Origin of the sequence: Pseudomonas sp. MF6394 (assembly GCF_002018845.1) — a bacterium.
In the GTDB taxonomy this organism is placed as follows: domain Bacteria; phylum Pseudomonadota; class Gammaproteobacteria; order Pseudomonadales; family Pseudomonadaceae; genus Aquipseudomonas; species Aquipseudomonas lactis.
Genome location: NZ_MVOJ01000013.1, coordinates 1 through 55,778, shown reverse-complemented (window position 1 = coordinate 55,778; position 55,778 = coordinate 1). Strand labels below are relative to the sequence as shown.

The following is a 55,778-nucleotide window of genomic DNA, read 5'->3' as shown; positions in this document are numbered from 1 at the left end:
GCGAGCAAGCTCGCTCCTACAGGGCCAGGGTGTCAGCGAGGCTGTAGCGTACTGACAGCGCGCCTTTTTTCTCCGATAGCGCCAGGATCGTCACCTGGCCCAGTTCGCTCAACGCTTGAACATGCGTGCCGCCACAGGCGTAAGCCGGCAACTCACCGAAGCCGACTTCACGGGTGCCGTCTTCCAGCGTCATATGGCGGGGAAAGTCGGCGGCGATCCATGTGTTGACCCACTGCTGGAGCGTCTGCGCATCCATGTCTTGCGCGGCCTGGCCACGGATAAAGGTGATCTTGCCTTCGCCCGGCCAATGGTGGGCTTTGATCGGCATCCAGCCCAGGCGTTCGCCAGCATTGCCGATCAAATGCCCTGCCGAATGCAGACGTGTGTGCAAGGCGCGCCGCTCTGCGTCGACGCGTGCAATGACAGGTCCAGGTTCCAGAGGTTGGTCGACGTAGTGCACCACCCGTTCGGCTTCCTGCATGACTCGCAGTACCTGGCTGTCGCCGAGCCAGCCGGTGTCGAATGGCTGGCCGCCGCCTTGGGGATGGAAAATCGTCGATTGCACAATCACGGCGAATTGCTCTTCGTACGGGGTGCAACTGAGCACTTCCAGCTCGGCCGTCAGGTGATCGTGGGTAAAAAACAGGCGCTCGGTCATCATCTACATCCGCATCAGGGTTCTGTGGGCAGTATAAATAGTGCGCAGATGAGTGATAATCCGCTCAATTATCAATGGACCTGTGCGTCATGAGCATCAATCTTCCTTTGCCGTTGTTGGGTGAAATGGCGATTTTCGTCAAGGTCGTCGAAACCGGCAGCTTTTCCGAAGCGGCGCGGCAACTCAGCGTTTCACCTTCGGCGGTGAGCCGCAGTATCTCGCGCCTGGAGCACGCCCTGGCCACGCGCCTGCTGCAACGAACCACACGCAAGCTGCGCCTGAGCGAGGGCGGCGAGGAGGTGTTCAAGCGTTGCCAGGAGATGGTCAACGCAGCGCGCTCGGTGATGGAAATCAGTGGGCAATTCACCCATGAAGCCGAGGGCCTTGTGCGGGTCAGTGTGCCCAAGGCGGTGGGGCGATTCGTGGTGCACCCACACATGCCGGAATTCTTGCGGCGCTACCCCAAGGTTGATGTGCAATTGATTTTGGAAGATCGGCATGTGGACTTGATCGACGACAACGTCGACTTGAGCATCCGCATCACCGATAGCCCGCCGCCAGGCTTGGTCGGGCGCCAGCTGTTGCCCATCGAACATTTGCTGTGCGCGACGCCGCAGTACCTGGCCGAGCACGGTACACCGAGCCATCCCCATGATCTGCTCGGGCACAGTTGCATCTATCTGGGAGAGACACCGGGAGATTCACGGTGGAAGTTTCGCCAGGCTGGCAAGGCGGTAACGGTCGGCGTACGCGGCCGGTATGCGGCGAACCACACCGGGGTGCGGCTGGAGGCGGCCTTGCAGCATGTCGGGATTGCCAGCTTGCCGTATTTCACCGCGCGGCATGCGTTGGAAGCGGGGGAGTTGGTGCAGGTGTTGCCGGGGTGGGATTTTATTGCCTCGTACCATGGCGAGGCGTGGTTGCTGCACTCGCCCACACGTTACCTGCCGCCGAAGTTGCGGGTGTTTATCGATTATCTGGTGGAGTGCATGGCCAAGGAGCCCACGCTGCGGCGGCGGTAGGAGCGCGGTTAGGAAATGTGGGAGGGACAAGCCTTAATACTGTAGGAGCGAGCTTGCTCGCGAAAAACTCACAGACGCCGCGTTTATTCAGAAAGCACGCGTTATCGATGACGTTTTTCGCGAGCAAGCTCGCCCCACATAGTGGTGTCAGTGCTTGCTCTGGTCCTGAGGCATCGCCAGCAGCTGTTTTTCCTGGTTCCAGTCGAACGGTTCGTCGTTCTGTTCGGCTTCATAGCGACGTTCTTCCAGGGCCTGGTACAGGTCCAGTTCTTCGTCAGGCATGAAGTGCAGGCAGTCGCCACCGAAGAACCACAGCAGGTCGCGGGGCACCAGGTGGGCAATTTGCGGGTAACGCACAATGACCTGGCTCATCAGGTCCTGGCCCAGGTACTGGCTTTCGATCGGGTCGATTGGCAACAGGGCGCGCAGTTCGTCGAAACGCTCCAGGAACAGGGAGTGGCTTTCCTCGGGTACCTGTTCGGCTTCGCCGACGGCAACCAGGATGCTGCGCAAGTGGTCGAGCAAGACGAGATGATCGGCAACGACGTTGGACACGAGATAAGGCCTCTAAAGCAAAAACGGGCGCGAGAGTATAAGCCTCTCGCGCCCGTTTTTATATGACCGCTCGACTCAGCGGACTTTACCCTCTGCCTGCATCAGCTCTTCCTTGCTGAAATCATCCACGTCGATCACCTTGCGTCGCGCCGCCTCGGCATCGCGCAGGGTTTGTGCCTCAGCCGGTTGCAGCACGCCGGCTTGCAGGGCCGCGTCGATGGCATGCTCGCCGGCCACCGGTTTGACCTGGCCGCTCTTGAGCGCGCTGTGGAGCTTTTTCTGCAAGGGATGGCTGGCACCGAGCAGGTCGTAGGCATGTTGCAGGGCGCCCACCGGATCTTCTGCTGATTGCGGGCGATAACAGCCGGCCAGCAATTCTTCCAGGGTCGGGTCGCCCTTGGCGCGACCGATCACGGCTGCCACTTCGGCATCCAACGCGTCGGACGGCCCGGTATGACGACGCCCGAATGGGAACACGATCACTCGCAGCAGGCAGCCCAGCACCTTGTTCGGGAAGTTGCTCAGCAGCTCATCCAGTGCACGTTCCGATTCACCCAGGCTTTCTTCCATGGCCCAGGCAAACAGCGGCTCCAGGTGGTCCGGCGAGTCCAGATCGTGGTAACGCTTGAGCGCCGCCGAGGCCAGGTACATGTGGCTGAGCACATCACCCAGGCGAGCGGACAGGCGTTCGCGGCGCTTGAGCTCGCCACCCAGCAACATCATGCTCAGGTCCGCCAGCAGGGCAAACGCAGCCGCCTGGCGGTTCAGGGCACGGAAGTAGCCCTGGCTCAAACGGTTGCCCGGGGCTTTTTCGAAGTGCCCCAAGCCCAGGTTCAGCACCAGGGTGCTGGCGGCGTTGCTCACGGCAAAGCCGATGTGTTGCATCAGCAGGCCGTCGAATTCCTTCAACGCTTGGTCATGGTCTTCGCGACCGGCCAGAGCCATTTCCTTGAGCACGAAGGGATGGCAGCGAATCGCGCCCTGGCCGAAGATCATCAGGTTACGCGAAAGGATATTGGCGCCTTCCACGGTGATGAAGATCGGTGCGCCCTGCCAGTTGCGGCCCAGGTAGTTGTTGGGCCCCATGATGATGCCCTTGCCGCCGTGCACATCCATGGCGTGGCTGATGCACTCGCGGCCGCGCTCGGTCAGGTGGTACTTGAGGATTGCCGACAGCACCGACGGCTTCTCGCCCAGGTCCACAGCGTTGGCGGTGAGCATGCGCGCGCTGTCCATCAGCCAGGCGTTGCCACCGATGCGCGCCAGGGCTTCCTGGATGCCTTCGAAGGCCGACAGCGGTACGTTGAACTGTTCGCGCACCTGGGCATATTGCCCGGTCACCAGGCTGGTGAACTTGGCGGCGCCGGTGCCGACGGCGGGCAGCGAGATCGAACGGCCGACCGACAGGCAGTTCATCAGCATCATCCAGCCCTTGCCGAGCATTTCCTGGCCACCGATCAGGTATTCCAGGGGGATGAACACATCTTTGCCGGAGTTGGGGCCGTTCATGAACGCGGCGCCAAGCGGCAGGTGACGACGGCCGATTTCCACGCCAGGGGTGTCGGTAGGAATCAACGCGAGGCTGATGCCCAGGTCGTCTTCTTCGCCCAGCAGGTGGTCCGGGTCATGGGCCTTGAAGGCCAGACCAAGCAAGGTCGCGACAGGGCCGAGGGTGATGTAGCGTTTTTCCCAGTTCAGGCGCAGACCAAGGGTTTCCTTGCCTTCCCATTCGCCTTTGCAGATCACCCCGGTGTCGGGCATGGCGCCCGCATCGGAGCCGGCCAGCGGGCCGGTGAGGGCGAAGCACGGGATGTCGTCGCCACGGGCCAGGCGCGGCAGGTAGTGGTTGCGTTGTTCCTCGGTGCCGTAGTGCAGCAGCAGTTCGGCGGGGCCCAGGGAGTTGGGGACCATCACGGTGGAGGCCAGGTCACCGCTGCGGGTCGCGAGCTTCATGGCAACCTGGGAGTGGGCATAGGCGGAGAAGCCCTTGCCGCCGTACTCCTTGGGAATGATCAGGGCGAAGAAACCGTGGGTCTTGATGTGTTCCCAGGCTTGCGGCGGCAGGTCCATGGCCTGGCCGATTTCCCAGTCGCTGACCATGGCGCAGAGTTCTTCGGTGGGACCGTCGATAAACGCCTGCTCTTCCTCGGTCAATTGCGCCTTGGGGTAGGCCAGCAATTTGTCCCAGTCGGGGCGGCCACTGAACAGCTCGCCGTCCCACCAGACGGTGCCGGCATCGATCGCATCGCGCTCGGTCTCGGACATCGGCGGCAGCACTTTCTGGAACCAGCTGAACAGCGGCTTGGTGAAGTATTGGCGGCGCAGGTCAGGCAGCAACAACGGCGCGGCCACCACGGCCAGGAGCACCCAGAAGATCAGCAGCAACCAACCCGGTGCGTGGCTCCAGGCGCCCATCGCCAGCAGGTAGACGGCGACCACGCCCAGGGCGGGCAGGGGGGCAGTACGGCGGTGTGCCAGGTAGGCAATGCCGACCACCAGCACCAGTATCCACAACAACAGCATATTCAATCCTCCGTGAACCAGGGGCGAAACCACCAGGGAGCTTAGTCGGCATCCGAACAAGCCGGGTGATCAGGGTGTAACAAGGTGTACTGGGCAACCCATCAGCCGGCGCCGGCATTTGGCCGAATCGTCGTTATCTCTCGGGCAGGCCTGGTGGTTAAACTCCAGGCTCCCCTCGGAGATCAAGCTCATGAATACGTACTTGAGTCCCAGCCGCTTCATCGATAGTGACCACCCTGTGGTGGTGGAGTTCGCCGAGAAACATCGCGGAACCCGCCCGGATTTAAGTGACCAGGCAGTCAGTCTTTACTACGCGGTGCGTGAGGCCATTCGCTACAACCCCTATACCTTCAGCCGTGACCCCAACACCTTGAGCGCCAGCTTTGCCCTGGCGGCCGGCGAAAGCTACTGCGTACCCAAAGCCACGTTGCTCGCCGCTTGCGCGCGCCACTGCGGCATTCCCGCACGCATTGGCCTGGCTGACGTGCGCAACCACCTGTCCACCCCGCGACTGCTCGCCCTGCTCAAGAGTGACGTGTTCGCCATGCACGGTTATACCGAGCTTTACCTGAACGGCCGCTGGGTCAAGGCCACGCCGGCGTTCAACCAGCAACTGTGCGAAGTGTTCGACGTGCCGCCGCTGGAATTCGATGGCCTGCACGACAGCGTGTTTCACGCGTTCAATCGCCAGGGCCAGCGTTCGATGGAGTACGTGGTGGACCACGGGCAATTTGCTGATGTGCCTGAAGCATTTTTCTTCGCGCATATCCGCCAGTGTTACCCGCACTTGTTTGGCGACGATGCGCCCACCTTGCTCGGTGATATGCAGGGCGATTTAAGCCGCGGCTGAACCGGCGTATGCTGCTGCCTTCATCAAGCCATGTTCATCAACGATAAGGCGCGGTCATGCTGAAGATCTGGGGTCGTAAAAATTCATCAAACGTCAGGAAAGCACTGTGGTGCGCCGAGGAACTCGGCCTGGACTATGAAGCAATTGATGCGGGCGGGGCTTTTGGTGTGGTCGATACCCCGCAATACCGGGCCATGAACCCCAATGGCCGGGTGCCGGTGATCGAAGATGGCGACTTTGTGCTGTGGGAATCCAACACGATCGTGCGTTACCTGTGCGCCAAGCAGGCATCGGACTTTTACCCCAGCGACTTGCAAGCCCGGGCCAACGCCGAAAAGTGGATGGACTGGACCACTTCCACGCTCGCCGATCCGTTCAAAGCGGTGTTCTGGGGCATCGTGCGCACCCCGGCTGACCAGCAAAACTGGGACAGCATCAATGCCGGGCGCCAAGCCTGTATCGACGCGCTCAAAACCGTCGAACAAGCCCTCGCCGAGCAACCCTATCTGTCCGGTCAGGCGTTCGGCATGGGCGATATTCCTTTGGGCTGCTTCATCTACGCCTGGTTCGAGATGCCCATCGAACGCCCTGCCATGCCCCATCTGGAGGCCTGGTACCAGCGCCTGCAGCAGCGCCCGGCCTACCGCAAGGCGGTGATGACCGCGTTGACTTAATACACACTATTAATACGGGTGACTGTACTTGTGCGGCATGGGCACGCACCATGCTCGCACTGCATCGCAGGTTGAACTACCTGGGGTGTGCCTTCATCTATTCTTTCTATTCCCTTCTTTGGTGCGTACTTCCATATGAGTTCCGCTCTGTCCATCCGGCAGCTAACCAAAACCTACGGCAACGGTTTCCAGGCCCTGAGTGGTATCGATCTGGATGTCGCCGAAGGTGACTTCTTCGCCTTGCTCGGCCCCAACGGTGCCGGCAAATCCACCACCATCGGCATTCTCTCCACCCTGGTCAACAAGACCAGCGGCACGGTGAATATCTTCGGGCATGACCTGGACAAATCCCCGGCGGCGCTCAAGCGCTCCATTGGCGTGGTGCCCCAGGAATTCAATTTCAACCAGTTCGAAAAGACCTTCGATATTGTTGTGACCCAGGCTGGCTACTACGGCATTCCGGCGAAAGTCGCCAAGGAACGCGCCGAGCAGTACCTGACCCAACTGGGCCTTTGGGACAAGCGTGACGTGCCTTCGCGCTCGCTGTCCGGTGGCATGAAGCGCCGCCTGATGATCGCCCGCGCCCTAGTGCACGAGCCGCGCCTGTTGATCCTCGACGAACCCACCGCCGGCGTGGACATCGAACTGCGCCGCTCGATGTGGACCTTTCTCACCGAACTGAACGAGAAGGGCATCACCATCATCCTCACCACCCACTACCTGGAGGAGGCTGAGCAGTTGTGCCGCAACATCGGCATCATCGACCACGGCACCATTGTCGAGAACACCAGCATGCGCAACCTGCTGGGCCAGTTGCATGTGGAGACCTTCCTGCTCGACCTGAAGAACAATCTGTCGGTGGCCCCGCAGTTGCTCGGCTACCCCAGCCGGCTGGTGGACAGCCACACCCTGGAGGTGCAGGTGGATAAGGCCATGGGCGTCACCGCGCTGTTCACCCAATTGGCGACTCAGAACATCGAAGTGCTGAGCCTGCGTAATAAAACCAATCGCCTTGAGGAGTTGTTCGTGTCCCTGGTGGAGAAAAATCTGGCGAAGGTGGCAGTATGAGTTCCGAACTGCAACCCAACCTCGTCGCGCTGCAAACCATTGTCTATCGCGAAGTGAAGCGCTTTACCCGGATCTGGCCGCAGACCCTGCTGCCGCCAGCGATCACCATGGTCCTGTACTTTGTGATCTTCGGTAACCTGATCGGCCGGCAAATCGGCGACATGGGTGGTTTCACCTACATGGAGTACATCGTGCCGGGCCTGATCATGATGTCGGTGATCACCAACTCCTACGGCAACGTGGTATCGAGTTTCTTTGGCAGCAAGTTCCAGCGCTCTATCGAAGAACTGATGGTCTCGCCGGTGTCACCGCACACCATCCTGATCGGCTACACCTTGGGCGGGGTGTTGCGTGGCCTGATGGTGGGGGTGATCGTGACGCTGCTGTCGCTGTTCTTCACCCATCTGCAGGTGCATCACCTCGGGGTCACTATTCTGGTGGTAGTGCTGACGGCGACGATCTTCTCGCTGCTAGGCTTTATCAACGCCGTGTTCGCCCGCAACTTCGATGATATTTCCATCATCCCGACCTTCGTGCTGACGCCGCTGACCTACCTGGGCGGGGTGTTTTACTCCATCACCTTGCTGCCGCCGTTCTGGCAGACGGTGTCTCTGGCCAACCCAGTGCTGCACATGGTCAACGCCTTCCGCTACGGCATTCTGGGCGTGTCGGATATCAAGATCAGCGTGGCGATCACCTTCATGATCGTGGCCACCATCGTCTTGTATATCGGTTGTGCGCGGTTGCTGGTGAGTGGGCGTGGGATGCGCACCTAGCCGCTGACAGCACGCGAAAAAAATGTGGGAGCGGGCTTGCTCGCGAGTGCGGTAGATCAGTTGCTGATGCATTGACTGACACGACGCCTTCGCGAGCAAGCCCGCTCCCACATTTGCTATGTGCAGGGCTTTAAGCCTTCAGTGCCAGTTCGATCAGGGCGTGCAGTTCTTCTACCGCCAACGGCTGGGCCGAAAACAGAATACGAAACACTGTCGGCGCAGCGAGCAGGTTGATCAGATGGTCAACGCTCGGCGGCTGTTCCTGCGGATAGCGATCCACGATCACCTGCAACTGCCCACTCAGGATGCTCACGCAATACCCAGGCGTGGGGCTGCTTTGAACGTCGCGCATCATGTTGCGGCCTACGTCCGAACTCATCTCATCCAGGTATTGCTCGGCCCAGGCTTGCAGGTCGCCACGCAGGCTACCGGTGTAGGCCGGTTCGGTATCGGGGCGCATACGGGCCAGGGCGACGTCGGCGAGCAGTACTGACAGATCGCCCCAGCGCCGATAAATGGTCGACGGTGTGACGCCTGCACATGCCGCAATCATCGGCACGGTGACGCTGGACCGCTCATGGGTTTCCAGCAGTTCGCGCACCGCCCTGTGGACGGATTCTTGTACCCGGGCACTACGGCCCCCCGGGCGGAGGCATTCTTTGATCGCCATGGGCAAGACCTTAACACAAAGAATTTGCTTTAAGCCCCAGCGAGTAGCACACTCCACAAAAGCAAAATATTAGCTTTAGCGGAGCGTGCCCATGCCCAGCGTCATCTCTCAACGGTCCCGCCTGGCGTTTCTGGTCATCACCGTGCTGACCTTTCTCGCTGCCTCCAGCGCGCCGACGCCGTTGTACCAGGTGTATCAAGACCACCTGCATTTTTCGGCGGCGATGCTCACGGCCATCTTTGGCGTTTATGCCGTGAGCCTGTTGGCGGCGCTGCTCACCGTAGGGTCGCTTTCGGATTACCTGGGGCGCAAACCGGTGATCTTCGCCGCGTTGCTGCTCAATATCGTGGCGATGTTGCTGTTTATCGTTGCTGACAGCACCAGCTACCTGCTGGCCGCGCGGGCGTTGCAGGGTTTCGCGACCGGCACGGCGACCGCGGTGTTGGGTGCAACGCTGCTCGACACTGACCGCGTGCGCGGCCCGATGCTCAACAGCCTTGCACCGATGCTCGGCATGGCCAGTGGTGGCCTGGGCAGTGGGCTGCTGGTGGAGTTTGCGCCATGGCCGACCCAATTGATCTATTACACCCTGCTGGGCTTGATGGTATTGCAGGCGCTGTATGTGTGGCGCCTGCCTGAAACGGTCAGCCGCATACCGGGCGCCTTGAAGTCGCTGGCGCCAACCCTGCATGTGCCGCCGCAAGCGCGCCGCGCGTTGTGGTTGGCGATGCCATTGAATGTGGCCGTGTGGGCGCTGGGTGGGTTTTTTTCCTCGTTGGCGCCGTCGTTGGTGCGTGTCGCCACCGGGTCGACCTCGCACTTGATCGGCGGCGGGCTGGTGGCGGTGGTGACCTTGAGCGGCGCGGTGATGATCTACAGCCTGCGCAATCATGCGGCTGACAGGGTGATGCGCTTATCGGCTGCACTGCTGGCCGTGGGCGTGGGGCTGCTGCTGGTTGCCGTAAACACCGCCAGCCTGTGGCTGTTCTTTGTCGCCAGTGTGATCGCAGGTCTGGGCTTCGGCGGCGGCTTCATGGGCAGTGTGCGCAGTATCGTGGGCCTGGCGTTGCCCCATGAGCGGGCGGGCCTGATGTCGGCGTTCTATGTATTGAGCTACCTGGCGTTCTGCATACCGGCGTTATTGGCGGGTAACCTGAGCCGTGTGTTTGGCTTGATCTCGACCACGGACGGCTACGGTGCGGTGCTTATCTTGCTGTCTCTCGCCGCGCTTGTTGGTTTGTTGATGCGGGACTCGGCGCAGACAAGTGCGAGGGCATGATTGTGATTGATATAGGTAAAGTAGATAACAGTTAGAGATATTACCCGTTATATAGATATTCGATCAGGTTCTATCATGGCTTCAACCTCAAATGAGGAAGAGGATTAACCCATGACCTGCTCGACCACTCACCGCTACAAACCCTTCAGTCACTTGACCCGTCCCCGGGAAGTGATTCGCCAGTTCACCCCGAACTGGTTCGCCGCGACCATGGGCACCGGTGTGCTGGCGCTGGCCTTGGCTCAGTTGCCAGTCAACTTGCCAGGTTTGCACGTTATCGCCGAGGCCCTGTGGCTGTTCACCATCGGCCTGTTTGTGCTGTTCAGCGTGCTCTATGCCGCCCGCTGGGTGATGTTTTTCCACGAGGCGCGACGCATCTTCGGGCACTCCACCGTCTCGATGTTTTTCGGCACTATCCCCATGGGGCTGGCGACCATTCTTAATGGCTTGCTGCTGTTCGGTCTGCCGCGCTGGGGCAGTGATGTCATCCCGCTGGCCGAAGCCCTGTGGTGGTTGGACGTCGCCATGTCCCTGGCCTGTGGTGTGCTGATCCCGTTCATGATGTTTACCCGCCAGGAGCACAGCATCGACCAGATGACCGCCGTCTGGCTGTTGCCCGTGGTGGCGGCCGAAGTGGCGGCGGCCAGCGGCGGCTTGCTCGCGCCGCACCTGTTAGACGCCCATTCGCAACTGGTGATGCTGGTGACCAGCTACGTGCTGTGGGCGTTTTCCCTGCCGGTGGCGTTCAGCATCCTGACCATCCTGATGCTGCGCATGGCCTTGCATAAGTTGCCTCACGCCAATATGGCAGCGTCGAGCTGGTTGGCCCTGGGCCCTATCGGCACCGGTGCCCTGGGCATGTTATTGCTGGGTACGGACGCCCCTGCGATCTTCGCCGCCAATGGCCTGGCCAGTGTCGGTGAAATGGCTCACGGCCTTGGCCTGATTGCGGGCATCACCCTGTGGGGGTTTGGCTTGTGGTGGATGTTGATTGCGGTGTTGATCACCCTGCGTTACCTGCGCGCCGGTATCCCGTTCAACCTGGGCTGGTGGGGCTTCACTTTCCCATTGGGGGTGTACGCCCTGGCCACGCTGAAATTGGCGAGCCTGTTGCAGCTGGAGTTTTTCAGTGTGTTTGGCAGCGTGCTGGTGGTTGCGCTGGCGCTGATGTGGTTGATCGTGGCCAAGCGCACCGTGCAGGGCGCTTATAAAGGCGAGCTTTTTGTTTCGCCTTGTATTGCCGGGCTAGCGAATAAGTAAGCAGGATTAGGTAAAGTCGTGGCCTGATAAATAAGGCCACGCAGGAACACGGACGACGATGAGCCATCCTTCCCAATTTACCTTGCTGCGCACGCGGCGCTTCTTGCCGTTTTTCATCACTCAATTGCTGGGCGCGTTCAACGACAACATCTTCAAGCAATCGCTGATCCTGGCCATCCTTTACAAGCTCACCATCGAGGGCGACCGCTCCATCTGGGTCAACCTGTGCGCCTTGTTGTTTATCCTGCCGTTCTTCCTGTTCTCGGCGTTGGCCGGGCAGTTTGGCGAGAAATTCAACAAGGACGCGTTGATCCGCGCGATCAAGATCGGCGAGATCGTGATCATGGCCGTGGGCGCGACGGGTTTTTTGACCAATCATCTTGAGCTGATGCTGCTGGCGCTGTTTGCCATGGGCACTCACTCGGCACTGTTCGGCCCGGTGAAATACTCGATCATGCCCCAGGCATTGCACGACGATGAGTTGGTCGGTGGTAACGGACTGGTAGAGATGGGCACGTTCCTGGCGATTCTGGCCGGCACCATCGGCGCCGGGATCATGATGTCTTCCACCCATTACGCGCCGGTGGTGGCGGTGGCGATTGTGGCCGTGGCGGTGCTGGGCTACCTGGCCAGCCGCAGCATCCCGCGCGCGGCGGCGTCGACACCTCAACTGCGCCTGGACTGGAATATCTTCACGCAGTCCTGGGCAACGTTGCGCATGGGCCTGGGGCAGACGCCTGCTGTGTCGCGCTCGATTGTCGGCAACTCATGGTTCTGGTTTGTCGGCGCGATCTACCTCACGCAAATCCCGGCCTATGCCAAGGAATGGTTGTACGGCGACGAAACCGTGGTGACCTTGATCCTCACGGTGTTTTCGGTGGGCATCGCCCTGGGCTCGATGCTGTGCGAAAAACTCTCCGGGCGTAAGGTGGAAATCGGCCTGGTGCCGTTTGGCTCGTTTGGCCTGACCGTGTTCGGCCTGCTGCTGTGGTGGCACTCCGGCGGCTTCCCGCAGAACGTGCAAGCCAACGATTGGCTTGCGGTGCTCAGCTACGGGCAGGCGTGGTGGGTGCTGTTCGATATCCTCGGCCTGGGTGTGTTCGGCGGCTTTTACATCGTGCCGCTGTATGCGCTGATCCAGTCGCGCACCGCCGAGAACGAACGAGCTCGGGTGATCGCGGCCAACAACATTCTCAATGCACTGTTCATGGTGGTCTCGGCCATCGTCTCCATCCTGCTGTTGAGCGTGGCCAAGCTGTCGATCCCCGAGTTGTTCCTGGTGGTGTCGCTGCTCAACATCGCGGTTAACACTTATATCTTTAAAATCGTCCCCGAGTTCACCATGCGCTTCATGATCTGGCTGCTCAGCCATTCCATGTACCGCGTGGAGCATCGCAACCTGCAGGCCATCCCGGATGAAGGCGCGGCGTTGCTGGTGTGCAACCATGTGTCGTTTGTCGATGCGCTGTTGATCGGCGGCGCAGTACGTCGGCCGATTCGCTTTGTCATGTACTACAAGATCTACCGCTTGCCGGTGCTCAACTTTATCTTCCGCACCGCCGGGGCGATTCCGATTGCCGGGCGCCATGAAGACATTCAGATCTACGAACAGGCGTTCGCGCGGATTGCCCAGTACCTCAAGGACGGCGAGTTGGTCTGCATTTTCCCGGAAGGCAAGCTGACCGCCGATGGCGAGATGAATGAGTTCCGGGGTGGGGTGACGCGCATCCTGGAGGAGACGCCAGTGCCGGTGATCCCGATGGCGTTGCAGGGGTTGTGGGGGAGTTTCTTCAGCCGCGATCCTAACAAGGGCTTTTTCCATCGGATCTGGTCGCGGGTGGTGTTGGTGGCGGGTGAGCCGGTGACTGTGGAGGCGGCGACGCCTGAGCAGTTGCAGGCTGTGGTGGGTGGTTTGCGGGGGAGTGTCAGGTAGTTTGTGGTTGTTTGTCGGGACTTCATCGCAGGCAAGCCATAGGTATCTACATAACTTTGTGGGCTGTAGCAGCAGACGGTAACCACGATGCGAAGCGAGTCGCTCTTGATCTTGATCTGCTTTTGATCTCAGGCGCCCCGTCAAACCACGCTGGCCGGAATTCGACAGGGATTTGGGGGGTAAACCGGCAGGGATGCCGGTTTAGCCGCCCCGCGCCATGGATGGCGCGTGGCGGCGGCCCCCCAAATCACTGGCGGATTACGGGCACACCGAGCCTAAGCGAGGTGCCGAGTGGTGGGGCAAGAGCGTTTTGCTTACTTTTGCGCTTTTCAAAAGTGAGCCGCTGTCAGAGCGGAACCCTAAGTGGCCGTTACCGCAGGAATGGATATGTACACGGTCCAACTGTGTTGACTGTCAGGCCGTCTTCGCAGGCAAGCCAGCTCCCACATTTAGATCGCGGTGCCTCAGCCAGATCAGCGTCGGCTGTCAGGCCGTCACGGGAGCAAGCTCCCTCGCCACAGATTTAGCGTCGTGCCGTAGTTGTGTAGATACCTATGCTGCGATAGCGGTAGTGGCTTAAGTGGAAATCTTGAGGCCAATCAGCCCGCAAATAATCAACGCCACACTGGCCAATCGAAACAGCGCCATGGATTCTCCAAACAGGATAATCCCGGCAATCACCGTGCCCACGGCACCGACGCCGGTCCAGATGGCATAGGCGGTACCCAGCGGCAGTTCCTTCATGGCCAGCCCCAATAGCCCAAGGCTGACGGCCATGGCGGCAATGGTCAGGGCGGTGGGCAGCGGCTTGCTGAACCCGTCGGTGTACTTCAGGCCGACGGCCCAGCCCACTTCAAACAACCCGGCAAAAAACAGAATGATCCAGGACATGATGACCTCGCTTCTATCAAAGTGGGGTCGTCCCCGGGTAATCGCTTGATAGCGTCGCGAGGTCGTCCCCGCGAAGTTCGGTAGAGTGCCGAAATTGGACCGCGCGATCAAGTTACGGCGTGGTTTCCAGCGCGCGACGGTCTTCCTTTTCGCTCATGCGGCGGAAATAGGTCGACAGCAACGCCCCGGAAATATTGTGCCAGACGCTGAAGAGCGCACTGGGCACTGCCGCCAGCGGCGAAAAGTGGGCACTGGCCAAGGCGGCGCCCAGCCCGGAGTTCTGCATGCCCACTTCCAGGGCCAGCGACTTGCGTTGCGCCAGCGGTAACTTGAACAGGCGCCCGGTGAAGTAGCCCAACAGGTAACCGAAGCTGTTGTGCAACATCACCACGGCCATGATCAGCAGGCCCGACTCGGCAATCTTGCCTTGGCTTGCGGCAACCACGGCCGCGACGATGATCACAATGCTGACCACCGACACCAGTGGCAGCACGTCCACCGCATGCCTTACCCGATCACCGAGCAAGCGCTGCGCGACCACGCCCAGTACGATGGGCAGCAGCACCACTTGCAGGATCGACCAGAACAGCTCCATGAACGACACCGGCAGCCAGGCCGAGGCCAGCAGCCAGATCAATGCCGGTGTGAGCAGCGGCGCGAGGAGGGTGGTGACCGCGGCAATCGCCACCGATAACGCCAGGTCACCCCGGGCCAGCCAGGTCATCACGTTGGACGACGTGCCACTTGGGCAACAGCCGACCAGGATCACGCCAACGGCTATTTCCGCTGGCAAATGGAACGCCTGGCACAGCAACCATGCCACGCCCGGCATGATCACGAAATGCGCGACCACGCCCAAGGCCACGCGCCACGGGTGGCGAGCGACTTCGGCGAAGTCTTCCAGTTTCAAGGTCAACCCCATGCCGAACATCACCAGGCCCAGCAGTGGGACGATGGCGCTTTTCAGGCCGATGAACCAGTTGGGTTGGAGAAAGGCGACGACGGCGAAGATCAACACCCAGTAGGCGAAGGTGTTGCCGACGAAGCGGCTCAAGGCGGCGAGTGCGCGCATGGGGAGGTCCTTGTTATTAGATTCTGATGGTGTGAATGCAATCAAATGTGGGAGCGGGCTTGCTCGCGAAAGCGGTGAATCAGTCACCAGATATACTGACTGATACATTGCTTTCGCGAGCAAGCCCGCTCCCACATTTTGATCTTCACATGGCTTAGATGCCCTGCGGTGTTTCTTCGCCGCCCAGTGCCTCAACCAACGCCGGCAGGAAATCGCCGAAGGTCAGCATCATCAAGGTAAAGCTGGCATCCAGTTGGCCCAGGGCTTCATCACCACCGTCCTGTTCCGCCTGGTCTTGCAGCAGGTCTTCGAATTTCAGGCGCTTGACGGTCATCTTGTCGTCGAGCATGAAGGACAACTTGTCCTGCCACGCCAGGGACAGTTGGGTCACGACCTTGCCGGTGGTCAGGTGCAGTTGGATCTCTTCGCTGGTCAGGTCCTGGCGCTTGCAACGCACGATGCCGCCGTCTTCGTGGGTGTCGCGCAGTTCGCATTCGTCGAGGACGAAGAAGTCGTCGGCCGGTTTCTGGGTGGTGACCCAGTCGGTCATGATCGCAGTCGGGGCGGTTTTTACCGTCAGCGGGCGCACGGGCAGGGTGCCGATCACTTCGCGCAGGGTCGACAGCAGGTCTTCGGCGCGCTTGGGGCTGGCCGAGTTGACCAGGATCAGGCCCTGTTTCGGCGCGATCGCAGCGAAGGTCGACGAGCGACGGATAAAGGCGCGAGGCAGGAAGGCCTGGATGATTTCATCCTTGATCTGGTCGCGCTCCTTCTTATAGACCTTGCGCATCTGCTCGGCTTCGATCTCTTCGACTTTCTCTTTAAGTGCATCACGCACCACGCTACCTGGCAGGATGCGTTCTTCCTTGCGGGCGGCGATCAGCAGGAAATCGCCGCTGACGTGAACCAGGGGAGCATCTTCACCTTTACCGAAAGGTGCGACGAAACCGTAAGTGGTCAACTCCTGGCTTGCACAAGGGCGCGCCAGCTTGGTGGCCATGGCCGCTTCCAACGCCTCGGCATCAACAGGCAGATCTTGGGTCAGGCGATAGATAAGCAGGTTCTTGAACCACATGGGGTGAGTCTCTCCTCTATACAAAGGGGGGCATTATTCTCTTGATCACGCCGCAGGCCAACCCTGCCTAAGCCATTGGAAGGGCTGAAAAAAAAGATTTAAGAAAGTGCTTGCCAGACTTAAGGTCGCTCCGTAGAATGCGCGCCACACCGAAACGAAGGGTGATTAGCTCAGCTGGGAGAGCGTCTGCCTTACAAGCAGAATGTCGGCGGTTCGATCCCGTCATCACCCACCATTCGCTTCATGTGTTACGCGCAGCGGTAGTTCAGTCGGTTAGAATACCGGCCTGTCACGCCGGGGGTCGCGGGTTCGAGTCCCGTCCGCTGCGCCATATTCGGTTACCTGGAACGCTGAACGCCAGGTAACCACAGAAAGCCCGCTCATCTAGCGGGCTTTTTTCTGTCCGAAATATGGCAAAAAATCGTGCACTAAACTTTTTTTAAAGAAATTGCATTTAAATCAAGACATTACGATTTTTTGGTGTATGATGCGCCCACACCGAAACGAAGGGTGATTAGCTCAGCTGGGAGAGCGTCTGCCTTACAAGCAGAATGTCGGCGGTTCGATCCCGTCATCACCCACCATTCGCTTCAAGTGTTACGCGCAGCGGTAGTTCAGTCGGTTAGAATACCGGCCTGTCACGCCGGGGGTCGCGGGTTCGAGTCCCGTCCGCTGCGCCATATTCGGTCACCTGGAACACTGAACGCCAGGTAGCCACAAGAAACCCGCTCATTGAGCGGGTTTTTTTTCGCCTGCAATTTAACGCACCTTACGGTGCGTTGCGGCTGTGGCGGTAGTCGCTGACGGCTTCGTACACCGCTTTGCGCAGCCGATTGATGCCGCCGATAGGGCGGTGGGCTTCCAGCCCGAACCAGGGGTTGAACGACTGGTTATCGCACGCCAGGTTCTGCGCCGGCGTGTCAAAGTCCTGGGCGGGAATTCTCACCTTGGCCACGGTTTCATACGGCGCGTCGCTTTCCTTCCATTCGATGCTGGTGTCTTCGATGGGCATGAACGCCTGTGGGTTTTGCCGCTGGATCTGCAGCACAAAACACGCATCTACACGGTCGGTGGACAGTTGCTGGTTGAGCGCGCTGCGCAGGAAGTTGGGCAGGTCCTGGTTCTGTTTGGGCAGCACATAATCCGGGCAGCTTTGCGGGTCGGGCGCGACGCGAAACTTGGCGTTGGCCGCGCCAAACTTATAAGGCGACACTGAAAAGTAAGTCGTCTGCGTCGGGCTGGCCGGGGCGGGCGCCAGGGTTGCCAGGGCGATAAACAGGTGACGCACTTGCCAACTGCGCGGGTCGAGCTTGGGAAAGAACGCCAGGACCTTCTTGCCATCCGCTTGCGCACCGATGTTCTGCGCGTATTCCGCAACATCGCTGACAAAGAAGTTCGGATGGCTGAACATCACGAAATCCTGCTCGGTGCGCGCTTGCTGGTCGGCCATCAGTTGCTTGCCCGGCACATCCAGCAGCTTGATCGCCATGCCGCGGGCATCGCGGATGCTGTCGAATTGCGGGTAGGCGTTGCCGTTGGACAGGCGCATCGTCGCCTGCCAGGTCTTGCCCGGCTCGGCGAACACACCCTGGCGCAAGGCCGGGTCGAGATCCGCCAGGACGCTGACCTCGGCTTTCACGCATCCATGGGCCTTGGCATGGGCATCACGCAGGTAGCGAGTGCCTTCGCGATGCTGGTCAACGATGCGCACGGCGGTCTGGATGATGCCTTGGGTCATCGCCGCTTCACCCGGCGGGATCTGTTCTTTCACCGACACCGGGCCCCTGTGCTGCCAGGCGAACCACGCCATGGCCAACACCCACCCCAGCAGGCCCAGGCCCAGCAGCCACAACAGGGTTTTACCCACAAAGGCGCCAAGGCGCAGCCAGAGACGAGCAAGCATGGAGCGGTCCTTGTTTTGCGATCGGATAATCATGGCAGTTGTTGCTCCAGCGGGCCGCCCAGCACTTTGAGGTATTCGAGCAGCGCCCAGCGTTCCTGCGGCAGCAGGCCACGGCCGATCACGCCATTGCCGCGCTCGCCGGCACGGAATTCGTGGCCGCTGTTGTGGTTGCCGGTGATTTTGGTATCGAACAGGAAGGCGTTCTTGAAGGCGGTGGTCTCAAACCCCAGGTGGCGCGGGTCGTAGTTGAAGGTGCCTTTATAGAAGGTGGTGCTGCGTTCGTCCTGGGGCGAGAGCAGTTGGTAGATCGTCGGCACCGAACCGTTGTGCAGGAACGGCGGGGTGGCCCATACGCCGGCCAGCGGTCGCGCCTTGTAGGCACGCAACTCGCGCACGCCGATGGGCAGGCCGAACCCGTCCAGGCCCGGGCGCTCGGCCGGGGTGACGCCGGCCGCACGGTAGGCATGCTCTTCGACGAAGGCGGTGACATAGGCCAGGCCCTGGGCTACCGACATTTTTTTCAGGTCCAGCGGCGCGGTAGGGGTGGGGTGCAGTTCGACATTGAGTTGGGCCAGTTCGGCCGGGTCCCATTGCAGGGCACTGAGGTCATAGCGTTGGTCGGCAATGTTGTTGGCTGTGCCGGGGTCGGTGCCGATGTAGTCCACCGGCAGCATTTTCAACTGCTGCACCGGGCGGCCGTTTTCTTGGGTAACGGTGGGCAGGTGGCAGCCGGCGCAGTTCTCGGCAAAGAGTGCGCGGCCCTGGGCGGCGAGGGGTTTGTCGATGGCGCCGAACAAGTCTTGCGGCCAGGTCGGCGGCTTGAGCCGTTGCAGGGTCTCTTCGATCAGGTGCAGGTCACGCACCCGTACGCTGGACGGGTAGCGGGCATCGCCTTTGAGCGGTTGCCCGGCTGCGTCGAAGAACGCCAGGGTCGCGCCTACGCCAAGGGCTTCGCCGATATTGCGCGCCATCGGCTGCTGGGCCGAGCCATTCCACTGCACCCAGTCGAAGGTCCAGATGTCCCACAGCTGCGGGTAGTCCACCGGCGCATTGGCGACGCGATAATTGTCTGGGGAAATAGCGTCGCCAAAACTGGCGTTGGCGATGCGCCCAAAGGCGTCAGTACGGCCCGGGCCTTCTTCGGTGGGGTAAAGGCCGCGATGGGTGTCATTCCAGGCGACTTTGAGGAACTGGTTCAGCGATTGCTTGAAGTCTTTGCGCAGTTGATCGCGCTGGGCATCGTACTGATCCCCCAGCACCTTGTGGGCAAAGCGCTCGAACTTCCATGGGTTGTAATAGGTAGCGGCCAGGCTGGCGACCAGGGCCTGGCCGAAACTGCCGCCGCGCAACGTGGGAACGCTGGAGGGCAGCACGTGCTGCGCCGAGCCGCCGTCGATGCGCAGGGCCTGGCCCTTGAAGTGCAATTCGCCGGTGTGGCATGCCGCACAGGTGATATCCAGGTACTGAGCCTTGCTGTCGGCGTTCTGGTGTCGGGCGAACCCTACTGGCAGGTTGCCAGGGTTTTGCGCGGTGGCCGTCTGCTTGGGGTCGACCAGGAAGCCGAAGCGCGCCAGGTATTCCGGCGCGGCAAAGCGTTGCTCGGAGAACGGCAGCTCCAGGGCGGTGAACCAGTCGTAGTGCAGGCCTTTTACTTGGGTGCCCTGGGGCGTGAAGTAGTAGGTCTGGCGGTCGTTGGCACTCCATTGCTCCTGGTAGTGCACCTGCTTTACGGGCACATAATCCGGCAGTTTGGGATTGAGGGTGTAGTAGAGCACCACGGCCAGAATCAGGCCCAGTGCGATCAGTATCAGGAGTAAAACACGGGAAAAAATGCGCAAGATAACTATCCTTGTCGAATTGTCGCGTTGTTATGCCACTGCGCTACAGGTGCGGCAAGTAGCAATTGGCCCGCTATCAGGCGGTCCCGCGATCCGTCGCGGGGCCCCATGATAAATGGAAATGCTTTTAAACACGTGAACTTATCAGAAGTTTCCTGCTCACATGCCGGTAGCCATTGGTCGTGGCCGCCTGATAAGCTCGCGACTTTATTCGAATGCCCTTATGGCGCATGAACAAGGAAATAGCATGAAACAGCATCGGTTGGCGGCGGCGGTGGCCCTGGTTAGCCTGGTACTTGCGGGTTGTGATTCGCAGACCAGCGTAGAGCTGAAAACCCCGGCGCAAAAAGCTTCCTACGGCATCGGCCTGAACATGGGCAAGAGCCTTGCCCAAGAAGGCATGGACGACCTGGACTCCAAAGCTGTTGCCCAGGGCATCGAAGATGCCGTCGGCAAGAAAGAGCAGAAGCTCAAGGACGATGAGCTGGTTGAGGCGTTTGCCGCACTGCAAAAGCGTGCTGAAGAACGTATGACTAAAATGAGCGAAGAGTCGGCAGCCGCTGGCAAGAAATTCCTCGAAGACAACGCCAAGAAAGACGGTGTCGTCACCACCGCTTCCGGCCTGCAGTACAAGATCGTGAAGAAGGCTGACGGCGCCCAGCCTAAGCCAACCGACGTGGTGACTGTTCACTACACCGGCAAGCTCACCAACGGTACTACCTTTGACAGCTCCGTAGATCGCGGTAGCCCGATCGACCTGCCGGTCAGCGGCGTGATCCCGGGTTGGGTCGAAGGCCTGCAACTGATGCACGTTGGCGAGAAGGTCGAGCTGTACATCCCGTCCGACCTGGCCTACGGCGCCCAGAGCCCGAGCCCGGCGATCCCGGCCAACTCCGTGCTGGTATTTGACCTGGAGCTGCTGGCCATCAAGGACCCAGCCAAGGCAGAAGCGGCTGACGCGACTGCTGCACCAGCCGCCAAGAAGTAATCGGCGCCTGAACACACAACGCCCCGTCTCGACGGGGCGTTGTTGTTTTCGGCGTTGGTCAAACGACGCAAAATTCCCTGTGGGAGCTGGCTTGCCTGCGATGAGGGCCAGCCAGCCAAAGCCTATCTCCCAGACACCCCAGCGATCCAACTGTGGGAGCTGGCTTGCCTGCGATGGCGGCCAGCCAGCCGACGCCTATCTCCCAGGCACCCCAACGATCCAACTGTGCGGGCTTGCTCGCGAAGGCGGCCTGACAGGCGACACAGCTATACCGAGTACATATCCATTCCTGCGGTAACGGCCACCTAGGGTTCCGCTCTGACAGCGGCTCACTTTTGAAAAGCGCAAAAGTAAGCAAAACGCTCGTGCCCCACCACTCGGCACCTCGCTTAGGCTCGGTGTGCCCGAACACAGGCTTGAATCCGTGGGCCGCCGTCATGGGCCATCCCTGGCCCAGGACGGCTAACCCGGCGTCCTGCCGGGTTACCCACGAATTCAAGCCTGCGTTCGGCCAGCGTGGTTTAACGGGGCGCCTGAGATCAAGATCAAGAGCAGAGCAAGATCAAGAGCGGCTCGCTTCGCATCGTGGTTACCTGGGGCGGCACATTCGATATCTCTGTCGATTGAACGGCCGCCATCGCAGGCAAGCCAGCTCCCACACTTGGAGCCCGGGGTGTTTGGGAGATAGGCATCGGCTGGCAGGCTGCCACGGAGGGCAGCGTCGTACCGGAGTCGTACAGATATCTATGACTCTCGCAAGCCAGGCAGCCCCTGATTCAAGCCTCTGCAAATCCAAACGAACGTCCGCAACCGGACACAGTCTGATATAAGACTCGAGCACGGGTAGCCGCACATACATGCCAAGTCAATGAATTCTTGGGTTTTTTTGATGTGCGCAAAAAACGCCCGATCTGACTGTAGGCCTTGTAGTCCGTGGCTTTCAGCCGATAAAACAGGCTCTGTTCACAAGGTTATCCACAATTTGTGTGGATAACCTTTTATGTCGCCTGGAACTGGAGTGCCCTATGAAACCACCGTTCAATTTCACCCGTTTCCTGCCGATGGCCGCGCGCTTGCTCGGTCGTGGGCGTTTGCCAACCTTGCTGTTTGCCGTCGCTGCCAAAGGCTCAAGCCAGGGCAATCGGCTCGGCCAGCTCAAGGATGATCTCAAGTTGCTGCAGGCCCTGTGCCTGGCTTACTGGCGTGGCGAATACCGTGCCATCAGCCCCAAGGCGCTGATCTCGGTGGTGGCGGGGCTGATGTATTTTCTTAGCCCGATTGATGCGATTCCGGATTTTCTTCCCATGTTCGGCATGCTCGACGACATCGCTGTGCTGGCGTGGGTCATGAAGACCCTGAGCGGCGAGCTGAGCGCCTTTCGTACCTGGCGCGATGCGCAACGTCCGGAAAAACTTGCGGTGGTTGAGCGCCTGCCTGCGACGCCTGAGCTGCTGGCCCGGGAAAACCCGCAAAAAAACTAATGATGCCTGGTATCCCCCGGCGACCTTCGTGGCTGTTAGGATTACACTCTTAAGGAAATAACTTACTTAGTAAGTGTTTTTATCCTACGGGGCAGTCATGGATATCCAGATCATTTCACGCGATGGCGAACCCGAGTATGCGGTGTTGCCATGGGACCAGTACCAGGCGCTGCTAAAAGCTGCCGGTCAGTTGCAACCGCCACGCGCTTCTCCTTCTGTTGCACCCACCGCCTCCGAGCAGGACTTGCGCCCGCTTGCAGCCCTGCGCGGCTTGCGTGAGGCCAAGGGCCTGGCAATCGAGGCCCTGGCGCGTACCGTGGGCATCAGCCCTTCGTATCTTGGATTGATAGAAAGTGGTGAACGCCAGCCGGATGCCGCCATTCGCCGCAGCCTGGCCTGGGAATTGGGCGTTGCAGGTTGGAGGGATGAGTCTTGAGCCTACGTATCAGCCGTCAGCACTGGGATGGGTTAATCAATGAACTGGACCAGGCACGTCGCCAGCGCCATTTGCTGACGTATCGTGCGCTGCTGGAGCGTCTGCAATTCCCCACGCCGGCCATGCAGACCCTGGCTGCGGCCCTGGAGCATCTGGCGGCGCTGGATGCCAAGGCGGAGCAACCGCTGCGCAGTTCCCTGGTGATCAGCCAGGGCGCCAGCCGCCTGCCGCGCACCGGTTTTTTTGAGTGTGTGGAGCGCCTGGGGCGGTTCAGCGGGCCTTCCGATGGTGTGGCCGCCGCGTCCTGGCATGCATCCGAAGTGGTGCGGGTGTTCGAGTACGAGTACCCGGAATCCGCCGAGGCCTAAAGCGCCTGGGAGCAGGTGTCCATGCTGTCGATCACGTGGATGCTGTAGCCCGCCATATCCTTGGCATGGTGCTTGGCTTGTGAAGCCAGCTCTGCCAATTGGCTGGCATCGAGTTGCGCACAGGCCTGTGGACACAAATGCACCACGCCGATGGACAGCGACAGCAATGCAAACTCCTGGCGCGCGCCCTGGCGGTTGAGGGCCACGAAGCAGCCAGCCTCAAGGTGTTCGGCGCGGTAGAAACGTCGGCATTGGGTGTGGAAATCGTCCAGCAATTGGTTGAGCCGCTTGCGCCAATCCTGCGGGCCCAACACCAGCAGAAAGTCATCGCCGCCAATGTGCCCGACAAAGTCGCGGCTGGGGTCTACCCGATCGTTCAGGCACTGCGCAAGGCACAGCAGCACTTCATCCCCGCGCCCGTAGCCGTAGATATCGTTGAACGGCTTGAAACTGTCGATATCCACATAGCAGATCACCGACTCGCGCTGTTGCTGCAACAGCCTAGTGAGGCACTGCTGGATCGGCACGTTGCCAGGCAGCAAGGTCAGCGGGTTGGCGTAGCGGGCCTGCTGAATTTTCAGCTCCGTGATCAACTTGAGCACGTCGATAACCCGGCCCAGCCCCAGATAATCGCCGTTCAGGGTGATGATGAAATCTTCTTCGATGCGTTGCCGTGCACGGCTGGTGAGTAAACGGCTGACCTGCTGCAAGGACTGGCTCAGTTCCACCGCCAGAAAGTCATCGCTCATCAGGCGGCTGATGGGTTTGCGCGCGAACAAGTCGGTGGCGAATGGCTTGAGCAACGCATCCGATAGCGAATGCCGGTGCACAATGCCGACCGGGCGACCGCGGCCGTCCAACACCGCCAACGAGTTGAGGTTGGCCTGGCGGCGGAACGATTCCAGCACTTGGGCGGTGGCGGTGTCTTGATCCACGGCGGGCTGCTCATTGAGCAGGGCGCTCAGGTCACTGCCTTCGTCATTGAGGGCCAGCGTGGCGTTATCCGGCTTGGGCAGCATCAGGCGCGCTTCCTGTGGCGGCTGTTCCTGAGGACGGCAGAGCAGGTAGCCCTGGACCAGGTCGACGCCCATCTCGGTCAGCACCGCCAGTTCTTCCGGCAACTCGATGCCTTCGGCAATCACTTGGGCGCGGGACGCCTTGGCGATCTGCAGGATGGAGCCGACAAACTCGCGCTTGAGGGCGTCCTGGTGAATGCCGTCGATAAAGTGCCGGTCGATCTTCACGTAGTCCGGGCGCAGTTCCGACCACAAGCGCAAGCTGGAATAACCGGCGCCCAAGTCATCCAGTGCGATGGCAAAACCCATGTCGCGGTAGTGGTGCAAGGCGGTTTGCAATAGCGCGAAATCGTCGGTGGGCGCCTGCTCGGTGAGTTCGATCACCACGTGGCTGGGAGAAATACCGAAGTCGCGCAACAGTTGCAGGGTGCGCCCTGGCTGATGCGCGTGCTCCATCAAGGATTCCGGTGAGATATTGAGGAACAGCTTGCCGGGCAGTTTCTGCTCGCTGAAGCGCCGGCATGCACTTTCTCGACACGCCATGTCCAGCTCGCTCAGGCGCCCGGCATGGCTGGCCACTGAGAACAGCGCGACGGGGGAGTGCAGCGGGCTGTTGGACGGGCCGCGACTGAGGGCTTCGTAACCGAGGATGCGCCGTTCTGACAGGCAGATGATCGGTTGGAACAGGCTGTGCAAACTGCCTTGAGCCAGGATTGAGCCCAATGCATTCAGCTGTTCGGTCATGGTCATGGCGGTCTCGATCAAAAAAAAGGACCGCAGGCGTAAACCTGCGGTCCTTTTATTTCACGACAGAATGATGTCTATATGATGACACTCCGAGGAGCGATCACATTAAATCGCCATCATTTACTGCTTGGCCACCTGCTTGGTGATCTTCAGGTAATCCAGCAGGATCCGGCCCGTCTCGGCCAAGTAGGCGTCGTCTTCCGGCTTGGTTTTATCCGCCTCGGTCGGCAGCGCGTCTTCATCTTCTTTCTTCAGCTCTTTGAGCGGGTCTTCACCCTTGGCCTTGCGGCGGGTGTTTTCCAGCACCAGTTGCTGATTCTCGATGCTGGAGTGCTGTGCACGGCGATCCGCTTCGTTGAGGCTGACGGTTTTCTCTTCCATCAACTTCTTGGCCAGGGCCAGCTTGTCGCGGATAAACACGAACTCGGCATCCTTGGCGGAGCGGGTGTCGTGGTCAGCCTTCAGCTGTGCCAGGAACGGCTTGAACGGATCCGACGCCGGCTTGATCGCAGGGCGGATGGTGTCCCACGGCATGGCTTCAGGCAGGGCGCTTTCGCCGATTTCCTTGGTGTCGATGATCGACGGGAAATCGATATCCGGCAGTACGCCCTGATGCTGGGTGCTCTGCCCGGAGACCCGGTAGAACTTGGCCAGTGTCAGCTTGAGCTCGCCATGGTTCAGCGGCTGGATGGTCTGCACGGTGCCTTTGCCGAAGGTCTGGCCGCCGATGATCAATGCACGGTGGTAGTCCTGCATGGCACCGGCGAAAATCTCCGAGGCCGAGGCCGAGAGGCGGTTGACCAGCAGGGCCATCGGCCCTTTGTAGAAGGCACCCGGGTTCTCGTCTTCGAGCACGTCGACACGGCCGTCAGCGTTGCGTACCAACACGGTCGGGCCCTTGTCGATAAACAGGCTGGTCAGCTCGGTGGCTTCCTGCAGGGAGCCGCCGCCGTTGTTGCGCAGGTCGATGACCACGCCGTCGACTTTCTCTTTCTGCAGTTCTGTGAGGATTTTCTTCACGTCGCGGGTGGTGGACTTGTAGTCCGGATCACCGGCACGGAACGCCTTGAAGTCCAGGTAGAAGGCCGGGATTTCAATCACGCCCAGCTTGTAGTCCTTGCCATCCTGCTTGAGGTTGAGGACTTTCTTCTGCACGGCCTGGTCTTCGAGCTTCACCGCTTCACGGGTGATGGACACGATCTTGCTGGTCTGGTCGTTCGGTGCATTGGTGTGCGGAATCACTTCCAGGCGCACCACGCTGCCTTTAGGGCCGCGGATCAGCTTGACCACTTCGTCCAGGCGCCAGCCGACCACATCGACCATCTCTTTGTCGGCCTGGGCCACGCCGATGATCTTGTCGGCCGGTGCCACTTGCTTGGTTTTGTCAGCAGGGCCTGCCGGCACCAGACGTACGATTTTCACCTGGTCATTGTCGCTTTGCAGGACGGCACCGATGCCTTCCAGGGACAGACTCATATTGATATCGAAATTTTCCGCGTTATCTGGCGACAGATAATTGGTGTGCGGGTCGTAGGACATCGCAAAGGTGTTGATGTAGGCCTGGAAGATGTCTTCGGCACGGGTCTGGTCCAGGCGCGCCAGCTGGTTCTTGTAGCGCTTGGTCAACAGTTCTTGAATGGCCTTGGGCTCTTTGCCGGCGATCTTCAAGCGCAGCACTTCGTCCTTGACGCGTTTGCGCCACAGGTCGTCCAGGGCTGCGGTGCTGGTCAGCCAAGGGGCGTCCTTGCGATCCACCAGCAGGGTTTCTTTCTGGGTGAAATCGAGCTTGTCGACGCCTTTGTTCAGCTCACCCAGAGCGAAGTCCAGACGCGCTTTGACGCGGTCCAGGTAGCGCTTGTAGATGGTGAAGCCAGGCTGCAGGTCGCCGCTCTTGAGGAAATCGTCGAATTGCGTCTTCCACTTGTCGAACTCAGCGATATCGCTGGCCAGGAAGTAGCTGCGCGACGGGTCCAGCAGCTTGAGGTAGCTGTCGTAGATGATCACTGAGCGAGCGTCGTCCAGCGGCGGCTTGCTGTAGTGATGGCGCTTGAGCAACTCGACGACGTTAAGGCTGGCAATCACCTCATCGCGATCAGGCTGAAGGTTGTCCCAGCTATTGGCTGCGAACGTATTGGTCGACATCGACGCGAAGCCGAGACCAATGAAAAAAGCGAGGGCGGTGCTGGGGAACAGATGCTTCATGCTGATTCGACGCGGGGGCAATTGATAACGCATATTAGGCCGTCTTTGAGGGAGCCGGTTCCATATGGTCCGGTCGCATAATGCAAAAAGCCCGGCGCTACAGCACCGGGCTCAGTCCAGACTCACTATGGAGGCACTGTGAAAGCATTGCAAGGCGTTGACGGTGATGTGGAGGGCTAGAACAACCCCGTCCTACGCTCGGTGTAGTCCATATTGCCAATAGCCTGACCGAATCCTAGATTGAAATGCAGTCAATGTGGGAGCTGGCTTGTCTGCGATAGCGGTGCAACAGTGAAGAATTCTTCATCTGGTGCACCGCTATCGCAGCATAGGTATCTACACAACTTTGGTGCGACGCTGGACCTGTGGCGAGGGAGCTTGCTCCCGTGACGACCGGACAGCTGGCGCCTATCTCCCTGAGGCACCGCAATCCAAATGTGGGAGCTGGCTTGCCTGCGAAGACGGCCTAACAGTCAACTCAGTTGGACAGGGTACATATCCGTTATTTAGGTAACGGCCACTTAAGGTTCCGCCCTGACGGCGGCTCACTTTTGAACAGCGCAAAAGTAAGCAAAACGCTCTTGCCCCACCACTCGGCACCTCGCTTGGGCTCGGTGTGCCCGTAATTCGCCAGTGATTTGGGGGGCCGCCGCCACGCGCCATCCATGGCGCGGGGCGGCTAAACCGGCATCCCTGCCGGTTTACCCCCCAAATCCCTGTCGAATTCCGGCCAGCGTGGTTTAACGGGGCGCCTGAGATCAAGATCACAAGCAGATCAAGATCAAGAGCGGCTCGCTTCGCATCGTGGTTACCGTCGTTCACTTCAGAGTTGTGTAGATACCGATGGCTATCGCAGGCAAGCCAGCTCCCACAGGTTGATCTCTATTGATTCAGGTCCAGTGGTGGATCGGCCAGCCGGCCTGCTCGGCATGGGCGCGCAACACCGGGTCCGGGTTCACTACCTGCGGGTGATCCACCTTGAGCAGCAGCGGCAAATCATTGCGCGAATCCGAGTAGAAATACGCACCTTCAAGGGTTTCACCTTCCTGCTCCAGCCATTCCATCAACCGCGTGATCTTGCCCTCACGATAGGTCAGCACGCCTACGGTATTACCGCTGTACACGCCGTGGCTGACCTCCAGGTTGATCCCCAGCACTTCCTCGATACCGATACGCGCCGCAATCGGCGTGACCAGGTGAGTGCCCGAAGCGGAAATCACCAGGATCCGGTCGCCGTTCGCGCGGTGGCGGGCGATGGTCTTGGTGGCGTCGCTGTAGATCAGCGGCTCGATCACGTCCTCGACCCATGGCTCCACCAGGTGCTCGATCTCTTCCGGGGTGCGGCCGATCATCGGCTCCAGGCTGAAATCCATGAAATCTTCCATCAACAGCTTGCCCTGGCTGTAGGCATCCATCAGCTCGTTGTTCCTGCGCATGAATGACTCAGGGTCTACCCAGCCGAGGCGGCCCATCTGTTCGCTCCACAGCGTGGCGCAGTCGCCGTGGATGAGGGTGTCGTCCAGATCAAAAATTACCAATGCCATCGGTGATGCTCTCTCTCAATAGGTCGCTGCCTGTCAGGCTACTGCACACAGTGCGCTGGGGTCGATGGAAAGTGCCAGGCGCTGGCCATCCGGGTGCAGGTCGTCGGCCGAACGATTGAGCACATCCACCACCAGCTCGACGCCACGGGCTTCGATGCGGTAGCGAATCACGTTACCCAGCAGGCTGTGGCTACGCACCAGCGCGTCGAGCTCGCCGCTGCGGCTCAACTCGATGGCCTCGGGGCGAATCGCGATGCGCCCGCTGATCGGCCGTTGCAGCAGTTGGGTGGCCTTGTCCGCATCGAGCAGGTTGTAGTTGCCGATAAACCCGGCAGCGAACGCATCCACCGGCGCGGTATAGAGGGTTTCGGCATCGCCGCTCTGCACGATCTTGCCCTGGTTCATCAAGAAGATGCGGTCGGACATGGTCAGGGCTTCTTCCTGGTCGTGGGTCACGAAGATCGTGGTCAACCCCAGTTCGCGCTGGATCTGGCGGATCTGTTCGCGCAAATGCTTGCGAATCCGTGCATCCAGCGCAGACAGCGGCTCATCCAGCAACAGCAGGCGCGGGCGGGTCACCAGGGAGCGGGCGAGGGCGACGCGCTGGCACTGGCCACCGGACATCTGGTGCGGATAGCGGCCGGCCAGGTCCTTGAGCTCCACCAGTTGCAGCACTTCTTGCACGCGCTTGTGGCTGTCGTCGGCGTTGACCTTCTGCATGCGCAGGCCGAAGGCGACGTTCTGCTCTACGGTCATGTTGGGGAACAGCGCGTAGCTCTGGAACACCATGCCGATCTGGCGTTTCTGCGGGCTCAGGGGCACGATGTCCTGGCCATCCAGGAGGATTTGGCCACTGTCCACCGGGGTAAGCCCGGCGATGCAGCGCAGCAGGGTGGATTTGCCGCAACCGGACGGGCCGAGCAGGGTGACGAACTCGCCCTTGGCGATCTCGCAATTGATATCGCTGAACACCGGTGTGCCGGTGTAGCCTTTTTGAAGGTGTTGGACGCTGACGAAGCTCATTGGCTTTTGTCCTTGTTCAAGAGCGTGGCGGCCCAGGTGAGCACCAGCACAAAGAAGAAATAGGAGATCACCACCGCACTGGTGAAATGGCCGCTGCTGTTGCGCATGTTGTTGAGGTACACCTGCAGGGTTTCGTAGCGAGTGCCGACGAGGATGTTGGCGAACACGAACTCACCGAACAGGAACGAGAACGACAGCAGCAGCGCCACCATCAGGCCCTTGCGCAGGTTGGGCAGCACCACCAGGATCGCGGCCTGCCAGGTACTGGCGCCGAGCAGTTGCGAGGCGTCCATCAGGTCGCGCAGGTTGATGGCCTGCAGGTTATTGGTGATCGCGCGGTACATGAACGGCAGCGCGACGGTGAAGTAACAGCCGATCAGAATCCACGGCGTACCCACCATTGCCAGCGGCCCGGAACCGTAGAGTTGCAGCAGACCTACCGAGGACACCACCGGCGGCACCGCAAAGGGCAGCAGGATCAGGATGTTCATCAACGCGTCGAGCTTGGGAAAGTGGTAGTGCACCACGAACAGCAGCGGCAAAATCAACACCACTGAAAGGATCAGTGCGCCCACGCACACCAGCAACGATTGCCCGAAGGCCATCAGAAAGCGCGGGTCGCTCCACAGCTGTACATACCATTTCACGCTGAAACCGGCGGGCAGGATGGTTGCCGACCAACTGCTGGAAATCGAGTAGACAAAGGTGCCTACCAAAGGCAGCACCAGGATCAGGAACAACAGGTACACCACCACCCGGTGGTAGAGGGAGGCCGAGCCGGCTTCAGCGCGAGACATGGTAGCTCCTCTTGAGCAGCAATTGATGCACCACCGTGACCACGGTCATCAGCGCCACCAGCACCACGGCCAGGGCGCTGGCCATGTTCGGGTCCAGCGATACATCGCCGGAGACCAGCCCGGCAATGCGAATCGGCAGCACGTTGAAGTTACCGGTGGTGAGCGCATAGACCGTGGCGTAGGCGCCGAGGGCGTTGGCCAACAGGATCACAAAGGTACCGAGCAGGGCCGGGGTGAGCACCGGCAGGCCGATATGCCGCCAGAACTGCCAGCCATTCGCACCGAGCAGGGCGGCCGACTCGCGCCAGTCTTCGCGCAATGCGTCAAAGGCCGGGTAGAGCAGCAGCACGCCGAGGGGAATCTGGAAGTAGGTATACAGGATGATCAAGCCGGTCTTCGAGTACAGGTTGAAGTCTTCTATGATCCCGGCCTGCTTGAGCATGAGGGTGATGCTGCCGTTGAACCCCAGCAGGATGATGAACGCGAAGGCCAGGGGGACGCCGGCGAAGTTGCTGGTCATGTTGGCGAACGCGGTGACAAAGTTGCGCAGCGGCGAATCCACTCGGCGCAGTGAATAGCTACCCAGGGTGGCGATGATGATGCCGAAGATGCTGGAGTAGAAACTGATCTCCAGGCTGAACTGGATCGCCTGTCGGTAGAACTTCGAACTGAAAATGCGGGTGAAGTTTTCCAGGCCCCAGCCGGCCTCTTCGGTTTGCAGGCTGCTGATCAGCACCCACACCAGCGGCGCGATTTCGAACACGATAAAGAACAGTGCGAAGGGCAGCAGGCATAGCAGGGCCAGCCATTTGCCGCGGGTCAATGCATTCACTTGAGCAACTCCCGGCACACAGGTTTGTCGTGGGGCACGCCCAGCAGTTCGCAGACCGTGCCGCACAGGTCGGTCTGTTTCGGCGCAGCGTCAGTGTCCAGGCTGAAGGCGTCACCCAGGACAAACAGCGGCACTTCCCGTTCTTCGCGCAACAGGCCATTGTGGGAGCGGTCGTTATTCATGCCGTGGTCCGCGGTGACCAGTACCTGGTAGCCGGCATCGAGCCAGCCTTGCAGGTAGTCGGCCAGGATGATGTCCGCCGAGCGCGCGCTGTTGCGGTATTGCGCGGTGTCGAGGCCGTGCTTGTGGCCGGCGTCATCGATGTTCATCGGGTGCACCAGCAAAAAGTTTGGCGCGTGCTTGAGCCGCAGGCTTTCCGCATCGGCGAACAAGTGGGAATCGGGGTAGTGGTCATTCCAGTAGAAATGCCCGTGCTGGATCGCCAGCGCCTTGTCGTCGGTGTGACGATCGCGGGCGGCGAGAAAGGGCGTGCGGTTATACAGCTCGCTGACCCAGTGGTAAGCCGCCGCCGCGGTGCTCAAGCCTGCGTCGGTGGCGTAATGGAAAATGCTGCGCTGGTTGGACAGGCGCGAGACGTTGTTGTGCACGATACCGCTTTGAATCGGCGGCACGCCGGTGAGGATGCATTCATACAACGGGCGGGACAGGGCAGGCAGTTCACATTCCAGTGTGTAGAGGGCTGCGCGTCCTGCGCCGACATAGGCCTGCAAGTGCCCCATGGCGTGCCGGGCGACCTCGAAGTTGAGGCCGTCGAGCACCACAAGGATGACATTGTGCTTCATGGGGGCTGGGGCTCCGCAACAGATGGTATAGCTCAGTATCAACTTGGAATGGGATCAAATGTGGGAGCTGGCTTGCCTGCGATGGCGGCGTATCAGTGGACACACATGTTGAATGTCAGCCCGCTATCGCAGGCAAGCCAGCTCCCACACTGACCGCCTTTGGATCAGAGGGACCGATTACTTCATTTCTACGATGACCTGCTCGTTCCACATTTGTGGCAGCTTCTTGGACGTCGCTTCCCAGGCATCGGCATCCTTGATCGGCTGCGGGTTGGCCTTGGTGTACTGCTCGCCCGGGATCAGGTTCTTGGCAACGTCTGCCGGCAGTTTCAAGTCGGTTTCAGCGCGGATCGGACGCGCATTGCCGCGCGCCAGGTTGAGCTGGCCGGCATCGCTGAAGATGTATTCGCGGGTCAGCTTGGCGGCGTTCGGGTGCTTGGCGTATTTGTTGATGATGGTGGTGTAGCCGGATTTAACCGAGCCATCCGAGGGGATCAACACCACGTAGTCATCCGGGTTGGCCATCTTGGCCTTGTAGCTCAGGCCGTTGAAGTCCCAGACGAGGCCCACTTCGACTTCGCCTTTTTCCATGGTGGCGATGGTCGGGTTGGACAGCGAGAGGCGACCTTGCTGGGCGATCTTGGTGAAGAATTGCAGGCCCGGCGCGATGTTTTTCTCGTCGCCCTTGTTGGCGATGGCCGCGGCGAGTACTGCGTTCGAAGCCTGGGCGGCGGTGCTCACGTCACCCACCGATACCTTGTATTTACCGGTTTGCAGGTCAGCCCAGGTGGTAGGCACTTCGGAGCCGTGCAGCAGCTTTTTGTTGACGATAAAGGCAATGGTACCTGTGTAGGCCAAGGCCCAGTGACCGTCCTTGTCTTTCGCCCAATCCGGCACCTGCGCCCAGGTGGACGGCTTGTACGGCTGGGTGACTTCCTGCTTCACCGCGATCGGGCCGAAGGCCGCGCCCACGTCACCGATATCGGCGCTGGCGTTGTCTTTTTCGGCTTTGAACTTGGCGATTTCCTGGGCCGAGCTCATGTCGGTGTCGATGTGCTTGAGGCCGTAGGTCTTGGCCAGGTCTTCCCAGGTGCCTTTCCAGTTGGCCCAGTCATCGGGCATGCCGACGCTGTTGACGGCGCCTTCCGCTTTGGCGGCGGCTTCCAAGGTTTTTAGATCGGTATCAGCAGCCATGGCGGCGGTGCACATGGCAATGGTCGAGCCTAACAGTGATGCCAGGAAAAGCTGTTTCATCCGAAGCTCCTTTGGGCGTTTTCAACGCGGCGTTTTATCTGAACGTTAGCGGTGGTTTGGTCTAGGTCAGCAATACCTGAGCCAATCTAGGCCCCATGGATGACAGTTTCATGTCGATGTCGTTTTTGAAGCGCTGATGTCGCTCAGCTCCGACTTAGCGTAGACCATGCTCAAGGGCCCGCAGCACCTGGACTTGGCCGATGTATTGCAGGGTGTGGTAGAGGCAGTCGACAGCCTTTGTCATCTGTCGGTCATCTGGAGTGCCTAGGCTGGCACACAGCAGCAAAAGCCCAGATAGAGCGCGTTTTGTGCACCTGAACGGTGCTGGTCTAGTCCAGATAGGTAACGTTGATGCGTGATGAGGCAATCAAGGCGGTAACTTCCATCGGCCTGGCGCTGCAAGAGCAGATCGACCATGGCCTGTTGCCGCCTGCCAGCAAACTGCCCGCCGAACGCAAGCTCAGCGAGTTGTTTGGTACCACTCGGATTACGGTGCGGGAAGCCTTGTTACAACTGGAAGCCCAAGGGCAGATCTACCGCGAAGAGCGTCGGGGCTGGTTCGTCTCGCCGCCACGGCTGGCCTATAACCTGATGCAGCGCAGCCACTTTCACGCCATGGTCAGCGACCAGGGGCGTGAGGCTTCCACGCAGGTCATTTCCGCACGCTTGCAACCGGCGTCTGCGGCGGTGTGCGCTTGGTTGCAATTGCCGGCGTTGTCGAGCGTGATCCAGATTTGCCGGGGTCGCAGGATTGACGGGCGCTTGGTGTTGTATGTGGAGCACTACCTGAATCCGCAGTATTTTCCGGGGATCCTGGCGTGTGATTTGAATCAGTCGATGACTGAGCTGTATGCCAGCAAATATGACTTGCACTACGGGCGGGTGCGTTTCGAGATTGTGCCGACCTCACTGCCGGTGGAAGCGGCCGCTGCGCTGCGCGTCTCGGTGGGCAGCCCGGGCTTGCGCATCGCCCGGGTCAACTACGACCAGCATCAACGCCTGATCGACTGTGACCTGGAGTTCTGGCGGCATGATGCGATTCATGTGGGGGTGGATGTGGTGTAGCGGCTGGTGCACCGCGAACCCATGTGGGAGCTGGCTTGCCTGCGATGGCATCGACGCGATAGGCCTGATAAACCGAGGCGCCCGTATCGCAGGCAAGCCAGCTCCCACATTGAACCGAGTTTATCCCTGACGGATCGGTGGTTTGCCTAGGGCGTAAGTGCCTTGATCACTTGGTCCACATTGGTTTCCAACTCCGTCACCGGGTCGGCGCTGTCCACATTCAACACCAACAGTCTGGCGCCGCCGGCAGTGACGGCAGCTTTGACCGCATCACTGGGTTGACGGTGATGCAGCACCACCGCCACATCGTTGTCCTTCAACTCGGCGCTGAGTTTTTGCAGCGCCTCAGGCGTCCACTCGGCATCGGCGCGTGCATCGGTGCTGAGCACTTCCAGGTTCAGGCTGCTGACCAGGTACGCGAAGTGATCGCTCAAGCTGACCACACTCAGGTTGTCGGCCTTGGCCAATCGCGCTTCGCTGTCGGCGGTGAGCTTGAGCAAACGCTGTTTGAGCGCGGCCAGGTTGGCGTCGATCCTGGGTTTGGCTGCCGGGGCCAGGCGGCTCAGGTCGGCGGCCATTACGTCGGCCATGCGCCCCATATTGTTGCTCGATTGCCAGGGTTGGCTGTTCAAGCCATCGGTGACCCCCGGTTGTACTGCGATACCCGGCAAGCCACCGTCCACCGGGCGTGCGGCATCGACTTCGACGATGCGGATATTGCTGCGCCGCGCCACCGGGTACAGCGGGTCATCGGCCCACAGCGAGCGCAGGCCGATGGCCGCGTCGGCGTCCAACGCCAACGTGTTCAATGTCGCAGCACCGCGGCCGGTGAAGTAGGACACCTGCCGCGAGCCGGGTAAATTGGCCGGCGCGGCGCGTTCAAGCTGCACGTCGGTGCCTTTGAGCAGCGCTTCGGCAAGACCATAGGTAATCGGCAGCGAGGCCAGCACCTTGACCGGTTGCTTGGTCTTGGTCAGGGCTGCGTGACCGAGGCCCTGGTTGACTTTGAAGTCTTTGGCGTCGAAACCGTCGACGGCCAGCGCCGACGTACTCATCAAGCAAGCGATGGCCAGGGCCAGTGGGCGAAAGACAGGGCGCATTATCCAAGATTCCCTTTGAGGCTGGGCACAACGCCACGGGCGATGGCGGCGAAGGCGAAGGCGATACCGGCAACCAGAATGATGGCGGCGCCGGAGGGGATGGGCAGGTCGAAGATGATCGGCAGCAGGATGCCGCACAGGGTGCTGACGGTAGCGATCAGCACCGAGATCCAGAAAAACCCTTTGAGTGACTGGCTCAACAGGCGCGCCGCAGCGGCAGGAATCACCAGCAAGGCACCGACCAGGATTGCCCCGATGACCTTGACCGCGGCCACGGTGATCAGGGTCACCAGGATCACGAACAGGTAATCCAGGCTTTTCACCGCCACCCCACGCACTGCCGCCAATTGCGGGTTGAAACTGGCCAGCATGATGCGGTTGTACAGCGGCAATGCCAGGGCCATCACCAGCGAGCCGACAATGGCCAGCACCAGCAGGTCGTTGCCGTTGACCGTCAGCACCGAGCCAAACAGCCCGTTCTCGAGAATGTGCACGTTGATCTTGCCGGCCAGGATCAGCAGCAGGCTTGCCCCCAGTGCCAGGGACACCGACAGGAACACGCCGATCAAGGTATCGGGGGCCAGGCCGGTGCGGTTACGCAGGTAATTGAGCAGGATGCCGAACAGTAGGCAGTAGCCAAACAGGCTGCCATAGGGCCCGGTATAGGGTTCGCCCAGCAGGATGCCCACGGCCACGCCGGTCAGCGCGGCATGGCCGACCGCTTCGGAGAAAAACGCAAAGCGTTTGACCACCACCAGCGTACCCAGGCCGCCGAGTACCGGGCCGATCAACAGGCCGGCGAGTAGGGCGTTGACCACAAACCCATAGGCCAGGGCTTCGGGCAGGTAACCGGAAGAGGCCCAGCCCTGGACCATCAAGCGAAAGGCTTCATAACTCATGGCGCCGGGCTCCGAGGGTGGGTGGAGAACAGAGTGAGCAGGCGGTCCGGGGTCAGCGCCTCTTTGGGGGTGGCGTCGAACAGCACGCGGCGGTTCAGACCGGTGACGCGATCCGCCAGGCGGCCCACGGCCTCCAGGTCGTGCTCGATCCACAGCACCGTAATCCCGGCCAGGCGCCAGTCGTTCAGCAGCCGTTCGAACACTTGGATACCCGCCTCGTCGAGGGCCGACATCGGCTCATCCAGCACCAGCAAATGCGGCGCCGGAATCAGCCCCTGGGCGAGCAGTACGCGCTGGCGCTCACCGCCCGACAACGCACCCATGCGGCGCTTGCGCTTGTCTTGCATGCCAACGCGCTCGAGGGCATCGCCAATCGCTGCTGCGTAATGCCTGGAAAGGCCCAGGAATGCCGGGCGACGCTGGCACATGGCAGCCATGAAATCGTCCACGGTCATCGGCAGGCCCCGGTCAAATTCCAGCGCCTGGGGCACGTAACCGACGGTGCCGGGTGTGGTTGGCCACTCCAGGCTCAAGCGCCCCTGGTGCGGCGTTTGCCCTAGCAGGGTCTTGATCAGCGAGCTTTTGCCGCCGCCATTAGGGCCGACCAGCGCATGGATGCTGCCCGGCTGTACCTGAAAACTCACGCCATCGAGGATCACGGTGCGCCCCAGGGTCAGCGAGACCTGGTCAAAGTCCAGGGTGGGGCCGACGCTGACGGCGTTCAGTTGCTGCGCCGCGGTCATGCTCCCGCCTCCTGAATCGCCCGTACCACGGTGTTGAGGTTGCCGGTCATCTCCACTTCGTACTTCTCGGCGCTGTATTCGCCGTAGGAAATATGCGACAGCGGGTACAGCTTGACCCCGGATTCACGCTGGATGGTATCGACGTAGGTGGACGGGAAATCCATCTCCGAGAAGATCACTTTCACATCCAGGGCGCGCAATTCATCGATGGTCTTTTTCAGCTGGCTGGGGCTTGGCTCGATACCGTGGGCCGGCTCGACCACGGCGGTGACTTCCAGGCCAAACTCGCGCAATAGGTAGTCATAGGCCGCGTGCACGGTGGCGACGCGCAGGTCCGGGTTGGGCGCGCTGGTCAGCTTGGCCAGGGCGTCGGCACGCATCTGGCGCAGGCGCTTGCCATAGGCGCGGGCGTTCTGGGTGTAGGTTTTGGCGTTGTCCGGGTCAAGCTTGCCCAACTCACGGGCAATGTTATTGACCTGGGCAATCGACGCGCTGATCGACAGGAAGGTGTGCGGGTTGACCACCTTGCCCGCACCGCGCGCGGCGTTACCGGTGGCGGCGAGCAGCGGCACGTTGGCGTTGGCTTCGATCACCTTGATGTCCGGGCGCTCGCTGGTGGCGATCATGCGGTCGGCGAAGTCGTCATGGCCGACGCCGTTGAGTACGATCACATCCAGGGTGCCGATGCGCTTGATGTCTTCGGCGCGCGGCTCGTAGGCGTGGGGGTTGAAACCGGCGGGAATCAGCGGCACCACTTCGGCCTTGTCGCCCACGATATTGGCTACATAGCTGTAATAGGGGTGCAAGGTAATGCCGATACGCAGGCGCTTGGACGCCTCGGCGTTGGCAAGGGGGGCGAGCATCAGGCCGAACAGGCCAACCAGCAACAGGCGCAACAGGGGGGATGACATAGACATGGGCAATCGGTCTTCTCGTTCAGTGACGGTGCTGGCGGGTGACGCCGGCATCGAATTGCGCGACCACCTGCTGCCAGCCGGCCGCGATCAGCGCCTGGTCAGTGAGGTCGGACGGGGCGGCAAGGTTGGCGCTGCGGTTGAGCCAGATATCCGGCTCGCTGCCTTGCACGCGCATCAGCAGCGAACCGCTGGTAGCCGGCGCCTGGCTCAAACCCAGGTAGGCGGCGGGTGCCAGCAACTGCCAGCGATGGCCACCACGGCTGACCGAACTGGCGTCCTGGGCAAACGGCGCGAAGCCTTCTTCGGCCAGTTGCTCAGGCGTCGGCAGGGCGCTGTGCTCCTGCTGCAACAGGTGGATTTCATCCAGGGTCACCCGCAGGTCGGCGTAGATGCCTTGCTCGGCCGCGCTCAGGTCGCGGCGGGCGTCCAACTGGTGGCTTGGCACCGCCGCGACTTCCTGGGTTTCCCCGTGCAGCGCCACGACCGTGCCCGCCACCGCGAGGATGATCAGGCACAACAGCAGCACAAAAAGCGTTTCGTGGCCCGCGCCGGCGGGGCGTACAACCTGTGTGGTACTCATTGCGACGGGATGTCCGCTTGGTCGATTTCCACCACGTGGCCGGGGCCGGCATCAAACAGCACGTAGAACTCGGCGGCGGGCTTCTTGAAGGTCAGGGTCGAATCCTCGCCGAGCTTGCCCGGCACCAGGATGGTTTCGTCGTAGCCGATCACATCCAGGGTTACGCCGGGGGCGCCACTGCCGTCGGAGAAACCCCCTTTGCACTGGATCTGCTCGCCGGGGATTTCCTTGCATTCGCACATCGGGTTGTGGGCAAAGGCGGTGGTACTCAGGCCGGCGCACAGCAACAGCGCGGCGCGGGTGAGGCGCTTGAACGTCATGGTTTGACTCCTTGCTTGTTCAGCCAGGCAATGGTGGCAGGCGAGGCCTGGCTCAGCGGGATGGAACCCTGGTGCATGCTGCCGTCCCAGCCTTCCATGGTCACCCATATTTCGGCGTCCGCCGGGGTGCGTTCGGGGATTGGCAGGGCGGCGCCCATGCGGTACGGCGTGCCGAAGAAGATCACTCCGGCGGCGCGCAGGCTGCGGGGTTTGCCGATACGCAGGTAAGTGGCCTTGACCTGCTCGGCACAGGTGTCACACAGGGCAGCGTTGAAGAACTTCATCGGGCCAGCCGGGTTCGGGCTCGGGCCTTCGTTGCGGAACTCGGCGAGGGTCAGGCTCCAGGGGCCGACCTGCACTTGGCCAGCTACCCGCTCGCCGATGCCGGTGTCCCCACGAAACAGTGCGGCATCGGCAAAGTACTTTGGCATGAACCCCAACGGCACCAGCAACAGCAGGATGTTGATATGGAAACGCCATTTCAGCCAAAAGGCGCGCAGCGGGGACGGCGGTACGGTCGCGACCTTGCTCATCGCTGGGCCTCCGAGGTTTCGGCGTGCATGGCCGGGATGGGCGCGGTTTGACGTTGCGTCTTGGCCTCGCGCTTGAGGGCGTTGAGGGTGGCCAGGGCAGTGCGCTTGGTCCAGATCAGCAGGCCGCTCAATACCATCATGCTCAGCACCAGGCCGAAGAACGCCCAGATCAGCTTGATCCACAAACCGCCAAAGTCACCGGTGTGCAGTGGGCGCATCGACTCGGTGACGAATTCCAGTGGGGTACGGTCGGACAACAGGTTCGAGACTGCGATTTCACCGTCATAGGGGTTCAGTTGTGCGGTCTGGAACATTAACGGGTACCAGCCACGCCCGCCGATCTGCAGGTGGCTGTAGGCATTGCTTGGCATAAACACAAAGCTGGCGTCCAGGCCGGGGATTCGCTCGGCGGCGATGTCGATAGCCTTGTCGATGGGGATCATCGGTGCCGGTACGCCCGGTGCCGACAGCGGCACCTTCTCCCGCGCAATCACTGGCACGATGGGTTCGCTGGAAATGGATATCTGGTTATCACCCAGGACAGCCTCGATCAGGAACCAGGTGCCGGTGATTGAAATGACTGCGATAAACCAGATCGACCAGATGCCGCTCAGGCGGTGAAAGTCGCCCCAGAAGATCCGCGCGCCGTGGCGGATGCGCAGGGTAGGGCGCAGGAAGCCTTTCCAGAAGCGCTTGTACACCACCAGCCCGGTGACCAGCGAAGCCAGCAGCGGCAAGCCCAACGCAGACACCAGGTACCAGCCCCAGCTGTACCCATTGGTGAACGGCACCAGCCACCAACCGTGCAGGGCGCGGGTGAATTGCTGGAAATTGAATGAGGGGCTGATGCCCTGGATCGCGCCGGTATAAGGGTTGGCGTACACCTCCACGGAGCGCCCATCCGGGTAGCTGAGGCCGACGCTTAGCGCGAAGTGTGACTCATCCGGGCGAATGATGGACTGGACGATAGCCTTGGGTTCATCGCGCTTTATGGCCGCGATCACCTGGTCAAAGCTCAGCGGCTGGGCATCATCCGACGGCTTGCTGGCGCGGATATCCGGGTTGGCCAGCCACACGATTTCCTGGCTCACCACGGCCAGGGTGCCGGTGACGCAGACGATCAGTACAAAGAACCAGATGGGCAATGCCAGCCAGCTATGGACGAGAAACCAGAGTTTGGAGCGTGACTTCTTCGACATATGAATGGGGGTCTTGATCGGAGGGGGCGATAGAGGCCCGGAAAAGGCCAGTCGTAGCTTTTGCTGACGCGACGGGCTGTATCTAAGTTAAGACGAATGAGAATGAGAAATCCCTAAGGCGCATATGAAAGAAAATGTTTCAGGGTCACATGCAGGCCGCATTCAAGCGCTGATCGAACACGCAATACACCAGCCGCAGGCGTTCAGCGGCTTGCGTTAGGCCGGGCCTGACCTCCATGCCGCTGTGTGACATCGTCAGCAGCCATGCAGTTGAGCGCCACTCCCTCGCGGCCAACCCCTGGCTCAGCTGAAGTGCGGCTACGTAGTTATATAAGTAGAAATAACGTTCTCTACAGTTGCTGTCAGTGTTATTTGTTTTTCAAATAGCTTGGCTTGAATGAAAACACCCCTTGTCATTAGGGGGGTTGGTGCGGGTACAGGTTAACTTCAGAGGGATTACAAGGTTATTGTATTGACACATTGGCGGGCATCGGCTTTAGTGACTGCGGACTTGGAAGTCGGAATTTTATAAAAAGGAAGTTAATCGCATGACCGTGCTAGTCGTTTACTCACGCCATCACGTGGTGAACTGTTATATCTCTCTGGTGCCGGTGATCAAGTTAGTTACTTGATCGTGGTCTGTCGCCTGCCCGTCGATTGTCATTGCTGCGAATAATACTTTTCCTGCGCTGGAAAAGTACGCGTCCCTATGCCTTAACAGAGAGTTCAAACTCATGTCGATTTTTGATCAAGCCATGCATCGTTCAGTCCAATGGCAAGACTGGCGTTGGCAGCAGAAGAATGCCATCCGCGATGAACCTGCACTGCGCAATGCCTGCGGTGGATGGGGCGAGGCCACAACGGCGCATATCGAGCACAACTTGCAAGATCGCAAGATGCAGATCACGCCTTACTATATTGATTTGATCAAGCGTTCACTCACCACCGCAGAGGTGATGGACCACCCCCTGTGGCGCCAGGTAGTACCGTATTGGAGCGAACAGGTGCAGGGCGACTACGACGGCAGTTCCGAAAACTGGGAACTCAATCATGAGATGAAGACGCCCATCTGCCAGCACAAGTACGACAACCGCGTGATCCTGCGCACCACCAACACCTGCAATGCCTATTGCCAGTTTTGTTTCGAGGCGCTGCGCACGCTGCAGGTGGGCACCGATAAAGCTAACGCCAACACCGACTCGTTCAAGGATTCGGTGGAATACATCCGCGGGAACCCGGCGATTGAAGAGGTGATTCTCAGCGGCGGTGACCCACTGATGTTGGCCGACCGCAAGCTTGAGGAGATGCTGGCCGCATTGCGCGGCATTCGTGATGATCTGCTGATACGCATTCATTCGCGGGCCTTGAGTTTCAACCCGTTTCGCGTGACTGATGAGTTGGTGGCGATGCTGGAGAAGTACCAGGTCAATGCGTTTGGTGTGCATGTCTGCCACCCGCTTGAGCTCAGTGCTGATTTTGCCGTCGCGGTTAAACGGATTCAGGGCGTGGTACCGATTGTATTTTCTAACATGCCGCTGTTGCGTGGCGTGAATGATGATGAAGCGACGTTGCATAAACTATTCATCAATCTTTATCGTCTGGGCGTAAAGCCATATTACTTATATCACTTTATGCCGTTTTCACCCGGTGCTTCAGAGTATAAGGCGTCGATCAGCCAAGCCATCGCCATCATGGATCGGCTCAAACGCCGCGTATCGAATATTGCCCTGCCCGAATATGTACTACCTCATGCGCAAGGCAAGTTCACCGTGCCGTTGTTGGACTTTGAAAAACCTGAAGACTTACCGCATTTTGAAGTCCGCGATGGGCAGCGGACTTACCGTTTTCGCAACTGGGAGGGCCAATGGTGCAGCTGGCAGGATGCGGTATGAAACAGGATGCGATTCTGTTTATTGATGTAGATGACAGCGCTTGCGCTCGTTACCGCTACCGGGAGCCGCATTTCACGGTGGCCCGCGCCCACGGCTTGGCGTGTTTGACGGCCGCCGTGGCCGGGCACAAGCACCTGCAACGACTCAAGGACGACAGTGCTGAGGTGTTCCTGCTCGAAACGCTCAGTGAGCATTCCATCCTGGAGTTGGTCGGACAGTTGGACGGGCGTTATCAGGTGCGGGGGATTTTCTGCCAGGCCGGGCACCCGTCCGCACAAGGGGAGGTGGGCTGTATCGTTGCGCGGGCGTGTCAGCGGTTGGGCTTGGTCTACAGCCACCCAGAGGCGATTGCCGCGTGCAATAACAAGTTCTTGATGCGCCGCGTGTTGAAACAGCATGAGTTGCGTTCGGTACCGTTCGCGCTGTGCAGCAACGAACAGGAACTCCAGCAAGGCGCCGAGCGCGTGGGTTATCCAATGATCGCCAAACCGCCCTTTGGCGGGGCTTCGGCGTTTATCAAAAAATGCTCGAACTGGGAGGAACTACGCAGCCACTATCGGCATTTCGTGAGTGATCATGGCGCCGCCGCGTATGCGGACTTCTACGGCTGTGCGCACGCCCTGCCGCTTGAGGATGGGCTGCAGCGTGAATACCTGCCAGGGCGCAGCATTCTGCTGGAGGGTTATATTCCTGGCATCGAAGGCAGTGTGGAATGTGTGATTGCCGGCGAGCGCGTCCATCCGCTGCTGATCAATGAAAAACTGCTGCTGACCGAGCGCAGCGGCACGGTCCTTGAGAACCTGCTGATTTCCCCGCCGACGTCGTTCAACCAGGCCCAGTGCGAGCAGATCCGCCAGTACGCGGTGGACTGCCTGCACGCGGTGGGCCTGACCAATGCCGTGGTGCATTTCGAGTTTCGCATGACGGACGCAGGGCCGGTGGTCATCGAGATCAACCCGCGCCTGGGCGGACTGTATGTGAACTCGGCGTTCCGCGACTTGGCCGGTATCGATCCTTATCAGTTGTACATGGGATTGTTGTTGGGCGAGAAGGGCATCAATGCACAGGTGGAGGCCGGCGCACATAAGGTTGCCGATGCGGGGCAACACTACGCGATGCTGGCGATTTATCCGCAGCACAGTGGCGTTTTCAGGGGCATTGACGGCCTGCAGTTCCTGGATCAACACCGCTCGGTGCTGGAATATGCCCCGCAGGATCCCGGCCACTACATTGACGCGGATATCGAGGAGCATTATTTGCTCAAATGCTGGGCCCAGGTTGGCAATGCCGCCGACGCCCATGCCTTGCACGATGCGTTGCAGCAACACCTGCGCATCCTCATCGATCCACCGGTTGCAGGATAGCGATATGGACATCCCTCAGATTTCGGCGCTTTTGCGCGAACATCACTTCTGTCATCGCCCGGACTTTCGCGAACTGGTCAACGTTGAACCCGGTGAGGAGCAAAGCTTTCGCGCGTATTGGGACAACCTGGTGCGCGACGAGGCGTTCAGGACTTATACCCACCGCGAACGGCGCATCTTGCGCTATCGTCTGTTACCGTCACGGCAATTGCAGATCGACAGGAATACGGCGTTCAAATCGCCGGTCACCTACGCGGTGAACTATCGCCAGGGCGTGAACCACCTGAGCTATAGCGAGGAAGGCTTTATCGAGCACCCACTCATGCACAAGCTGCTGGCGACGGACCTTGCGGTGATTGCCCCGCACCTGGGCGAACAGACCTATACGATCGATATTCATCAGTTCCGGGTGCGGGCGGATGTGTCATCGAGCAGCCCGACCACATCGGGGATTCACCAGGACGGCCTGGATTGGGTGTTTATGCACTTTATTGGCGAATGCAACACGGTGCCGGTGCTGTCGGAGGTGTTTGCCGACGAAACGGAGCACAGCCGGCTGCTGAAACTGCCGATGGAGAAATTTCTGGAGACTATCGTGATCAACGACCGTGGCTTCTACCATCGGGCCGGGGAGGTGCGACCGCGGGTGGAGACGGCACCGGCCTGGCGCGATGTGCTCTTGGTAAGCCTGCGCCGTGTCGAGGAGGCACAGTCTGCATGAGCCACGATCAACAACTGAATCTGTCGACCCGCAACGCTCGCCTGATCATCTTCGCCCGCGGTGTGTCGGATTTTGGCGCGTTCCTCAACATGGTGGCGTTGTCCACTTATGTGTACTGGCTCAGCCAGAGCGTAGTGTTTGTCAGCATCTTCCTGGCGTGCCGGGTCACCGGCGGGATTGTCGCGAGCCTGTTTGGCATCCCGTTTTTCCGGCGGTTTGCCGGGCGTGGGACGTTGGCGGGGTTGGACCTGGCCCGGGCGCTGTTGCTGACGCCCCTGTTGGTGTTGTTACCGGCCCATCAACTCACCCTTCTTCCCTTTATCGCCTTCGGCATCGGCCTGTGCAATTCGCTGTTTGCCATTGGCCTCAACAGTCAGTTGCCCACCTGGGTCGCGCTTGAACAGCGGGTGAATACCAACGCATGGATCACCTCGGCGGCCGCCACCGGCGCGGTCTTCGGCAGTTTGCTCTCCGGCTTGTTGATCGCCACGGGCGGATTTGAAGCGGTGTTTGCCGTCAACATCGGCACCTATATGATTGCCGCTTGCCTGGTCTTGCCCTTGCGCGCGTTATATAGCGTTGCTGTTGCCGTCCATCGCGGGCTCGGCGCCGAATGGCACGAGCTGACTACGGGGTTGCGCGGTGCGCCGGTGCTGGCTGCGATGTTGCTGATCAGTATGCTCGACACCCTCGGCAGTGCGGCCCATAACGTTGGCTGGCCAGTGCTGTCGCAGTACATTTCACCGGACACGGCCAAGACGGTCATGGGCTATCTGCTGGCCGTATGGGCCTGTGGCAAGTTTGTTGGCGCGCGCATCGCCAGTGCAGTGTTGAAAGGTCGTGGCACCCAAGGCATGGAGCGCTTGTTCATGCTCGGTGTGGCGTTGATGTCCAGCGGCTTTATCCTGACATTCCAGCAGACCGAACTGTGGCTGGCGCTGTTGCTGGTGGTGTGGGCGGGGCTGGGCGATGGGTTGTCCGAGGTGGCGCTGATCTCCCGTGCGCAAAGCGAGCCCGATAGCTTGCGCTTGCCGCTGTTCAGCCTCTTGACCCTGATCCAGATGGCCGGTTTTGGCGTGGGCATGCTGGTGGTCGGGCCGTTCTATGTGACGTGGACGCCGGCCCAGGTGATCGTTTTGTTCCATGGGCTGCCATTGACCGCCTTGTTGGTCATGACGATATGGCTGGGGCGCAATGCCTACCGGGGTGTCAGATCGACGAACCCTTGACGTGTTCCAAACGCCACAGAGGCCTTTAATTTGCCGGAGCAGGCCGGTTGGAACCTGGGGCAAGGTGTGGCGTGTTGCAGGCGCGAGCAAGCTCACGCCCACAGGGTTAATTTTGCTTGAACATCTCCATGGCACGCTGGCGGATTTGCTCCTCGGTCAGGTCCTCTTTATGGGTGGCCAGGAACCACAGGTGCCCGAACGGATCCTTCACACTCGCCGAGCGATCTCCATAGAACTGATCCTGCGGCTTGGACACCACGCTGGCGCCGGCATCAACCGCCTGTTTGAATTGTTTGTCCACGTCATTCACATACAGGTGCAGGCCGACACTGGGATGTGCGTCCGGATTGCGCAGGGCCGTTTCGTCGCAGGGCGTGCCCAGCATGATCACCGCTTCGCCAATGCGCAGCTCCGCATGGCCGACCCGGCCGTCAGGCATGTCCAGGCGCATGAACACTGAGGCGCCAAAGGCCTTCTTGTAGAACTCGATCGCCTTTGCGGCCTCGTTGATGCCCAGATAGGGGGTAATGCCGTGATAACCCTCGGGAATAGCTTTAACGCTCATAACGTTCTCCTTGAGTCGAGGTACGAGCATTTCACTATAGGCCAGGTAATGCGTGGCTTGCGGGCAACCGACGAGGTGCTTTTATCAAGGCTGTGTGGTGGGCTCCAGCAACTGGGCGCCTGGCCCATGTTCGGCGAGCTTATCGTCCTGATTGCGCAACGGGCACGCTTCCATCGACAGGCACCCGCACCCGATGCAACCATTAAGCTTGTCGCGCAGCAGCATCAGCTTGTTGATGCGCTCATCCAGGTCTTCACGCCACAACGCCGACAGGCGCTCCCAGTCTTGAGCATTGGGTGTGCGCCCATCGGGCAACGCCTGCAATGCCTCGCCAATGGAGGCCAGCGGAATACCCAAGCGCTGGGCGATCTTGATCAGCACCACCCGGCGCAGCACATCCCGTGGGTAACGCCGCTGGTTACCGGCATTGCGATTGCTCTTGATCAACCCTTTCGCCTCGTAGAAGTGCAGGGCGGTCACCGCCACGCCGCTGCGGGCAGCGAGCTGACCGACGCTGAGTTCCTTAGTGAGCATAAACCTCTCCCAAACAGTGCTTGACCTCGACTTAACTAGAGGTTTTACCCTGCGTCGCATCGAATCGCAAGATTCTGCCTACAGAGAGAGGGGAGTTTTCATGCAGGTGTCAGAGAAGAATCGCAGCTTCACTCAACTGATCGAATTTCACATCGAACCCCGTCAGCAATCCGCCCTGGTGGCCGCCTTGACCACCCAGAGCGAGCGTCTGGCCGTGCGCCATGACGGCTTCTTGGGTGCCAGCGTACAGGTCAGCGATGACGGGCGGCGGGTGCTCAATTATTTGCAATGGCAATCGCGCGAGGAGGGTGAAGCTGCCTTCAAATGTTTTGAGCAAGGCGGCGAAGATTTCTGGACGCTGATCCGTGCTCACCGGGCCACGGCCGTGACCTTTGGCACATTCCAGGTACTGCGCAGTTTTGAGCGCAGTCAGGACGATGCCCTGCACTGCCGGCTAAATGGATAGATGCAGCATCCGTTCGCCCTGCCTATTTCCCCCAGGGCTGCGCTTGTTTACCGCCAGTTCGCCGATCTTGATCAGGCGAGCGCGTGCGACGTTGCGGCTCAGGCCCAGCAGATTGGCGGTGTGCACCTGGTTGGAGTGGCTGAAGCGATAGGCAGCGCGCAATAAAGCGTCCTCGACCTTTTCATGCAGGGCGCCGGCCTGTTCCTCGAAGAGCTTTTGAAAACGCCCGCGCCAGCAGGGCTTCTGCACTGGGATCGGTGTCGCTGTCGTTCTGGCGTTCGATGCGCAGGCTCGACAGGCGCAGGTCGTCGGGTTCGATCACGGCATTTCGGCAGATCAGCAGGGTGTGATGAATCACGTTTTCCAGCTCACGGATATTGCCCGGCCAGCTGTAGCGCTTTAGCTTGTGCTCGGCCTCGTGGCTCACGCTGATCGGGCCGTAGCCCAGGCGCTGGCTGTAGGTTTGGATGAAGTGCCGGGTCAGCGGCAGGATATCGCCGGTACGTTCGCGCGGCGGGCGCAATGCCAGGCTGACTACATTGAGACGGTAGTAGAGGTCTTCACGGAAATGCCCGGCGTTGATGGCTTTCTCCAGTTGTACATTGGTGGCGGCCAGCACTCGCACATTGATAGCAATGCTCTTGCGCGAACCCAGGCGCACCACTTCGCGCTCCTGTAGCACCCGCAGCAGCTTGACCTGGATGGCCATTGGCAAATCGCCGATCTCATCTAGAAACAAGGTGCCGCCGTGAGCCTCTTCGAACCAGCCGGCCTTGGCGCTGAGGGCACCGGTAAAGGCGCCTTTCTCATGGCCGAACAACTCGGCTTCCACCAGGGATTGCGAAAAGGCCCCGCAGTTCACCGCCACGAAGGGCCGGTTTCGCCGCGCACTAAGGTGGTGGATATGCCGCGCAACAAGTTCTTTGCCGGTGCCGGTTTCGCCAATGATCAGCACGCTGGCTTCGCTGGGGGCCACTTGCTGGATATGGTCGAGCAGGGCCTGGGACTTTGGGTCTTCGAAAACCTGGGCTGTGGCGCGGATCGAGGTGGCTAGGGCAGGCGAGGGCGGCAGGGTGAACAGCTGCATGGTGACCTCTCATGGGAGTTCGGGCTTTGTTGAAGGGCTGTTGCCTGATGGGCAGCGGGCTGCACGCAAAGTCTTTATAGAGGTAGCGTCTTAATTCGTAAATGAAGGTGTTTCTATATTTATAGCACTTAAATGAATATGGAGGTGTTCCCGCCTTAGGCGCCAATACGCGTGATAGCGACTATCACGGACGATGATTTTTCAGCGAGAGAGGCCGGGAGTAGCCTGTGTTCATTGACTCGAAACCACCTTCGCAGGGCCAACGCCATGAACCGTTTCCTCGCTGTTTCCTTTTTACTTGTCACCTCTGTCCTTGCGGGTTGTGCGACCCAGCCTTCCCCGGAGTTGCGTCCCTATACGGCCGAGGAAACCAAGCAGTTGGCCCTGGAGGCCCTGGGCCGTCGCGGCTTGTCGTTTGACGACTATCAACGCCAGCGCGCCGCGTTGCTTGCCCAGCCACAAAAGCCTTTCGGTTTTGATCGCCAGGGCGAAATGAACGCCGAGCGCAGCGTGGTCCTGCATGGCCGCCCCAGTTGAGCGCGCTTCTTGCAGCAAAAAGCCCGAGGCTTTCCACAAGGAACCTCGGGCTTTTTGTTTGCCATGGGGCTACTTCAGCCTGTTAAGCTCAATTCCAGGAGCGTTCCTACGCACATTTAAATAAAGTTACCTTCTTTAATGGCATTCGATCGGTTAAACCTGACGACCTCTGTTCTGGTCGATGCCCCCGAGACGCTGCTCTTGGGAATACGCTCTGCGAGTTTTAACCTCATGAATAAACGTCCGTTGTATTTCGACTACGCCGCCACCACGCCGGTGGATGAGCGAGTTATCCAGGTGATGGTCGAGTGTCTGGGTTTCAACGCCCATTTCGGCAACCCTGCGTCCAGTTCCCATGCATTCGGCCAAGCGGCCCGGCAGAAGGTTGAGCAGGCGCGTCGTCAAGTGGCTGAGTTGGTGGGGGCCGAGGCCGAGCAGATCGTCTGGACCTCCGGTGCCACAGAATCCAACAACCTTGCGCTCAAGGGCGTGGCCCAGGCCCGTGGTGTGGCGGGTGGGCATATCATCACCAGCCAGATCGAACACAAGGCCACGCTGGACACCGCGAGGCAATTGCAGGAAGCCGGTGTGGCAGTGACTTACCTGGTACCGGATGCAGACGGCTTGATCAGCGTCGAGGCGGTCAGCGAAGCCTTGCGCGAGGACACCTTTCTGGTCTCGCTGATGCTGGTCAACAACGAACTGGGAACCCTCAACGATATCCCGGCCATTGGCGCGCGGGTGCGTGAGCAGGGCGCGTTGTTCCATGTGGACGCGGCGCAAGGGGCGGGCAAGGTGGCTATCGACCTGGCCCAGTGGCCGGTGGACCTGATGTCGTTCTCTGCTCACAAGCTGTATGGACCCAAGGGCATCGGCGCGTTATATGTTGGGCCGCGGGCGCAGCAGAAGGTATTGGCGCAGATTCATGGGGGTGGCCACGAAGGCGGTTTGCGCTCCGGCACCCTGGCGACCCATCAGATTGCCGGCATGGGCACGGCGTTTGCCTTGGCGGCAGCGTCTTTCGCGGATGAGCAGGCCACGATCGTCGCACTTCGCCAGCGCCTGCTGGATCAACTGGCGTCGGTAGCCGGCTTGCGTATTAATGGCAGCCCGACCCAGCGTATTGCGCACACGCTGAGCCTTACCTTCAGCGAAGGCGAGTTCAACTCCGCCGCATTGAGTGCAGGCATTGCCTTTTCCGCGACTTCAGCGTGCAATTCGGCCAGCAATGCGCCGTCCCATGTGCTCCTGGCCTTGGGGCATGACGCCCGCAGTGCCGCTCGCACTATTCGCTTGAGCCTGGGCCGGTTCACCACCGAACAGGATATCGACCAGGCCGCGCAGTTGATCAAGGCCGCGTTGACGAGCGCGCCGGCATTCTGGGCGGTCTGATTTATCATTCGCAACACATAACAATTATTAGTGGTTAGCAGGAGACACAATGAGTACGCAGCCTTTGACCCATGGAACGGTTCCCCAGCGCCTGGCGCACACCCGTGAACTGATGCGCCGCGAAGGCATTCATGCCCTGCTGGTGCCATCGGCGGACCCGCACCTGTCCGAATATTTGCCGGGTTACTGGCAAGGGCGTCAGTGGTTGTCCGGGTTTCATGGTTCGGTGGGCACCCTGATCGTCACGGCGGAGTTTTCCGGGGTCTGGGCGGACAGCCGTTACTGGGAACAGGCGACCAAGGAACTCAAGGGCAGCGGTATCGAGCTGGTGAAGCTGCAACCGGGTCAGCCTGGGCCGCTGGAGTGGCTGGCCGAGCAAACCCCTGAGGGTGGCGTAGTGGCGGTGGACGGTGCGGTCATGGCCGTGGCCTCGGCACGTACCCTGGGTGGCAAGTTGGCCGAGCGTGGCGCGCGTCTGCGTACCGATATCGATGTACTCAATGAAGTCTGGCAAGACCGCCCGGCATTGCCGAACCAGCCGATCTATCAGCATCTGCCGCCCCAGGCCACGGTCAGTCGTGGCGAGAAACTGGCCGCTTTGCGCGCCAGTTTGAAAGACAAGGGCGCCGACTGGCATTTCATCGCGACGCTGGATGACATCGCCTGGCTATTCAACCTGCGCGGAGCTGATGTGTCGTTCAATCCGGTGTTTGTGTCCTTTGCCTTGATCAATCAACAGCAGGCGACTTTGTTTGTGGCGTTGGGCAAGGTCGATGCGCAACTGCGGGCGGTGCTTGAGCAGGATGGCGTGACCCTGCGTGATTACAGCGAGGTGGCGCAAGCGCTGCGAGCGGTACCGGCGGGCGCAAGCTTGCAAGTAGACCCCGCCCGCGTCACTGCCGGCTTGCTGGAAAACCTCGACGCGAGCGTCAAGCTGGTTGAAAGCCTCAACCCCACCACACTGGCCAAATCCCGCAAGAGCCTGGCAGACGCGGAACATATCCGCCAAGCCATGGAACAGGATGGTGCGGCGCTGTGCGAATTCTTTGCCTGGCTCGACAGTGCCCTGGGCCGCGAGCGCATTACCGAACTGACGATTGACGAACACCTGACCGCTGCGCGTACCCGCCGCCCAGGCTATGTATCGCTGAGCTTCAACACCATTGCCGCCTTCAATGCCAACGGCGCGATGCCGCATTACCACGCCACCGAAGAAGAGCATGCGCTGATCGAAGGTGATGGCTTGTTGTTGATCGACTCGGGCGGCCAGTACCTGGGCGGAACCACGGACATCACGCGGATGGTGCCCATCGGTACACCGAGTGAAGAACAGAAGCGCGATTGCACGCGGGTACTCAAGGGCGTGATTGCCCTGTCCCGTGCGCAGTTCCCCAAAGGCATTCTTTCACCGTTGCTGGATGCCATTGCCCGGGCACCGATCTGGGCAGAAGGCGTGGACTACGGTCACGGTACAGGCCACGGCGTAGGTTATTTCCTCAACGTGCATGAGGGCCCGCAGGTGATTGCCTATCAAGCCGCTGCGGCGCCACAAACGGCGATGCAGCCAGGGATGATTACGTCAATTGAGCCGGGTACTTATCGCCCTGGCCGTTGGGGCGTGCGCATTGAGAACCTGGTGTTGAACCGTGAAGCGGGCAAGACCGAGTTTGGCGAATTCCTCAAGTTCGAAACCCTGACCCTGTGCCCGATTGATACCCGGTGCCTGGAGCCGTCGTTGCTGACGGCGGATGAGCGTGAATGGTTCAACGCGTATCACGCCCAGGTGCGTGAGCGTTTGAGCCCGCTGCTCGATGGTGCAGCGCTTGAATGGTTGCAGGTGCGCACTGCGGCGATTTGATCGGTTGCAGCCGGGGCATTGCCGGCTGCAATCGACATCTAGCTGAGGGCTTCACGCACAAAGTCCAGACGGTCCTGGCCGAAGAACAGCTGGTTTCCTACAAAGAAACTGGGAGCGCCGAACACGCCGCGCTTAATGGCTTGTTCGGTTTTGTCCTTGAGGGCGTCCTTGACGGCTGCATCATTGGACAGGGCCAGTACCTGCTCGGGATCGAACCCCTTTGCGGTGAGCACATTGGCCACGACCTTTGGGTCGCCCAGGTGATGGCCTTCCACCCAGAGTGCTTGGAACAGGCAGTCGATGAAGTCGAGGAAGCGCTCAGGCTGGTGGATTTGAATGCCGGTGACAGCGCGCATCAGCAACAAGGTATTGATGGGGAAGTGCGGGTTGAACCTGAGCGGCACGTTGTAGCGTTTGGCGTAACGCGTCAGGTCATCGAGCATGTATCGCCCCTTGGCAGGCACCGTGATCGGTGAGGCATTGCCCGTGGCCTTGAAAACACCGCCCAATAGCATCGGTTGATACACCACCTGTGCGCCGGTTTGGGCGCACAGCGCTGGCAACTGGGTATAGGCCAGGTAAGTGGCGGGGCTGCCGAGATCAAAGAAGAACTCCAGGGTTTTACTCATGGTCTGTACTCACTGCTTACTGTTATAGAGGGAGTCACCAGGTTTCGTTCCAGGGGCGCAGGTCCAGTTCGAACGTCCAGGCGTCCCGTGGCTGGTTGTGCAGGAACCAGTAGTTGTCGGCAATATGGTCCGGGTTGAGGAGGGCGTCCTGATCCTTGAGGGCGTATTTTTGCGGGAAATTCTCGCGAATGAAGTCGGTATCGATGGCACCGTCGACCACCACATGGGCGACATGGATGTTCATCGGGCCCAGCTCCCGCGCCATGCTTTGTGCCAAGGCGCGTATTCCGTGTTTGGCGCCGGCGAAGGCGGCAAACCCGGCGCTTCCACGTAAGCCGGCGGTGGCGCCGGTGAACAGGATAGTGCCGCGGTTACGCGTGACCATGCGCTTGGCGACTTCCCGTGCGTTCAAGAAGCCAGAAAAGCACGCCATCTCCCAGATCTTGAAGTACTTGCGCGCGGTTTCTTCCAGAATGCTGCAAGGTACATTGGCGCCGATGTTGAAGACGAACGCTTCAATAGGCCCCAGCTCGGTTTCGATTTGCTCGACCAGTGCGATCACGTCTTCTTCTTTACGCGCATCACAGGCAAAGCCATGGGCTTCACCGCCGGCTGATTGAATGCTGTCTACCAGGGGCTGCAGTTTGTCGGCGCTGCGACGGGTGACGCAGGCGATGTAACCTTCGCGGGCAAAGCGTTTGGCTATGGCGCCGCCGGTTGCGTCACCGGCACCCACGACTAATACGATTTTCTTGTTGTGCGGCATGGGAACTCCATTGGCTCGATGGTCGAGCAGGAGTTTAGCCTTCATGCCGCAAATGGCCGGGATTTAAGATGAGCAGTCAGGACAGACTGCTCGGGCAACTATTTGCAGATGACGATCATGCTGCGGCTGGTATAGCCGGCAGGGTTGAGACCGAAGGGATAGTCCCCAGGCTCCTCGGAGTTATCGCCGGATTTGGCGATCACCCGGTAGCCCTTGGCGCCGCATGAGTTGGCAGCACTGGTGTAGCACTGGTCCCAGGAGGAGGACAGGCCCGAACAGTTGATATGCAGCCCTTTCTTACCCCGTTTCACTTCTGTTTTTGTGGTTGCAGCACAGCCAGCGATACCCACAACCAGCAACAGTATCAAAATTCGTTTCATTCCCATCCTTAATAGCCGCCCTGCAAAAGAACAGAGCCGCTTTACTCGCTCTCGAGCGAAGCGTTCATGCTGTCCGTGTCGAAATTCTCCATGAATGACATTCGGTTACGGCCTAAACATGGCCTAAATGAGCGGCAAATACCAGAGCGGACTTTAAAGATGATCAGTCGGCGGGTACTAGCGGTTTGGATTCGTTGCGCATCGTCAACGTAGCGCCTACGGACGCGAGGATAATGCAGGTGATGGCCAGCCATTGGGCCAGAGATAAATGCTCATGCAGAAAGAACAGGCCGGATAGGGCGCCGAACGCCGGTTCGATACTCATCAACGTGCCGAACGTACGGGCGGGAAGGCGCGTGAGTGCAACCATCTCCAACGTGTACGGCAAGGCCGTGGACAGAATCGCGACGCCGATGGCGATAGGGATCAGGGCGGGCGTCAGCAGCGCGGCGCCAGCATGCACGATGCCGATCGGTGCGACGAACAGGGCGGCAATCATCACGCCGAGTGCGGCGGTCTGAACACCATTGTCGTTCCCAGCCTTTTGGCCAAACAAGATATAGAGGGCCCAGCATCCGCCTGCGCCCAGCGCGTAAGCCGCGCCGACCCAGTCGATACCGCTACTGGCCTCGCCCATTGGAATCAACAGCAGTAGGCCGATGATCGCCAGGGCAATCCACAGGAAGTCGACAGCCCGGCGCGAGGCATAGATAGCGACGGCAAGCGGGCCTGTGAATTCGAGTGCTACTGCGATCCCCAGCGGTACGGTGCGAAGGGACATATAGAAGAGGAAGTTCATGCCGCCCAGCGCCATCCCGTAAATGATCACCGTGCGCAGGGACTTGGCCGTCAGCGTGGCGCGCCATGGGCGTAATAGCACCAGCATGATCACACTGGCGAAAATCAAACGCAGAGCGGTGGTGCCTTGTGCGCCAACAATAGGGAACATGCTTTTGGCCAATGACGCACCGGATTGGATGGACGCCATGGCGATTAATAGCAGGCCGATCGGAAACAATGCGGATGCCAGGCTGCGAGGAGGGGGGGTCATTGCGGGAGTTCTTCCGAAGTCATGGTCGATAAATACGTGGCGCTATGATGCTTAACAGTTAGCGAATGAGCAATATATTGCGCAAAAACTGACTCGTAGCTATCTATATAGTGGAAGCATCGGTTTTTTGAGGTTTTTGATAGAAAAACCGAATAATGGGGTTGACGGCAGATTCTGGAAGCCTATAATTCGCCCCACTTCCGGCGCAGTCGAAGCGGAAAACTCCTTTGTAAACAATGTGTTACGCAGTTCTCGACAGCAAGTTGCTTCAGTTCATCGAAGCCACAAGGAAGTTGAAAAAGAGGTGTTGACAGCAGCGTGTAACGCTGTAGAATTCGCCTCCCGCTTACGAGAGATCGCAAGCGCAAGTGGTTGAAGTTGTTGAAGAATTCTTCGAAAACTTCTGAAAATAA

53 protein-coding genes, 4 tRNA genes and 1 pseudogene are annotated in these 55,778 nt (G+C 60.0%); 25 read left to right on the top strand and 33 right to left on the bottom strand.

All coding sequences use genetic code 11. From position 1 onward, the window contains the following. Window positions 1-16: 16 nt before the first annotated feature. Window positions 17-658, bottom strand: coding sequence for a hypothetical protein (locus MF6394_RS15335; RefSeq protein WP_078466990.1), 642 nt, complete (start codon window positions 656-658; stop codon window positions 17-19). Between the two features lie 89 nt (window positions 659-747). On the opposite strand from MF6394_RS15335, the gene MF6394_RS15330 reads away from it, so the two are divergent. After that, window positions 748-1,680, top strand: a complete 933-nt coding sequence (locus MF6394_RS15330; RefSeq protein ID WP_044273052.1) for a LysR family transcriptional regulator — start codon at window positions 748-750, stop codon at window positions 1,678-1,680. 147 nt (window positions 1,681-1,827) lie between these two features. Here the strand turns inward: MF6394_RS15330 and MF6394_RS15325 are convergent, their stop codons facing one another. Together MF6394_RS15325 and MF6394_RS15320 are read right to left on the bottom strand one after the other, a co-directional pair. Continuing rightward, complete coding sequence (locus MF6394_RS15325) at window positions 1,828-2,235, bottom strand: PA2817 family protein (protein ID WP_044273053.1); 408 nt, start codon at window positions 2,233-2,235, stop codon at window positions 1,828-1,830. 75 nt (window positions 2,236-2,310) lie between these two features. Next, window positions 2,311-4,758, bottom strand: a complete 2,448-nt coding sequence (locus MF6394_RS15320; protein WP_047710452.1) for an acyl-CoA dehydrogenase — start codon at window positions 4,756-4,758, stop codon at window positions 2,311-2,313. A 190-nt stretch (window positions 4,759-4,948) separates the two neighbouring features. On the opposite strand from MF6394_RS15320, the gene MF6394_RS15315 reads away from it, so the two are divergent. From MF6394_RS15315 to MF6394_RS15300, 4 genes are all read left to right on the top strand, one after another. Continuing rightward, window positions 4,949-5,608, top strand: a complete 660-nt coding sequence (locus tag MF6394_RS15315) for a transglutaminase-like domain-containing protein (protein ID WP_032892576.1) — start codon at window positions 4,949-4,951, stop codon at window positions 5,606-5,608. 56 nt (window positions 5,609-5,664) lie between these two features. Then, on the top strand, window positions 5,665-6,282 hold the full coding sequence (locus tag MF6394_RS15310) for a glutathione S-transferase family protein (RefSeq protein ID WP_032892575.1): 618 nt from the start codon (window positions 5,665-5,667) through the stop codon (window positions 6,280-6,282). Between the two features lie 135 nt (window positions 6,283-6,417). Further along, entirely contained in the window at window positions 6,418-7,350 is a 933-nt protein-coding gene (locus MF6394_RS15305) for an ABC transporter ATP-binding protein (protein WP_078466989.1), read from the top strand. Beyond that, on the top strand, window positions 7,347-8,126 hold the full coding sequence (locus MF6394_RS15300; protein WP_003190115.1) for an ABC transporter permease: 780 nt from the start codon (window positions 7,347-7,349) through the stop codon (window positions 8,124-8,126). The genes MF6394_RS15305 and MF6394_RS15300 overlap by 4 nt, the downstream gene beginning before the upstream one ends. A 130-nt stretch (window positions 8,127-8,256) precedes the next feature. On the opposite strand, the gene MF6394_RS15295 is transcribed toward MF6394_RS15300, so the two are convergent. Continuing rightward, window positions 8,257-8,796 (bottom strand): TetR/AcrR family transcriptional regulator, encoded by a 540-nt coding sequence (locus MF6394_RS15295; RefSeq protein WP_078466988.1) that lies wholly within the window; start codon window positions 8,794-8,796, stop codon window positions 8,257-8,259. A 91-nt stretch (window positions 8,797-8,887) separates the two neighbouring features. On the opposite strand from MF6394_RS15295, the gene MF6394_RS15290 reads away from it, so the two are divergent. The 3 genes from MF6394_RS15290 to MF6394_RS15280 all read left to right on the top strand — a co-directional run bounded on the left by MF6394_RS15290 (window position 8,888) and on the right by MF6394_RS15280 (window position 13,268). Then, complete coding sequence (locus tag MF6394_RS15290) at window positions 8,888-10,075, top strand: MFS transporter (RefSeq protein ID WP_078466987.1); 1,188 nt, start codon at window positions 8,888-8,890, stop codon at window positions 10,073-10,075. A gap of 111 nt (window positions 10,076-10,186) precedes the next feature. Beyond that, window positions 10,187-11,335: a TDT family transporter gene (locus MF6394_RS15285; protein WP_047710456.1), complete on the top strand. Its 1,149-nt coding sequence runs from the start codon at window positions 10,187-10,189 to the stop codon at window positions 11,333-11,335. Between the two features lie 58 nt (window positions 11,336-11,393). Then, window positions 11,394-13,268 (top strand): MFS transporter, encoded by a 1,875-nt coding sequence (locus MF6394_RS15280; protein WP_078466986.1) that lies wholly within the window; start codon window positions 11,394-11,396, stop codon window positions 13,266-13,268. 576 nt (window positions 13,269-13,844) lie between these two features. On the opposite strand, the gene sugE is transcribed toward MF6394_RS15280, so the two are convergent. From sugE to rdgC, 3 genes are all read right to left on the bottom strand, one after another. Beyond that, window positions 13,845-14,159 (bottom strand): quaternary ammonium compound efflux SMR transporter SugE, encoded by a 315-nt coding sequence (gene sugE, locus MF6394_RS15270; protein ID WP_010211634.1) that lies wholly within the window; start codon window positions 14,157-14,159, stop codon window positions 13,845-13,847. A 112-nt stretch (window positions 14,160-14,271) separates the two neighbouring features. Next, on the bottom strand, window positions 14,272-15,231 hold the full coding sequence (locus tag MF6394_RS15265) for a bile acid:sodium symporter family protein (protein ID WP_078466984.1): 960 nt from the start codon (window positions 15,229-15,231) through the stop codon (window positions 14,272-14,274). Window positions 15,232-15,385: 154 nt separating this feature from the next. Beyond that, the gene (gene rdgC / locus MF6394_RS15260; RefSeq protein ID WP_020301078.1) at window positions 15,386-16,306 is read right to left on the bottom strand and encodes a recombination-associated protein RdgC; all 921 of its coding nucleotides are present in this window, start codon (window positions 16,304-16,306) and stop codon (window positions 15,386-15,388) included. A gap of 159 nt (window positions 16,307-16,465) precedes the next feature. Between rdgC and MF6394_RS15255 the strand changes: the two genes are divergently transcribed. The 4 genes from MF6394_RS15255 (at window position 16,466) to MF6394_RS15240 (ending at window position 16,986) form a co-directional block, all read left to right on the top strand. After that, window positions 16,466-16,541 (top strand) — tRNA-Val (locus tag MF6394_RS15255). A 19-nt stretch (window positions 16,542-16,560) separates the two neighbouring features. Then, window positions 16,561-16,637: transfer RNA gene (locus tag MF6394_RS15250), tRNA-Asp, on the top strand. Window positions 16,638-16,814: 177 nt separating this feature from the next. Next, window positions 16,815-16,890, top strand: a tRNA-Val gene (locus tag MF6394_RS15245). Between the two features lie 19 nt (window positions 16,891-16,909). Further along, window positions 16,910-16,986 (top strand) — tRNA-Asp (locus MF6394_RS15240). Between the two features lie 89 nt (window positions 16,987-17,075). Here the strand turns inward: MF6394_RS15240 and MF6394_RS15235 are convergent. Next, on the bottom strand, window positions 17,076-18,209 hold the full coding sequence (locus MF6394_RS15235) for a catalase family protein (protein WP_044273086.1): 1,134 nt from the start codon (window positions 18,207-18,209) through the stop codon (window positions 17,076-17,078). 29 nt (window positions 18,210-18,238) lie between these two features. Then, window positions 18,239-20,047 carry a di-heme-cytochrome C peroxidase gene (locus MF6394_RS15230; RefSeq protein ID WP_078466983.1) on the bottom strand — a complete coding sequence of 603 codons (1,809 nt, stop codon included), beginning with the start codon at window positions 20,045-20,047 and terminating at the stop codon, window positions 18,239-18,241. Between the two features lie 247 nt (window positions 20,048-20,294). Between MF6394_RS15230 and MF6394_RS15225 the strand changes: the two genes are divergently transcribed. The 4 genes from MF6394_RS15225 to MF6394_RS15200 all read left to right on the top strand — a co-directional run bounded on the left by MF6394_RS15225 (window position 20,295) and on the right by MF6394_RS15200 (window position 23,320). Then, window positions 20,295-21,035: an FKBP-type peptidyl-prolyl cis-trans isomerase gene (locus MF6394_RS15225; protein ID WP_078466982.1), complete on the top strand. Its 741-nt coding sequence runs from the start codon at window positions 20,295-20,297 to the stop codon at window positions 21,033-21,035. Window positions 21,036-22,060: 1,025 nt separating this feature from the next. Then, window positions 22,061-22,516 (top strand): YkvA family protein, encoded by a 456-nt coding sequence (locus MF6394_RS15210; protein WP_003190134.1) that lies wholly within the window; start codon window positions 22,061-22,063, stop codon window positions 22,514-22,516. A 97-nt stretch (window positions 22,517-22,613) separates the two neighbouring features. After that, complete coding sequence (locus MF6394_RS15205) at window positions 22,614-22,952, top strand: helix-turn-helix domain-containing protein (RefSeq protein ID WP_003190136.1); 339 nt, start codon at window positions 22,614-22,616, stop codon at window positions 22,950-22,952. Beyond that, the gene (locus MF6394_RS15200; protein WP_003190138.1) at window positions 22,949-23,320 is read left to right on the top strand and encodes a hypothetical protein; all 372 of its coding nucleotides are present in this window, start codon (window positions 22,949-22,951) and stop codon (window positions 23,318-23,320) included. The genes MF6394_RS15205 and MF6394_RS15200 overlap by 4 nt, the downstream gene beginning before the upstream one ends. Here the strand turns inward: MF6394_RS15200 and MF6394_RS15195 are convergent. From MF6394_RS15195 to MF6394_RS15160, 8 genes are all read right to left on the bottom strand, one after another. Further along, window positions 23,317-25,086 carry a bifunctional diguanylate cyclase/phosphodiesterase gene (locus MF6394_RS15195; RefSeq protein WP_078466980.1) on the bottom strand — a complete coding sequence of 590 codons (1,770 nt, stop codon included), beginning with the start codon at window positions 25,084-25,086 and terminating at the stop codon, window positions 23,317-23,319. The two genes, MF6394_RS15200 and MF6394_RS15195, sit on opposite strands and share 4 nt — an antisense overlap. A gap of 117 nt (window positions 25,087-25,203) precedes the next feature. Then, complete coding sequence (locus tag MF6394_RS15190; RefSeq protein ID WP_223816873.1) at window positions 25,204-27,285, bottom strand: carboxy terminal-processing peptidase; 2,082 nt, start codon at window positions 27,283-27,285, stop codon at window positions 25,204-25,206. 890 nt (window positions 27,286-28,175) lie between these two features. Continuing rightward, window positions 28,176-28,829 (bottom strand): HAD family hydrolase, encoded by a 654-nt coding sequence (locus tag MF6394_RS15185; RefSeq protein ID WP_047710461.1) that lies wholly within the window; start codon window positions 28,827-28,829, stop codon window positions 28,176-28,178. A gap of 33 nt (window positions 28,830-28,862) precedes the next feature. Further along, entirely contained in the window at window positions 28,863-29,852 is a 990-nt protein-coding gene (locus MF6394_RS15180; protein WP_044267908.1) for an ABC transporter ATP-binding protein, read from the bottom strand. Further along, window positions 29,849-30,649, bottom strand: coding sequence for an ABC transporter permease (locus tag MF6394_RS15175; RefSeq protein WP_020301071.1), 801 nt, complete (start codon window positions 30,647-30,649; stop codon window positions 29,849-29,851). Before MF6394_RS15175 ends, MF6394_RS15180 begins: the two co-directional genes overlap by 4 nt. Beyond that, the gene (locus tag MF6394_RS15170; RefSeq protein ID WP_078466979.1) at window positions 30,636-31,481 is read right to left on the bottom strand and encodes an ABC transporter permease; all 846 of its coding nucleotides are present in this window, start codon (window positions 31,479-31,481) and stop codon (window positions 30,636-30,638) included. Before MF6394_RS15170 ends, MF6394_RS15175 begins: the two co-directional genes overlap by 14 nt. Continuing rightward, a complete protein-coding gene (locus tag MF6394_RS15165) occupies window positions 31,478-32,284 on the bottom strand; it encodes an alkaline phosphatase family protein (protein ID WP_078466978.1) in 807 nt (268 codons plus the stop codon). Before MF6394_RS15165 ends, MF6394_RS15170 begins: the two co-directional genes overlap by 4 nt. A 177-nt stretch (window positions 32,285-32,461) precedes the next feature. After that, window positions 32,462-33,538, bottom strand: a complete 1,077-nt coding sequence (locus MF6394_RS15160; RefSeq protein WP_003190150.1) for an ABC transporter substrate-binding protein — start codon at window positions 33,536-33,538, stop codon at window positions 32,462-32,464. Between the two features lie 351 nt (window positions 33,539-33,889). On the opposite strand from MF6394_RS15160, the gene MF6394_RS15155 reads away from it, so the two are divergent. Beyond that, window positions 33,890-34,603, top strand: coding sequence for a UTRA domain-containing protein (locus tag MF6394_RS15155; protein WP_003190151.1), 714 nt, complete (start codon window positions 33,890-33,892; stop codon window positions 34,601-34,603). 146 nt (window positions 34,604-34,749) lie between these two features. Here MF6394_RS15155 and MF6394_RS15150 read toward each other — a convergent pair whose 3' ends face one another. Genes MF6394_RS15150 through MF6394_RS15115 form a run of 8 tightly spaced genes read right to left on the bottom strand, consistent with a single transcriptional unit; the run spans window position 34,750 to window position 40,894 of the window. Continuing rightward, window positions 34,750-35,703: a metal ABC transporter substrate-binding protein gene (locus MF6394_RS15150; protein ID WP_069558422.1), complete on the bottom strand. Its 954-nt coding sequence runs from the start codon at window positions 35,701-35,703 to the stop codon at window positions 34,750-34,752. Continuing rightward, the gene (locus tag MF6394_RS15145; protein WP_078466977.1) at window positions 35,703-36,602 is read right to left on the bottom strand and encodes a metal ABC transporter permease; all 900 of its coding nucleotides are present in this window, start codon (window positions 36,600-36,602) and stop codon (window positions 35,703-35,705) included. The genes MF6394_RS15150 and MF6394_RS15145 overlap by 1 nt, the downstream gene beginning before the upstream one ends. Continuing rightward, window positions 36,599-37,345 (bottom strand): metal ABC transporter ATP-binding protein, encoded by a 747-nt coding sequence (locus MF6394_RS15140; protein ID WP_078466976.1) that lies wholly within the window; start codon window positions 37,343-37,345, stop codon window positions 36,599-36,601. The genes MF6394_RS15145 and MF6394_RS15140 overlap by 4 nt, the downstream gene beginning before the upstream one ends. Next, a complete protein-coding gene (locus MF6394_RS15135; RefSeq protein ID WP_044267919.1) occupies window positions 37,342-38,262 on the bottom strand; it encodes a metal ABC transporter substrate-binding protein in 921 nt (306 codons plus the stop codon). The genes MF6394_RS15140 and MF6394_RS15135 overlap by 4 nt, the downstream gene beginning before the upstream one ends. 19 nt (window positions 38,263-38,281) lie before the next feature. After that, window positions 38,282-38,842: a DUF6162 family protein gene (locus tag MF6394_RS15130; protein ID WP_044267921.1), complete on the bottom strand. Its 561-nt coding sequence runs from the start codon at window positions 38,840-38,842 to the stop codon at window positions 38,282-38,284. Then, window positions 38,839-39,162: a hypothetical protein gene (locus tag MF6394_RS15125; RefSeq protein WP_014717808.1), complete on the bottom strand. Its 324-nt coding sequence runs from the start codon at window positions 39,160-39,162 to the stop codon at window positions 38,839-38,841. The genes MF6394_RS15130 and MF6394_RS15125 overlap by 4 nt, the downstream gene beginning before the upstream one ends. Next, window positions 39,159-39,695 (bottom strand): hypothetical protein, encoded by a 537-nt coding sequence (locus tag MF6394_RS15120; RefSeq protein ID WP_019817260.1) that lies wholly within the window; start codon window positions 39,693-39,695, stop codon window positions 39,159-39,161. The genes MF6394_RS15125 and MF6394_RS15120 overlap by 4 nt, the downstream gene beginning before the upstream one ends. Continuing rightward, window positions 39,692-40,894 carry a PepSY-associated TM helix domain-containing protein gene (locus MF6394_RS15115; protein ID WP_044267925.1) on the bottom strand — a complete coding sequence of 401 codons (1,203 nt, stop codon included), beginning with the start codon at window positions 40,892-40,894 and terminating at the stop codon, window positions 39,692-39,694. Before MF6394_RS15115 ends, MF6394_RS15120 begins: the two co-directional genes overlap by 4 nt. A gap of 734 nt (window positions 40,895-41,628) precedes the next feature. Here MF6394_RS15115 and MF6394_RS15110 point away from each other — a divergent pair. The 4 genes from MF6394_RS15110 to MF6394_RS15095 are packed head-to-tail and all read left to right on the top strand — an operon-like array spanning window position 41,629 to window position 46,100. Continuing rightward, window positions 41,629-42,786, top strand: coding sequence for a KamA family radical SAM protein (locus MF6394_RS15110; protein ID WP_078466975.1), 1,158 nt, complete (start codon window positions 41,629-41,631; stop codon window positions 42,784-42,786). Next, window positions 42,783-44,150: an ATP-grasp domain-containing protein gene (locus tag MF6394_RS15105; RefSeq protein WP_078466974.1), complete on the top strand. Its 1,368-nt coding sequence runs from the start codon at window positions 42,783-42,785 to the stop codon at window positions 44,148-44,150. The genes MF6394_RS15110 and MF6394_RS15105 overlap by 4 nt, the downstream gene beginning before the upstream one ends. A gap of 4 nt (window positions 44,151-44,154) precedes the next feature. Then, window positions 44,155-44,871: a 2OG-Fe dioxygenase family protein gene (locus MF6394_RS15100; RefSeq protein WP_044267930.1), complete on the top strand. Its 717-nt coding sequence runs from the start codon at window positions 44,155-44,157 to the stop codon at window positions 44,869-44,871. Next, window positions 44,868-46,100, top strand: a complete 1,233-nt coding sequence (locus MF6394_RS15095; protein ID WP_044267932.1) for an MFS transporter — start codon at window positions 44,868-44,870, stop codon at window positions 46,098-46,100. The genes MF6394_RS15100 and MF6394_RS15095 overlap by 4 nt, the downstream gene beginning before the upstream one ends. 106 nt (window positions 46,101-46,206) lie before the next feature. Here the strand turns inward: MF6394_RS15095 and MF6394_RS15090 are convergent, their stop codons facing one another. Both MF6394_RS15090 and soxR read right to left on the bottom strand, forming a co-directional pair. Beyond that, the gene (locus tag MF6394_RS15090; protein WP_044267934.1) at window positions 46,207-46,665 is read right to left on the bottom strand and encodes a VOC family protein; all 459 of its coding nucleotides are present in this window, start codon (window positions 46,663-46,665) and stop codon (window positions 46,207-46,209) included. An 84-nt stretch (window positions 46,666-46,749) separates the two neighbouring features. Further along, window positions 46,750-47,199 carry a redox-sensitive transcriptional activator SoxR gene (gene soxR, locus MF6394_RS15085; RefSeq protein WP_069558429.1) on the bottom strand — a complete coding sequence of 150 codons (450 nt, stop codon included), beginning with the start codon at window positions 47,197-47,199 and terminating at the stop codon, window positions 46,750-46,752. A 100-nt stretch (window positions 47,200-47,299) separates the two neighbouring features. On the opposite strand from soxR, the gene MF6394_RS15080 reads away from it, so the two are divergent. Further along, window positions 47,300-47,665, top strand: coding sequence for an antibiotic biosynthesis monooxygenase (locus MF6394_RS15080; protein ID WP_069558430.1), 366 nt, complete (start codon window positions 47,300-47,302; stop codon window positions 47,663-47,665). Here the strand turns inward: MF6394_RS15080 and MF6394_RS15075 are convergent. After that, window positions 47,654-48,752 (bottom strand): annotated as a pseudogene (locus MF6394_RS15075) (sigma-54 interaction domain-containing protein). The gene MF6394_RS15080 and the pseudogene MF6394_RS15075 overlap by 12 nt on opposite strands. 267 nt (window positions 48,753-49,019) lie before the next feature. Here MF6394_RS15075 and MF6394_RS15070 point away from each other — a divergent pair. The 3 genes from MF6394_RS15070 (at window position 49,020) to MF6394_RS15060 (ending at window position 52,539) form a co-directional block, all read left to right on the top strand. Then, window positions 49,020-49,289 (top strand): hypothetical protein, encoded by a 270-nt coding sequence (locus MF6394_RS15070; protein ID WP_044267944.1) that lies wholly within the window; start codon window positions 49,020-49,022, stop codon window positions 49,287-49,289. A gap of 231 nt (window positions 49,290-49,520) precedes the next feature. Then, entirely contained in the window at window positions 49,521-50,681 is a 1,161-nt protein-coding gene (locus MF6394_RS15065; RefSeq protein WP_078466973.1) for a cysteine desulfurase family protein, read from the top strand. 49 nt (window positions 50,682-50,730) lie between these two features. After that, window positions 50,731-52,539: an aminopeptidase P family protein gene (locus MF6394_RS15060; RefSeq protein WP_078466972.1), complete on the top strand. Its 1,809-nt coding sequence runs from the start codon at window positions 50,731-50,733 to the stop codon at window positions 52,537-52,539. A gap of 38 nt (window positions 52,540-52,577) precedes the next feature. Here the strand turns inward: MF6394_RS15060 and MF6394_RS15055 are convergent, their stop codons facing one another. The 5 genes from MF6394_RS15055 to MF6394_RS34615 form a co-directional block, all read right to left on the bottom strand. After that, window positions 52,578-53,168, bottom strand: coding sequence for a 2-hydroxychromene-2-carboxylate isomerase (locus MF6394_RS15055; RefSeq protein ID WP_069558432.1), 591 nt, complete (start codon window positions 53,166-53,168; stop codon window positions 52,578-52,580). Window positions 53,169-53,202: 34 nt separating this feature from the next. Continuing rightward, entirely contained in the window at window positions 53,203-53,934 is a 732-nt protein-coding gene (locus MF6394_RS15050; RefSeq protein ID WP_056788382.1) for an SDR family oxidoreductase, read from the bottom strand. A gap of 98 nt (window positions 53,935-54,032) precedes the next feature. After that, entirely contained in the window at window positions 54,033-54,314 is a 282-nt protein-coding gene (locus MF6394_RS15045) for a hypothetical protein (protein WP_003190182.1), read from the bottom strand. Window positions 54,315-54,477: 163 nt separating this feature from the next. Further along, the gene (gene rhtA / locus MF6394_RS15040) at window positions 54,478-55,365 is read right to left on the bottom strand and encodes a threonine/homoserine exporter RhtA (RefSeq protein WP_044267961.1); all 888 of its coding nucleotides are present in this window, start codon (window positions 55,363-55,365) and stop codon (window positions 54,478-54,480) included. Window positions 55,366-55,547: 182 nt separating this feature from the next. Then, on the bottom strand, window positions 55,548-55,778 hold a 231-nt coding region (locus tag MF6394_RS34615), incomplete at its 5' end, for a hypothetical protein (protein ID WP_238597294.1).

Coding starts and splice junctions, on each gene's coding strand:
- MF6394_RS15335 (WP_078466990.1), bottom strand. CDS start 658: ATGACCGAGCGCCTGTTTTTTACCCACGATCACCTGACGGCCGAGCTG.
- MF6394_RS15330 (WP_044273052.1), top strand. CDS start 748: ATGAGCATCAATCTTCCTTTGCCGTTGTTGGGTGAAATGGCGATTTTC.
- MF6394_RS15320 (WP_047710452.1), bottom strand. CDS start 4,758: ATGCTGTTGTTGTGGATACTGGTGCTGGTGGTCGGCATTGCCTACCTG.
- MF6394_RS15315 (WP_032892576.1), top strand. CDS start 4,949: ATGAATACGTACTTGAGTCCCAGCCGCTTCATCGATAGTGACCACCCT.
- MF6394_RS15310 (WP_032892575.1), top strand. CDS start 5,665: ATGCTGAAGATCTGGGGTCGTAAAAATTCATCAAACGTCAGGAAAGCA.
- MF6394_RS15305 (WP_078466989.1), top strand. CDS start 6,418: ATGAGTTCCGCTCTGTCCATCCGGCAGCTAACCAAAACCTACGGCAAC.
- MF6394_RS15300 (WP_003190115.1), top strand. CDS start 7,347: ATGAGTTCCGAACTGCAACCCAACCTCGTCGCGCTGCAAACCATTGTC.
- MF6394_RS15295 (WP_078466988.1), bottom strand. CDS start 8,796: ATGGCGATCAAAGAATGCCTCCGCCCGGGGGGCCGTAGTGCCCGGGTA.
- MF6394_RS15290 (WP_078466987.1), top strand. CDS start 8,888: ATGCCCAGCGTCATCTCTCAACGGTCCCGCCTGGCGTTTCTGGTCATC.
- MF6394_RS15285 (WP_047710456.1), top strand. CDS start 10,187: ATGACCTGCTCGACCACTCACCGCTACAAACCCTTCAGTCACTTGACC.
- MF6394_RS15280 (WP_078466986.1), top strand. CDS start 11,394: ATGAGCCATCCTTCCCAATTTACCTTGCTGCGCACGCGGCGCTTCTTG.
- sugE (WP_010211634.1), bottom strand. CDS start 14,159: ATGTCCTGGATCATTCTGTTTTTTGCCGGGTTGTTTGAAGTGGGCTGG.
- MF6394_RS15265 (WP_078466984.1), bottom strand. CDS start 15,231: ATGCGCGCACTCGCCGCCTTGAGCCGCTTCGTCGGCAACACCTTCGCC.
- rdgC (WP_020301078.1), bottom strand. CDS start 16,306: ATGTGGTTCAAGAACCTGCTTATCTATCGCCTGACCCAAGATCTGCCT.
- MF6394_RS15235 (WP_044273086.1), bottom strand. CDS start 18,209: ATGCTTGCTCGTCTCTGGCTGCGCCTTGGCGCCTTTGTGGGTAAAACC.
- MF6394_RS15225 (WP_078466982.1), top strand. CDS start 20,295: ATGAAACAGCATCGGTTGGCGGCGGCGGTGGCCCTGGTTAGCCTGGTA.
- MF6394_RS15210 (WP_003190134.1), top strand. CDS start 22,061: ATGAAACCACCGTTCAATTTCACCCGTTTCCTGCCGATGGCCGCGCGC.
- MF6394_RS15205 (WP_003190136.1), top strand. CDS start 22,614: ATGGATATCCAGATCATTTCACGCGATGGCGAACCCGAGTATGCGGTG.
- MF6394_RS15195 (WP_078466980.1), bottom strand. CDS start 25,086: ATGACCATGACCGAACAGCTGAATGCATTGGGCTCAATCCTGGCTCAA.
- MF6394_RS15190 (WP_223816873.1), bottom strand. CDS start 27,285: ATGAAGCATCTGTTCCCCAGCACCGCCCTCGCTTTTTTCATTGGTCTC.
- MF6394_RS15185 (WP_047710461.1), bottom strand. CDS start 28,829: ATGGCATTGGTAATTTTTGATCTGGACGACACCCTCATCCACGGCGAC.
- MF6394_RS15180 (WP_044267908.1), bottom strand. CDS start 29,852: ATGAGCTTCGTCAGCGTCCAACACCTTCAAAAAGGCTACACCGGCACA.
- MF6394_RS15175 (WP_020301071.1), bottom strand. CDS start 30,649: ATGTCTCGCGCTGAAGCCGGCTCGGCCTCCCTCTACCACCGGGTGGTG.
- MF6394_RS15165 (WP_078466978.1), bottom strand. CDS start 32,284: ATGAAGCACAATGTCATCCTTGTGGTGCTCGACGGCCTCAACTTCGAG.
- MF6394_RS15160 (WP_003190150.1), bottom strand. CDS start 33,538: ATGAAACAGCTTTTCCTGGCATCACTGTTAGGCTCGACCATTGCCATG.
- MF6394_RS15155 (WP_003190151.1), top strand. CDS start 33,890: ATGCGTGATGAGGCAATCAAGGCGGTAACTTCCATCGGCCTGGCGCTG.
- MF6394_RS15150 (WP_069558422.1), bottom strand. CDS start 35,703: ATGCGCCCTGTCTTTCGCCCACTGGCCCTGGCCATCGCTTGCTTGATG.
- MF6394_RS15145 (WP_078466977.1), bottom strand. CDS start 36,602: ATGAGTTATGAAGCCTTTCGCTTGATGGTCCAGGGCTGGGCCTCTTCC.
- MF6394_RS15140 (WP_078466976.1), bottom strand. CDS start 37,345: ATGACCGCGGCGCAGCAACTGAACGCCGTCAGCGTCGGCCCCACCCTG.
- MF6394_RS15135 (WP_044267919.1), bottom strand. CDS start 38,262: ATGTCTATGTCATCCCCCCTGTTGCGCCTGTTGCTGGTTGGCCTGTTC.
- MF6394_RS15130 (WP_044267921.1), bottom strand. CDS start 38,842: ATGAGTACCACACAGGTTGTACGCCCCGCCGGCGCGGGCCACGAAACG.
- MF6394_RS15125 (WP_014717808.1), bottom strand. CDS start 39,162: ATGACGTTCAAGCGCCTCACCCGCGCCGCGCTGTTGCTGTGCGCCGGC.
- MF6394_RS15120 (WP_019817260.1), bottom strand. CDS start 39,695: ATGAGCAAGGTCGCGACCGTACCGCCGTCCCCGCTGCGCGCCTTTTGG.
- MF6394_RS15115 (WP_044267925.1), bottom strand. CDS start 40,894: ATGTCGAAGAAGTCACGCTCCAAACTCTGGTTTCTCGTCCATAGCTGG.
- MF6394_RS15110 (WP_078466975.1), top strand. CDS start 41,629: ATGTCGATTTTTGATCAAGCCATGCATCGTTCAGTCCAATGGCAAGAC.
- MF6394_RS15105 (WP_078466974.1), top strand. CDS start 42,783: ATGAAACAGGATGCGATTCTGTTTATTGATGTAGATGACAGCGCTTGC.
- MF6394_RS15100 (WP_044267930.1), top strand. CDS start 44,155: ATGGACATCCCTCAGATTTCGGCGCTTTTGCGCGAACATCACTTCTGT.
- MF6394_RS15095 (WP_044267932.1), top strand. CDS start 44,868: ATGAGCCACGATCAACAACTGAATCTGTCGACCCGCAACGCTCGCCTG.
- MF6394_RS15090 (WP_044267934.1), bottom strand. CDS start 46,665: ATGAGCGTTAAAGCTATTCCCGAGGGTTATCACGGCATTACCCCCTAT.
- soxR (WP_069558429.1), bottom strand. CDS start 47,199: ATGCTCACTAAGGAACTCAGCGTCGGTCAGCTCGCTGCCCGCAGCGGC.
- MF6394_RS15080 (WP_069558430.1), top strand. CDS start 47,300: ATGCAGGTGTCAGAGAAGAATCGCAGCTTCACTCAACTGATCGAATTT.
- MF6394_RS15070 (WP_044267944.1), top strand. CDS start 49,020: ATGAACCGTTTCCTCGCTGTTTCCTTTTTACTTGTCACCTCTGTCCTT.
- MF6394_RS15065 (WP_078466973.1), top strand. CDS start 49,521: ATGAATAAACGTCCGTTGTATTTCGACTACGCCGCCACCACGCCGGTG.
- MF6394_RS15060 (WP_078466972.1), top strand. CDS start 50,731: ATGAGTACGCAGCCTTTGACCCATGGAACGGTTCCCCAGCGCCTGGCG.
- MF6394_RS15055 (WP_069558432.1), bottom strand. CDS start 53,168: ATGAGTAAAACCCTGGAGTTCTTCTTTGATCTCGGCAGCCCCGCCACT.
- MF6394_RS15050 (WP_056788382.1), bottom strand. CDS start 53,934: ATGCCGCACAACAAGAAAATCGTATTAGTCGTGGGTGCCGGTGACGCA.
- MF6394_RS15045 (WP_003190182.1), bottom strand. CDS start 54,314: ATGAAACGAATTTTGATACTGTTGCTGGTTGTGGGTATCGCTGGCTGT.
- rhtA (WP_044267961.1), bottom strand. CDS start 55,365: ATGACCCCCCCTCCTCGCAGCCTGGCATCCGCATTGTTTCCGATCGGC.